Source organism: Streptomyces sp. NPDC058525, assembly GCF_042719495.1.
Lineage (GTDB): Bacteria > Actinomycetota > Actinomycetes > Streptomycetales > Streptomycetaceae > Streptomyces.
Map to the genome: position 1 here is coordinate 167,990 of NZ_JBHXNP010000001.1, position 55,782 is coordinate 223,771.

54 protein-coding genes, 1 tRNA gene and 1 riboswitch (2 of these 56 only partly in view) are annotated in these 55,782 nt (G+C 70.2%); of the genes, 34 read left to right on the plus strand and 21 right to left on the minus strand.

The window, feature by feature from the left end:
• The 6 genes from ACFWP3_RS00805 to ACFWP3_RS00830 form a co-directional block, all read right to left on the minus strand.
• A protein-coding gene (locus ACFWP3_RS00805; protein ID WP_384215249.1) for an NADPH-dependent FMN reductase crosses the window boundary here: on the minus strand, window positions 1–268 show its 5' portion. It extends 236 nt beyond the left edge of the window; the window shows 268 of its 504 coding nt (coding positions 1–268); the start codon lies at window positions 266–268; the stop codon falls past the left edge of the window.
• 158 nt (window positions 269–426) lie between these two features.
• The gene (locus tag ACFWP3_RS00810; protein WP_384215250.1) at window positions 427–987 is read right to left on the minus strand and encodes a hypothetical protein; all 561 of its coding nucleotides are present in this window, start codon (window positions 985–987) and stop codon (window positions 427–429) included.
• Window positions 984–1,706, minus strand: a complete 723-nt coding sequence (locus tag ACFWP3_RS00815; protein WP_384215251.1) for a (2Fe-2S)-binding protein — start codon at window positions 1,704–1,706, stop codon at window positions 984–986. Before ACFWP3_RS00815 ends, ACFWP3_RS00810 begins: the two co-directional genes overlap by 4 nt.
• Window positions 1,700–2,770: an ABC transporter ATP-binding protein gene (locus ACFWP3_RS00820; protein WP_384215252.1), complete on the minus strand. Its 1,071-nt coding sequence runs from the start codon at window positions 2,768–2,770 to the stop codon at window positions 1,700–1,702. Before ACFWP3_RS00820 ends, ACFWP3_RS00815 begins: the two co-directional genes overlap by 7 nt.
• Entirely contained in the window at window positions 2,767–3,870 is a 1,104-nt protein-coding gene (locus tag ACFWP3_RS00825; protein WP_384215253.1) for a FecCD family ABC transporter permease, read from the minus strand. Before ACFWP3_RS00825 ends, ACFWP3_RS00820 begins: the two co-directional genes overlap by 4 nt.
• A complete protein-coding gene (locus tag ACFWP3_RS00830; protein ID WP_384215254.1) occupies window positions 3,867–5,102 on the minus strand; it encodes an ABC transporter substrate-binding protein in 1,236 nt (411 codons plus the stop codon). Before ACFWP3_RS00830 ends, ACFWP3_RS00825 begins: the two co-directional genes overlap by 4 nt.
• Window positions 5,103–5,332: 230 nt before the next feature.
• Window positions 5,333–5,526, minus strand: a riboswitch (cobalamin riboswitch).
• A 173-nt stretch (window positions 5,527–5,699) separates the two neighbouring features.
• Here ACFWP3_RS00830 and ACFWP3_RS00835 point away from each other — a divergent pair.
• Window positions 5,700–6,050 carry a cupin domain-containing protein gene (locus ACFWP3_RS00835; RefSeq protein WP_384215255.1) on the plus strand — a complete coding sequence of 117 codons (351 nt, stop codon included), beginning with the start codon at window positions 5,700–5,702 and terminating at the stop codon, window positions 6,048–6,050.
• Between the two features lie 395 nt (window positions 6,051–6,445).
• Here ACFWP3_RS00835 and ACFWP3_RS00840 read toward each other — a convergent pair whose 3' ends face one another.
• From ACFWP3_RS00840 to ACFWP3_RS00850, 3 genes are all read right to left on the minus strand, one after another.
• Window positions 6,446–7,180, minus strand: a complete 735-nt coding sequence (locus tag ACFWP3_RS00840; RefSeq protein ID WP_384215256.1) for a hypothetical protein — start codon at window positions 7,178–7,180, stop codon at window positions 6,446–6,448.
• Window positions 7,181–7,508: 328 nt separating this feature from the next.
• Window positions 7,509–8,468: a hypothetical protein gene (locus tag ACFWP3_RS00845; protein WP_384215257.1), complete on the minus strand. Its 960-nt coding sequence runs from the start codon at window positions 8,466–8,468 to the stop codon at window positions 7,509–7,511.
• 441 nt (window positions 8,469–8,909) lie between these two features.
• Window positions 8,910–9,935, minus strand: a complete 1,026-nt coding sequence (locus tag ACFWP3_RS00850; protein WP_384215258.1) for a tetratricopeptide repeat protein — start codon at window positions 9,933–9,935, stop codon at window positions 8,910–8,912.
• A 603-nt stretch (window positions 9,936–10,538) separates the two neighbouring features.
• Between ACFWP3_RS00850 and ACFWP3_RS00855 the strand changes: the two genes are divergently transcribed.
• The 7 genes from ACFWP3_RS00855 to ACFWP3_RS00885 all read left to right on the plus strand — a co-directional run bounded on the left by ACFWP3_RS00855 (window position 10,539) and on the right by ACFWP3_RS00885 (window position 16,935).
• A complete protein-coding gene (locus ACFWP3_RS00855) occupies window positions 10,539–10,685 on the plus strand; it encodes a hypothetical protein (protein ID WP_384215259.1) in 147 nt (48 codons plus the stop codon).
• Window positions 10,686–10,768: 83 nt separating this feature from the next.
• Window positions 10,769–12,676, plus strand: coding sequence for a nucleotidyltransferase domain-containing protein (locus ACFWP3_RS00860; protein ID WP_384215260.1), 1,908 nt, complete (start codon window positions 10,769–10,771; stop codon window positions 12,674–12,676).
• Window positions 12,673–13,764 carry a hypothetical protein gene (locus ACFWP3_RS00865; protein WP_384215261.1) on the plus strand — a complete coding sequence of 364 codons (1,092 nt, stop codon included), beginning with the start codon at window positions 12,673–12,675 and terminating at the stop codon, window positions 13,762–13,764. Before ACFWP3_RS00860 ends, ACFWP3_RS00865 begins: the two co-directional genes overlap by 4 nt.
• On the plus strand, window positions 13,745–14,536 hold the full coding sequence (locus ACFWP3_RS00870) for an SDR family NAD(P)-dependent oxidoreductase (protein ID WP_384215262.1): 792 nt from the start codon (window positions 13,745–13,747) through the stop codon (window positions 14,534–14,536). The genes ACFWP3_RS00865 and ACFWP3_RS00870 overlap by 20 nt, the downstream gene beginning before the upstream one ends.
• A gap of 30 nt (window positions 14,537–14,566) precedes the next feature.
• Complete coding sequence (locus tag ACFWP3_RS00875; protein ID WP_384215263.1) at window positions 14,567–14,995, plus strand: NUDIX domain-containing protein; 429 nt, start codon at window positions 14,567–14,569, stop codon at window positions 14,993–14,995.
• A 166-nt stretch (window positions 14,996–15,161) separates the two neighbouring features.
• A complete protein-coding gene (locus tag ACFWP3_RS00880; RefSeq protein WP_384215264.1) occupies window positions 15,162–15,794 on the plus strand; it encodes a hypothetical protein in 633 nt (210 codons plus the stop codon).
• On the plus strand, window positions 15,784–16,935 hold the full coding sequence (locus ACFWP3_RS00885) for a helix-turn-helix domain-containing protein (RefSeq protein WP_384215336.1): 1,152 nt from the start codon (window positions 15,784–15,786) through the stop codon (window positions 16,933–16,935). The genes ACFWP3_RS00880 and ACFWP3_RS00885 overlap by 11 nt, the downstream gene beginning before the upstream one ends.
• A 273-nt stretch (window positions 16,936–17,208) precedes the next feature.
• Here the strand turns inward: ACFWP3_RS00885 and ACFWP3_RS00890 are convergent, their stop codons facing one another.
• From ACFWP3_RS00890 to ACFWP3_RS00905, 4 genes are all read right to left on the minus strand, one after another.
• Entirely contained in the window at window positions 17,209–18,876 is a 1,668-nt protein-coding gene (locus ACFWP3_RS00890; RefSeq protein ID WP_384215265.1) for a relaxase/mobilization nuclease domain-containing protein, read from the minus strand.
• Complete coding sequence (gene mobC, locus ACFWP3_RS00895) at window positions 18,877–19,401, minus strand: plasmid mobilization relaxosome protein MobC (protein WP_384215266.1); 525 nt, start codon at window positions 19,399–19,401, stop codon at window positions 18,877–18,879.
• 244 nt (window positions 19,402–19,645) lie between these two features.
• Window positions 19,646–20,383, minus strand: coding sequence for a DUF2637 domain-containing protein (locus tag ACFWP3_RS00900; RefSeq protein ID WP_384215267.1), 738 nt, complete (start codon window positions 20,381–20,383; stop codon window positions 19,646–19,648).
• Between the two features lie 271 nt (window positions 20,384–20,654).
• Entirely contained in the window at window positions 20,655–21,791 is a 1,137-nt protein-coding gene (locus ACFWP3_RS00905) for a DUF3631 domain-containing protein (RefSeq protein ID WP_384215268.1), read from the minus strand.
• A gap of 369 nt (window positions 21,792–22,160) precedes the next feature.
• On the opposite strand from ACFWP3_RS00905, the gene ACFWP3_RS00910 reads away from it, so the two are divergent.
• The 3 genes from ACFWP3_RS00910 to ACFWP3_RS00920 all read left to right on the plus strand — a co-directional run bounded on the left by ACFWP3_RS00910 (window position 22,161) and on the right by ACFWP3_RS00920 (window position 24,095).
• Window positions 22,161–22,445: a helix-turn-helix domain-containing protein gene (locus tag ACFWP3_RS00910; RefSeq protein ID WP_384215269.1), complete on the plus strand. Its 285-nt coding sequence runs from the start codon at window positions 22,161–22,163 to the stop codon at window positions 22,443–22,445.
• Window positions 22,446–22,620: 175 nt separating this feature from the next.
• Complete coding sequence (locus tag ACFWP3_RS00915) at window positions 22,621–22,884, plus strand: excisionase family DNA-binding protein (RefSeq protein WP_384215270.1); 264 nt, start codon at window positions 22,621–22,623, stop codon at window positions 22,882–22,884.
• The gene (locus ACFWP3_RS00920; RefSeq protein ID WP_384215271.1) at window positions 22,884–24,095 is read left to right on the plus strand and encodes a tyrosine-type recombinase/integrase; all 1,212 of its coding nucleotides are present in this window, start codon (window positions 22,884–22,886) and stop codon (window positions 24,093–24,095) included. The genes ACFWP3_RS00915 and ACFWP3_RS00920 overlap by 1 nt, the downstream gene beginning before the upstream one ends.
• A gap of 161 nt (window positions 24,096–24,256) precedes the next feature.
• On the opposite strand, the gene ACFWP3_RS00925 is transcribed toward ACFWP3_RS00920, so the two are convergent.
• A tRNA-Gly gene (locus tag ACFWP3_RS00925) sits at window positions 24,257–24,327 on the minus strand.
• A gap of 179 nt (window positions 24,328–24,506) precedes the next feature.
• Between ACFWP3_RS00925 and ACFWP3_RS00930 the strand changes: the two genes are divergently transcribed.
• The 3 genes from ACFWP3_RS00930 (at window position 24,507) to ACFWP3_RS00940 (ending at window position 25,898) form a co-directional block, all read left to right on the plus strand.
• Window positions 24,507–24,719, plus strand: a complete 213-nt coding sequence (locus tag ACFWP3_RS00930; protein ID WP_384215272.1) for a hypothetical protein — start codon at window positions 24,507–24,509, stop codon at window positions 24,717–24,719.
• Window positions 24,720–24,810: 91 nt separating this feature from the next.
• Entirely contained in the window at window positions 24,811–25,398 is a 588-nt protein-coding gene (dcd, locus tag ACFWP3_RS00935) for a dCTP deaminase (RefSeq protein WP_030709189.1), read from the plus strand.
• Complete coding sequence (locus tag ACFWP3_RS00940) at window positions 25,395–25,898, plus strand: phosphoribosyltransferase (protein ID WP_384215273.1); 504 nt, start codon at window positions 25,395–25,397, stop codon at window positions 25,896–25,898. Before dcd ends, ACFWP3_RS00940 begins: the two co-directional genes overlap by 4 nt.
• A 71-nt stretch (window positions 25,899–25,969) precedes the next feature.
• On the opposite strand, the gene ACFWP3_RS00945 is transcribed toward ACFWP3_RS00940, so the two are convergent.
• On the minus strand, window positions 25,970–26,917 hold the full coding sequence (locus tag ACFWP3_RS00945; protein ID WP_384215274.1) for a Yip1 family protein: 948 nt from the start codon (window positions 26,915–26,917) through the stop codon (window positions 25,970–25,972).
• A gap of 254 nt (window positions 26,918–27,171) precedes the next feature.
• On the opposite strand from ACFWP3_RS00945, the gene ACFWP3_RS00950 reads away from it, so the two are divergent.
• A complete protein-coding gene (locus ACFWP3_RS00950) occupies window positions 27,172–28,170 on the plus strand; it encodes a hypothetical protein (protein ID WP_384215275.1) in 999 nt (332 codons plus the stop codon).
• A gap of 92 nt (window positions 28,171–28,262) precedes the next feature.
• Here the strand turns inward: ACFWP3_RS00950 and ACFWP3_RS00955 are convergent, their stop codons facing one another.
• Together ACFWP3_RS00955 and ACFWP3_RS00960 are read right to left on the minus strand one after the other, a co-directional pair.
• Window positions 28,263–30,617, minus strand: coding sequence for a heterodisulfide reductase-related iron-sulfur binding cluster (locus tag ACFWP3_RS00955; RefSeq protein ID WP_384215276.1), 2,355 nt, complete (start codon window positions 30,615–30,617; stop codon window positions 28,263–28,265).
• A gap of 110 nt (window positions 30,618–30,727) precedes the next feature.
• Window positions 30,728–31,264, minus strand: coding sequence for a sugar transferase (locus tag ACFWP3_RS00960; RefSeq protein WP_384215277.1), 537 nt, complete (start codon window positions 31,262–31,264; stop codon window positions 30,728–30,730).
• A gap of 230 nt (window positions 31,265–31,494) precedes the next feature.
• On the opposite strand from ACFWP3_RS00960, the gene dnaK reads away from it, so the two are divergent.
• The 4 genes from dnaK to ACFWP3_RS00980 are packed head-to-tail and all read left to right on the plus strand — an operon-like array spanning window position 31,495 to window position 35,680.
• Window positions 31,495–33,345: a molecular chaperone DnaK gene (gene dnaK, locus ACFWP3_RS00965; protein ID WP_384215278.1), complete on the plus strand. Its 1,851-nt coding sequence runs from the start codon at window positions 31,495–31,497 to the stop codon at window positions 33,343–33,345.
• On the plus strand, window positions 33,345–33,992 hold the full coding sequence (gene grpE, locus ACFWP3_RS00970; RefSeq protein ID WP_384215279.1) for a nucleotide exchange factor GrpE: 648 nt from the start codon (window positions 33,345–33,347) through the stop codon (window positions 33,990–33,992). Before dnaK ends, grpE begins: the two co-directional genes overlap by 1 nt.
• 39 nt (window positions 33,993–34,031) lie before the next feature.
• Window positions 34,032–35,213, plus strand: a complete 1,182-nt coding sequence (dnaJ, locus tag ACFWP3_RS00975; RefSeq protein WP_384215280.1) for a molecular chaperone DnaJ — start codon at window positions 34,032–34,034, stop codon at window positions 35,211–35,213.
• Window positions 35,214–35,215: 2 nt separating this feature from the next.
• Window positions 35,216–35,680: a heat shock protein transcriptional repressor HspR gene (locus tag ACFWP3_RS00980; RefSeq protein WP_362295040.1), complete on the plus strand. Its 465-nt coding sequence runs from the start codon at window positions 35,216–35,218 to the stop codon at window positions 35,678–35,680.
• A 97-nt stretch (window positions 35,681–35,777) separates the two neighbouring features.
• Here ACFWP3_RS00980 and ACFWP3_RS00985 read toward each other — a convergent pair whose 3' ends face one another.
• Window positions 35,778–36,800 (minus strand): helix-turn-helix transcriptional regulator, encoded by a 1,023-nt coding sequence (locus ACFWP3_RS00985; RefSeq protein ID WP_384215281.1) that lies wholly within the window; start codon window positions 36,798–36,800, stop codon window positions 35,778–35,780.
• 84 nt (window positions 36,801–36,884) lie between these two features.
• Between ACFWP3_RS00985 and ACFWP3_RS00990 the strand changes: the two genes are divergently transcribed.
• Window positions 36,885–37,121: a hypothetical protein gene (locus tag ACFWP3_RS00990; RefSeq protein ID WP_361750491.1), complete on the plus strand. Its 237-nt coding sequence runs from the start codon at window positions 36,885–36,887 to the stop codon at window positions 37,119–37,121.
• Window positions 37,121–37,435 (plus strand): hypothetical protein, encoded by a 315-nt coding sequence (locus ACFWP3_RS00995; protein ID WP_030026718.1) that lies wholly within the window; start codon window positions 37,121–37,123, stop codon window positions 37,433–37,435. Before ACFWP3_RS00990 ends, ACFWP3_RS00995 begins: the two co-directional genes overlap by 1 nt.
• A gap of 184 nt (window positions 37,436–37,619) precedes the next feature.
• On the opposite strand, the gene ACFWP3_RS01000 is transcribed toward ACFWP3_RS00995, so the two are convergent.
• Complete coding sequence (locus ACFWP3_RS01000) at window positions 37,620–38,024, minus strand: pyridoxamine 5'-phosphate oxidase family protein (RefSeq protein WP_384215282.1); 405 nt, start codon at window positions 38,022–38,024, stop codon at window positions 37,620–37,622.
• 147 nt (window positions 38,025–38,171) lie between these two features.
• Here ACFWP3_RS01000 and clpB point away from each other — a divergent pair, with 147 nt between their 5' ends.
• Entirely contained in the window at window positions 38,172–40,757 is a 2,586-nt protein-coding gene (gene clpB / locus ACFWP3_RS01005; protein WP_384215283.1) for an ATP-dependent chaperone ClpB, read from the plus strand.
• A gap of 113 nt (window positions 40,758–40,870) precedes the next feature.
• Window positions 40,871–41,410 (plus strand): YbjN domain-containing protein, encoded by a 540-nt coding sequence (locus tag ACFWP3_RS01010; RefSeq protein ID WP_384215284.1) that lies wholly within the window; start codon window positions 40,871–40,873, stop codon window positions 41,408–41,410.
• A gap of 9 nt (window positions 41,411–41,419) precedes the next feature.
• On the opposite strand, the gene ACFWP3_RS01015 is transcribed toward ACFWP3_RS01010, so the two are convergent.
• Window positions 41,420–42,610 carry a glycosyltransferase family 39 protein gene (locus ACFWP3_RS01015; RefSeq protein ID WP_384215285.1) on the minus strand — a complete coding sequence of 397 codons (1,191 nt, stop codon included), beginning with the start codon at window positions 42,608–42,610 and terminating at the stop codon, window positions 41,420–41,422.
• A gap of 138 nt (window positions 42,611–42,748) precedes the next feature.
• On the minus strand, window positions 42,749–43,939 hold the full coding sequence (locus ACFWP3_RS01020; RefSeq protein WP_384215286.1) for a pyridoxal phosphate-dependent aminotransferase: 1,191 nt from the start codon (window positions 43,937–43,939) through the stop codon (window positions 42,749–42,751).
• 722 nt (window positions 43,940–44,661) lie between these two features.
• Here ACFWP3_RS01020 and ACFWP3_RS01025 point away from each other — a divergent pair.
• The 11 genes from ACFWP3_RS01025 to ACFWP3_RS01075 form a co-directional block, all read left to right on the plus strand.
• Window positions 44,662–45,210: a DUF2617 family protein gene (locus tag ACFWP3_RS01025; RefSeq protein WP_384215287.1), complete on the plus strand. Its 549-nt coding sequence runs from the start codon at window positions 44,662–44,664 to the stop codon at window positions 45,208–45,210.
• Window positions 45,211–45,440: 230 nt separating this feature from the next.
• Entirely contained in the window at window positions 45,441–47,084 is a 1,644-nt protein-coding gene (locus ACFWP3_RS01030; RefSeq protein ID WP_384215288.1) for a polyamine aminopropyltransferase, read from the plus strand.
• A 33-nt stretch (window positions 47,085–47,117) separates the two neighbouring features.
• The gene (locus ACFWP3_RS01035) at window positions 47,118–48,014 is read left to right on the plus strand and encodes an SRPBCC domain-containing protein (RefSeq protein ID WP_384215289.1); all 897 of its coding nucleotides are present in this window, start codon (window positions 47,118–47,120) and stop codon (window positions 48,012–48,014) included.
• Window positions 48,015–48,064: 50 nt separating this feature from the next.
• Entirely contained in the window at window positions 48,065–48,853 is a 789-nt protein-coding gene (locus ACFWP3_RS01040; RefSeq protein ID WP_384215290.1) for an aldose 1-epimerase, read from the plus strand.
• 21 nt (window positions 48,854–48,874) lie between these two features.
• Window positions 48,875–49,438, plus strand: coding sequence for an orotate phosphoribosyltransferase (gene pyrE, locus ACFWP3_RS01045; protein WP_384215291.1), 564 nt, complete (start codon window positions 48,875–48,877; stop codon window positions 49,436–49,438).
• A gap of 254 nt (window positions 49,439–49,692) precedes the next feature.
• The gene (gene fbaA / locus ACFWP3_RS01050; protein ID WP_069920910.1) at window positions 49,693–50,715 is read left to right on the plus strand and encodes a class II fructose-bisphosphate aldolase; all 1,023 of its coding nucleotides are present in this window, start codon (window positions 49,693–49,695) and stop codon (window positions 50,713–50,715) included.
• A 133-nt stretch (window positions 50,716–50,848) separates the two neighbouring features.
• Window positions 50,849–51,262, plus strand: coding sequence for a DUF3151 domain-containing protein (locus tag ACFWP3_RS01055; RefSeq protein ID WP_384215292.1), 414 nt, complete (start codon window positions 50,849–50,851; stop codon window positions 51,260–51,262).
• A 147-nt stretch (window positions 51,263–51,409) separates the two neighbouring features.
• Window positions 51,410–52,255, plus strand: a complete 846-nt coding sequence (locus tag ACFWP3_RS01060) for a tryptophan 2,3-dioxygenase family protein (RefSeq protein WP_384215293.1) — start codon at window positions 51,410–51,412, stop codon at window positions 52,253–52,255.
• Window positions 52,248–53,453, plus strand: a complete 1,206-nt coding sequence (gene kynU / locus ACFWP3_RS01065; RefSeq protein WP_384215294.1) for a kynureninase — start codon at window positions 52,248–52,250, stop codon at window positions 53,451–53,453. The genes ACFWP3_RS01060 and kynU overlap by 8 nt, the downstream gene beginning before the upstream one ends.
• Before the next feature lie 171 nt (window positions 53,454–53,624).
• Window positions 53,625–54,503: an alpha/beta hydrolase family protein gene (locus tag ACFWP3_RS01070; protein ID WP_384215295.1), complete on the plus strand. Its 879-nt coding sequence runs from the start codon at window positions 53,625–53,627 to the stop codon at window positions 54,501–54,503.
• Window positions 54,504–54,734: 231 nt separating this feature from the next.
• Window positions 54,735–55,782, plus strand: partial view of a PKD domain-containing protein gene (locus ACFWP3_RS01075; RefSeq protein WP_384215296.1) — the 5' portion only. Its footprint extends 548 nt past the window's final position; 1,048 of the gene's 1,596 nt are visible here — the first part of the coding sequence; its start codon is at window positions 54,735–54,737; the stop codon falls past the right edge of the window.

Genomic DNA, 55,782 nt, shown 5'->3' on the forward strand with positions numbered 1-55,782 from the left:
CGGGCTTGTCGCAGATCTCGGTGCCGCCAACCGTCCAGTCCAGGAGGTTCTTGAACGAGCCGGGCAGAGTGCCCGCGTACTCCGGAGTGCAGATCAACACCGCTGCCGCCTCGCCGATCGCCGCCCGCAGCCCGGCACACAGACACCTCACCACCCTACCGACGCAGCTCACACAACGAAGAAGGCCCAGGTCGCTGACCTGGGCCTTCTTACACGAGCGGATGACGGGAATCGAACCCGCGCCATAGGCTTGGGAATCCCCCGGCACTCGGGCCTGCGCGTGGCTCCTGACCTGCGAAAACGTTCGCTGGTGGTCCCGTTGCAAGTGCCTCGGCAGACCCCTTGCTTACCGTTGTTCACCGCCCCTACTGGCGCGTTATGGCACGGCTCCCTGGCCTGCCCGTGGATGCGATGGCTGCCGCTACTTCATCCGCTGTGCCGGAAGCCCTTGCCGGTGCGGTCGAGGGGGTCGGGTGAGAGGCCGAGGAAGCGGTCGCGGAGGGCGTCCCAGGCGCCGAGGCGGGTGAAGTCGGGGTCGTCGAGGATGTCCTGGCGGTCGGTGAGGAAGGGGTTCGGCAGGAGGATGGTCATCATCTGCTCGTCGCGGCCGTTGAAGAGGCGGGCTCCCCAGCTGACGGGGGCGCCGTCGGAGTCGAGGCTGCGGTAGAGCTCGGCGCGGGAGCAGCGGCGGATGCGGCCGAGTTCGGGGCCGGAGGCGGTGTGCTCGCCGATGCACAGGTGGAAGTGCCAGGCGCCGAAGTCGACGGTGGCGTAGCCGTCGTTCATGGTGATGGCGGTGGGCGCGCAGGGGGCGCCGACCTCCCAGGCGGCGCCTTCGATGATGGGCCCGAAGTGGATGTGCTGCCAGTGGTCGGTGAAGACGGTGGTGACGAGGTCGAGGAGGGTGGCTTCGTCGACCGGGAGGGGCCAGGCGTGCTGGGTGCCGCCGCCGGGGGTCTCGATGACGGTCGGCTCGGTGGTGGTCATGAGGTCTTCTCCTTGGGGTTGAGGACGCAGTCGCCGCAGGTGCCCGCGCCCGGCACGCGGTAGTACAGGCAGCAGTTGCGGCGACGGAAGGCGAGCGGCCCGCCGGGGGTGGTGGTGCGGCAGGTTCCGACGCCCGCCAGTGGTGGGCGGTCCAGCAGTCCGCGGACGAGGGGAACCACGGGGTGCGGGGTGAGCGGCTCCCTGGCGAGCAGGACGCGGTGGGCTCCGATCAGCGCGGATGCGGCGTTGCCGCCAAGGGTGTGCGGGGAGACGCCGGACACGCGCCGTACGGCCTCGGCCCAGGGGGCCAGGTTCTGGACGGCGACGGTGTGGTGCAGGGCCGGGAGCGGCTCCTGGTCCACCTCCCGCGGGTCGGGCAGCCACAGGTCGAGGGGGCCGGAGGCGGGCATGCGCCACCACAGGCGGTCGGGGCCCAGGTCGGGCACGCGGCCGGTGAGTGCGGCGCAGGCCAGGGCGATCGACCAGAGCCGGGAGGCGGTGCCCAGGTGCAGGGTGGACGCGGCCACCCGGGGCTGGTCGGTGCCCAGCCGCCCGGCGACGACCCGTAGGCACTCCGCCAGCGCGTCCGAGTCGCCATACAGCTCCGCCAGCCGCCGGAAACCGCCGCCCACAGGGCGGGCCCCGGTGGCCACGGCGAAGTACGGCCCGATGCCGGAGACCCGCGCCAGGACACCGGGGGTGATGACTGCGGTCACCATGTCCGTACCGTCCGTGTCAGCTCGTGGAAGCTGCGGATGCGGACGACCTGCCCGTCCGGTCCGGTGAGGGTGAGCCGGTCCTCTCCGTCGCAGCTCACCCGCGTGGGCACGTCCGGGTCGCCCGGGTCCGCGACGGCCAGTCCTTCCCGGGCCAAGGCCCGTTCGAGGAGCGGGAGCACATCGGGTGCCGCATCCACCGCTACGGAAGCCCGCGCGGTGCGGCGCAGCCCGAAGCTGCCGGAGACCGGATCGAAGGCCAGGTGGTCGGCGTCGAAGGCGGCGGCGACGGCGCCGCTGCGGATCAGGTCCTCGGGCGCTCCCGCGTGGACGCGGGAGCCGCGGTCGACGAGCCAGGCGGCGTCGGCCACGCGCAGGGCCAGCTCCAGGTCGTGGGTGCTGACCACGACGGTGAGGCCCTTGTCCCGGGCGAGGTCGCGCAGCAGCACGGTGAGGGCCACGCGTGAGGGCACGTCGAGGAAGGCGGTCGGCTCGTCGAGTAGGACGACCTCGGGCTCCTGGGCGAGGGCGCGTGCGGTCAGGACGCGTTGGCGTTCGCCGTCGGAGAGTTCGGCGGCCGGCCGGTCCGCCAGATGTTCCGCGCCCACCGCCTTCAGCGACCAGTCGACGGCGGCGTGGTCCGCGGCCGTGAGGCGGCCGGTGAACCCGGTGTGGGGGTGGCGGCCGAGCCCGGCCAGTTCCCGTACGGACAGCAGCCCGGGGTCGACGCGGTCGGTCAGTACGACGGCCAGCCGTCGGGCGAGAGCGGCCGGCGGCTGGTGTGCAAGGTCGGCCCCGCCGATGCGTATCCGGCCGTCGAGCGGCGGCAGGAGCCCGCACAGGGTCCGTAGCAGCGTGGACTTGCCCGCGCCGTTGGGCCCGAGCAGTACGGTCAGTTCACCGGCCCGCGCCTGAAGGTCGAGCGCCGACAGCACGGCCCGGCCGGCTCCCCGTCGGCGCGGTGACCGGGTGCGGTAGCCGACGGCGAGCCCCTGGGTGGCCAGGCCGCCGGGGTGGTCCCTTCCGCCGGCCGTGTGCTTGACGGGTTCGGTCATGGTGTCGGTCACGAGGCCACTCCTTGTACGCCGCGGCGGCTGCGGATCAGGAACGCGATGACGACGGGGGCGCCGAACAGCGAGGTGATGGCGTTGAGAGGCAGTACGGAGTCCGTGCCGGGCGGCTGGCTCAGCAGCGCGCACGCCAGCGCGAGGAACGCTCCCGCGAGCATCGACGCCGGGACGAGCGCCCGGTGGTCCGAGGTCCCCAGCGCCACCCGGGTCAGGTGCGGGACGGCCAGGCCCAGGAAGGCGACGGGTCCGCAGAACGCGGTCGCGGCGCCGGCGAGCAGCGAGGTGCCGAGCAGCGCCAGGTCTCGGCTTCGGCGGACGTTCAGCCCCATGGTGCGGGCGTAGTCCTCGCCGAGCAGCAAGGCGTTGAGACGCTTGGCGGTCAGCAGTGCGGTCAGCAGGCCCGCGCCGATGACGGGCAACATGACCTGGAGGTCGGGCCAGGTCGTGGCGCTGAAGCTGCCCAGGCCCCACATGACGAACTGCTGGGCGCGCTCGGGCCGGGCGTAGACGAGCATCACGCCGACCACCGCGGTGGCCGCCGAGCCGATCATGACTCCGATGACGAGCAGGGTGACGGCCGACTGCACCCACCGCGAGAGGAGCAGGACGAGGGCCAGTACGGCGGCGGCGCCGAGCGAGGCGGCGAGTACGACACCCAGGCGGCCCAGGCCGGCCAGGTTTCCGGTGAAGCTACCGGCGACGCCGCCCGTGCCGACGACCACGGCGGCGACGCCCATGCTGGCGCCCGAACTCACCCCGAGGGAGAACGGGTCGGCCAGCGCGTTGCGGAACAGGGTCTGCATCTGTACGCCGGCCACCGCGAGGGCGGCGCCGACGGCGGTGGCGGTCAGCGCGCGCGGCAGTCGGACCTGCTCGACGATCACCGTCCATCGCGGGTCCTCGGCGGTGCCGCCGAACAGGACCCGGACCACGTCCGCGACCGGCACACGGTGGGAGCCGGTCGCGATGGTGAGAACGAACAGCGCGGCGGTGCCGGCGGCGAGGGCGAGGACGACAGCGAGGCGCCGCCGTCCCGGCCGCAGCGCCCGCGGGGCGTCCGGCGAGGCGGTCGGCGCGGTTGCCATGTGGGTCGTCACGCCTTGGGCACCTGCGTGTAGAAGGTGAAGGTGTGGTCCTTCGCCTGGTCCGGGTGGATGAGCGCGAAGAGGTCGGCGAGGACCAGGTCGGGGCGCAGCACGCCGCGCTCGAAGTAGTCGTTGCCGCCGCCGGGGCCCAGCGCCTTCGTGTTCGTCCAGACCACACCGCCGGAAAGGGCCTTCAGCTGTCCGTACCGACTGTCGGCCTTGACCGCGTCGGCGGTGGACGTCCACTTCTGGTCGGCGATCCAGACCGGGGACGCGCCGCCCTTGGCGTACACGGCCTCGAAGTTCAGCTGGAGGTTGCCGGTACCCGCCTCACCGGCCCAGGGGTACGTGCCGCCCGCATCCTTGATCAGCTGGGCGGCGTAGCTGCCACCGGCGGGCATGTACCAGGTGCCCTGGTACATCGTGCCGGGCAGCACCTCGACGGGCTTGCCCGCCGCGACCGCCTGCGCACCCTTCTCGGCGACCTTCCGGTAGTCGCCCTCGATGGTGTCGAATACCTCGCCGGCGCGCTTCTCCGCTCCGGTGAGCGCGGCCATCGCCTTGACCCACTCGGCGCGGCCGAGCGGACTCGGCTCCAGCCACTCGGCGTTGGCGACCACGGCGATCCCGGCCTGACGCAGCTTCGGGTACTGCGGGTCGTCGGTGCCCTGGGTCATCAGCACGTCCGGCTTGGCGCCGATCACCGTCTCGGCGTTGAGGGTGCGGTCCTTGGCGTACTCGGTGACCTTGCCCGCCTTCACCCGCTCGACCACCTGGGCGGAGGAGATGTTCGCGGCGCTCGCCACACCCGTCAGGACGTCCAGGGTGCCGGTCTCGGTCAGCAGCGGAAGGTGGGTGGTGGAGGCGGAGTACAGACTCTTGACCGGAACCGTGACCTGCTGCGCGGACGCCAGCTCACCGGACAGCTCCGGCTTCGGCGCACCGCACTTGACCAGCACGTACGACTCCGGCTTCCCCTTGGGGAAGGGCTCGTTGACGGTGAGGACCTGGTAGCTCTTCTCGTACCGGAGCGTGAAGTTCTTGGCGTGCTCCACCGTCGACTTGACCGGGAAGTAGTCCTTGGCCGGGTCGAAGTCCTTGATGCAGCCCTCCCCGGCGGCCTGGGCCTTGGCGTCGGCGGGCGGGTCGGCGTCACTGCCACACGCCGTGAGCGTGAGGGCGACCGTGAGGAAGGCTGCCGCAGCAGCCTGACGACGGCCGGGCATGACGGATCGTACGGACACAGTGACTCCTGGTGGCATACGTGGACAGTGCGCACCGGCACTCCGGGGCGCGCGTGATGCGGCGTACGGGAAGGGACCTGCTGAGGAAGGGGGTCGTCAGAACCTGAGGGAAGGGGCCCGTGCGTCAAGCCGGGCAGGCCGGCCCCGCAGGGCCGCGGGCACCGCAGAGCTGCCGCCGTGGGTACGCAGGCACACGAGTGCCACCGCCTCTCCTGGGGAAATCCGCCCCGTACATCGAGGTGCGACGGCGTGAGTCTCCTGACTCGGGATCAACGCTTCTCCGGCCTTCCCACCCCGGGATGGGGCGGTGGCCATGGCGGAGTCGCTCCCCCTACACAGTGGCGGTACCGTGCCGGAATCTCACCGGCTTCCTCGTTCCGCCGTCGCTTGTCAGGCGGAAGCATCGCAGAATCGGCCACGGCCACGCCAGACCCACAACTGTGCGACCAGCCACAGGAGGTCTCGCCTTGAGGCACCCCGCGGTAACGGGATGCGGCGTCCATCTTGTGGTCAGAAAGGCCTGGGGCTCTGGGAACGTTGACGCGGGTCGGCGCAGGACCGCCACCGCGTAACGCCTTCGTCGACAGGGAGAGACGGATGACCACCAAGGACATCGGGCCGGAACCTCAAAGCTTCGACCTGGAGAAGGCGACCCTCGAGAACACGAACTACCGCGCGGTCGCCTGGACCGGGAAGTACCTTCAGTTGACCCTCATGTCGATCCCGGTGGGTGAGGACATCGGCTTGGAGGCGCACCCGGAGACCGACCAATTCCTACGACTCAACGCAGGCCGGGGCCGCGTCCAGATGGGCCGGACGGAGGATCGACTCGACTTCGAGCGGGAGGTCGAGGACGGCTGGGCCATCTTTGTACCGGCCGGCACTTGGCACAACGTCACCAGCTGGTCGGTCCAGACCGCCCAGCAGCCGCCGGACGAGCACGCCTGACCGGCGAGGGCGTCTCGCGATACTACTTCCCGGCCCCGACGCGAGCCGAGCAGCCCTGCGGAGCCGCGCATGGCACGCTGGCCCCGATAGGTCTAGACAACAAACAAGCCCCAGGTCGTTGACCTGGGGCTTTGCTGTGGAGCGGATGACGGGAATCGAACCCGCGCTATAAGCTTGGGAATCACCCGGTACTTGGGTGCTGTGAGAGCCCTGACCTGCGAGAACTTCCATCATTCGACTTGCTGTGGGCGTCTCGGTGTACCCCTCGCTGACCGCTGGTTACCGGTCCTACTGGCACGTTGTGGCACGGCCGCGGCCGCTGATCTGCCCGTAGCGCAACGTGCCGCGCTCTCGTGTAGCTCCAGCGCCGTCTCCGCCGCTCGGCAGTTGTGCACCTAGCTGTCGGGCCGGACACTCACCCTCGATGCATGCATCATGCCGCGCACCCGCTTCGGACCGAGCATCCGACCGTACGCAATCCAGTTGGAGAAGCTGACAAGATCCTCCATGGCCTTGTTGGGGGCGGCGTGGCCTCCCCGCCACCGTTGGATGAGGATCCGAGGGCGAGTCTGCACGACGGTCACCTTCTCGTCACCGTAGGGCCAGCGCGCTACGGCTCCGAAGCGAGCGAGATGAAAGCACGTGGTACTTGCGTCCGTGTTGCCGATTTCCAATGGAGCCCAGTCCGGAGCTAGGGTGTCCGGCAGAGAATCACGGGACTCAGGGTCACAGAAGTACCCCGGTAGAGGAACTTCCCATCTCACCGAGCCGTCATCATCTGCTCCTCGCTGGCTGGTATCAACTTCTGCCGATACCCCCGCCTGAAGCCCTTTAAGGGCAGTTTGATTGGCCTTGCGCTCGGCATCGCGTCTCGGTCCGACTCCGACCTCAACCTCGGCTACGGTCAGAAGGCCCTCCATCCAGAGGCCGGCGAGACAGCGCAGCGCGAACAGCTGCCCCATGTCCCAACCGGTATAGGGCTGCCCGAGCACCGCGATGCGATCCGCCCACTCCTCGTCGCGCGTCCACCGGTACATGCCAGCTAAGGCCCGAGCGCCCCAATCAGTCTCTGCCCATGCCTCGGCCATGTGATCCGCGGCCCTGCGATGCATGCTGCGTCCTAACTCCATGCCCAGACGATAGAAAACGCCACTGCCAAAGGCGGTCGCGTGTGGCGGGCAACGGCGTCTGAGGAGCGGTTCGCTGCGAGTTCCCACCTCAACCCCTCTACGGCCGGACGAGGCCAAGTACGCCCCCGCGTTGAAGGTCTGACGAAGGACCCGGCCGCTGAGCGGGCGGGTCCCGAAGACGGGTGTCCTACCGCTGTTCCCCGCCCTACCTGGCATGCCTCCGGCACGGCTAGCTCGTCCGCTCAGGCGCAGTTCGGGATGCCTGTTGGCCTAGGCAAGCTTTGGCGACAGTACTGGGGGGCGCTGCGCATGAGCGTGGGGTTGATGCTCAGGCTCCCGCGGTATCCGCGGATCCAGTCGAGGTTGCTTGTAGTTGCTGGATTGGCATGATCACTCCGCTAGCAGTGCCTGCGCGCAACGAATCCTTGGTGGGTGGTGGTACGAGTGGCGGGCGCCGGGGTCCTAGAGGAGGTGTGGGATCGACCGTCTCTTGTGGCTCTGCTCCCTCTGGCTGATAGCGGACATCGTAGGGAATGCTGCCAAAGGCGAGAAGCAGGGTGTTCGTCTGGCTGAAGTGATCCACGTACCAGCCGAAGTCCATACTGTCTGGGGCGAGGGTCAGCCATTGGAGCTGCCCGTATTGCTTGCGATATTCAGGTGTTGGTGAATTAGATCCCGGAGCGGTGAAGATTCCACTGTATCCCGGTTCGGTGCATACGGTCAGGGTTCTTTGCAGAACGTGCTGGGTCAACCCCCATACTGCTACACCGGCAGTGCGCAGCAGGTAGGCGCTCATCACCAGCCCGGCGGCCGCATTTCGGTCGATTGCGAACAGCTCCTCCGGTACCTGTGAGTCCAAATGGGCGCCACCCCACTTGTTGGCGTACTCCCGAATGAACTTGTCCCAGCTGTATGAAGCGGGACCGGATTTCGTGGAACAGCGAAGGACGGGTTCCTGTATCCATTTGGAGAGTGTCAATTGTCTGGCGCCATGCATCACGGCCCCGGGCTCTTCGACGGGTAGGGAGCCGATCGACATGTAGGCACCCGAGGGTACCGGGGCGCGCGAGGCCTGAAGTGTTGGGTACTCGATGCTGAACCCTCTGCAAGCTGTTAGTAGAACCCCGTTACCTTTACCTGATCCGACGAGTGACCTGAGGGTGACGGCTAGGTCGTCAATAGCTGCCACGTTTCCGTGGTCGATTCGCTCGATGTGGTCTGAGACGCGCGAAGCCATATGCGTGAGCGCGCCTGCCAGATGATGTAGACGATCGTCGGGGAAAGTCACGACAGCTTCCTGCCTTCTGGTAGCGGGTTGTCGCTAGATTGCCACGTCTGGCGGTCGGCACCGATCCGTTCTGCCGCAATGAGGCCTGGTGGGAGGAGAGCAAGCATTAGCCCCCCAGCTCCCATACCGTCCGCCGTCGGCCACACGTATGTGGAGCGGACGCCCGGTGCGGTGTCTGATCGGCTTGTCCTGGGGCGACGGTGGTCGGGATGGAGTTCCCCGCCCCAGCCATCCAGGGTCGGCACTCGCGCAAGACGCCCTCGCCATCCCAGAACCTGAGGCCCCCGTCGGAGGCATGTCGGTGAGTGATGGAATAGACGGGCCGTGGGGGCTCGACTCTTGCCCTTGATGAGGTAGCGAAACCTGTATCAGGTCCCCGCACTGGCCTTGCGGGTAGGCAATAAGCCTTCCCGCGGAGCGGGTGATGGTGTGGGGCTCCTGCTAGCCCGTGATTCTGGCCGCCCGCTCGCGTAGTTCCTGGGCCTCTGGGACTCCGCTGTACCTGCGGAGGCGTACGCGCATGTCCTGGAGGGCGGCCTGGACCTTCACCGAGCGGATGCCGTCCGCACAGTCGAGGAATTCGCGCCAGGTGACCATGGCGCCGTCCACGTCGCCTTGGCGTAGGCGGACGCCGCCGAGGTCGGCGAGGACGATGGCGCGGGTGCGGCGGCGGTCGAGGCCGTGGATGTCCAGGGCGAGGTGGAGGTGTTCTTCGGCCGCGTCGAGGTCGCCGAGGCGGGAGAGGATCATGCCGGACTCGTGGGCCCAGCGGCCGGGGGAGTAGTGCGCGGCCCAGGAGTCTCCGCCCGCGGCCGCCGGCTTGCCGATGGCCGCCTCGGACATGGCGAGGTGCTTGGTGGCCATGCGGCGGTCGTCGTCCTGGGCGGCGGCGTTGGCGAGGGTGGCCTCGTAGTAGGCGACGGCGCGGGGGTTGTCGAGGTTGCGGCCGTACTCCACGCAGGCTTCGCCGAGCTGGACGGCCTCGGCCCTGTAGCCGAGGTCGACGCACTGCACGGCGAGGCCGCGGAGCGCGGTCGCGGACAGCTCCGGGTCGCCGGCTTCGGCGGCCAGGCGGAAGGAGTGGGCGTAGTAGCGCTGGGCTAGTCCGCGGAGTTCGGGGGTGTCGCCTTCGTCCTGGGCCATCCAGCCGGCGAGGTGGACGAGCTGGGACGTGGCGGCGAACAGGTCGCGGCCGGTGGCTTCGGTGAAGCGGCCTTCCAGCCAGGGGGCGACGTCGTGGGTGAGGTAGCGGACGGCTAGGTGGCGGGCGTGGCCTCCGCCGAGTTCGGAGGCGGAGTCGCCGAGGGCCTTGACCATGTGGCGTACGGCGGCGACCTCGCCCTGGCCGACGCGGACGGCTCCGGGCGTGGCGGTCTTGGTCCGGCGGGTGATGCTGTCCATGTCGGGCAGGCCGAGTGCGGACAGGGCGTATCCGCTGGAGGCGAGGATGAACTCCCGACGTTCCACGTCGCTCCTTCCCAGGTGCAGGACTGATGCAACGGTATCTGTGTGGGGTGTCGCCGGCATGGGCTCCGGAAGGTTGATCGCCTGGGGGTTCAGCCCCAGTACCTGCGAGATGTAGGGCCACCAGTGGTCGGGAGTCCGCTCCCCTTCGATCCATCGCCGGGCGTGCTGGCGCTGCAGGCGCCTCGGATCGCCGCTTTCTGCCAGGCCAAGGGCACGTGCCAACTCTGACGGGCCCCAGCCTCGTTCCTGGCATGCCTGCTTGATCAGATCCGCGACGGCCGGGTTCCTCGGCACCCCGTCACCCTCCCCACCTGGATTGCGCGGGATTACGCAGGACTACATCCTGGGCCCTGTCCCGGGAGGGCGGACCGCCGTTCACTGAACATCACCCCGCAGATCTCCGAATGGCTCGAAGAGGCCCCGTTCAGGACCTGTTGGTGCCTGCCCGGACACGTGAGAGGAACCGACGGTGGCGATGCCCGCTGACAGCGCACGGACCCGTACGAACCCGCCCTCGGGAGGGCCCGGTGCGGCACAGGAACGCACGGTTCGGGGGCCGAGCTGGTGATCCCTTCTCCCTTATCCGACCCGTTGGAGACGGCCTTGAGCTGGGTCTGGGCGCTCGGTACGGCGGCCGGACTCGCCGTGGTCGGGCTTCTGGTCCAGGCCGAGTACTCGTCCGGACAGATGCCGTTGGCGAATCCGTCGCTCAGTGTCGAGGACATCCCGTTGACCGACGGAACCGCATAGGCACTCCGGCCCCGGCCTGTCTCCCCGGCCGGGGCCGGAGCCAACTCGTTCTCTTGCCGCGCATCACCACTGAAGGGAAGCCGATGTCCAGCCAGCACAGCAGCGACACGCACCCCCTCCCCGTGTCGGTCGCGTTCAGCGGTCCCGACAACACGGGGAAGACCAAGCAGATCGGAATCCTGGCCCGGCGCATGGGCCCGGCCGCGAGCTCCGCCGGCCCGCTCGACCACTACGACCCGCGCTGGGCCACCATCAAGGCCGACGGCATGGCCCGCTGGTGGTTCGAGACCGGCCCGGTCGAGGAGGTCACCGACGTCCTCGCCACCTCCTACCTGGAACGCTCCCGACACCCGTTCTCCGCGCCGGTGCGCCTGCTGGACCGGGGCATCCCCATGCTGGAGGCGTCCGTCGCCGCGACGGTCGCCGTACGGGAAAGCCTGGGCACCGCCCAGGCCGCGGACCGGGCCCGCCTCCTGCTGTCCGTGTACGAGACCGACCTGCGGGCCGCCGAGGAGAGCGAGTACGCGCTCGTCCTCATGCACTGCGACGACCCTGAGGAAGGCACCCGCCGGAGCCTGGCCCACGAGGTGACCGTCACCGACACCTACGCTGCGTACCAGCGTCACCTTCACGAGCAGATCAACCGGCTCGTCGTCGACGGCCGCTTCCCGATGTCGATCCGCATCGGCGATCGCCCGACCGTCACCATCCAGGACGAGGTCCGCCGGCTCCTGGCGCCGCTGCACCCGAGCCTGCCCGGCCGGGCCCTGGCAGGTGTGCACGTCATCGCGTTGGGCGGCATGTCGGAGAGCGGCAAGAGCACGGCTGGCGAGTACCTGCGTACGCACCACGGCCACGCCCGCCTCAAGATCGGGCACCTGATCGAGGACGCGGCCAGCCGAGCGGGCATCCCCGACCCATACAGGTTGGGCTCCGTCGTCCAGGCCGAGCTGATCGTGGACGCGCTGGACCGGTTCTGCCAGGCGCACCACTTCCTCGACTCCGTCAGCATCGAGTCGCTGCACGACTTCGACTCGACCGCCGAACTCGCCCGGATGCTCGGGTCCCAGCTCACCATCGCCTACCTGGACGCCTCCGAAGCCACCCGCACGCGACGGGGTACCGCCGGGCCCCAGGACGTCGCCGACCGCGACGTCGTCAAGAGCGCACGAGGCGCGGACAAGATTGCCTCCATCGCCCACGATGTCATCGGCAACGACGGGCCGCGGCTGGAACTTGAACGGCGGCTGGACCGCATCGCGCTCGACCGCCGCTGGCCGGAGCACCAGCCCAGCACCATGCCGGTCAACGCGCTCGGACTCCCGGTCCACCTGGAGTCCTACCTGGCCGAGTTCCTCGACCGCACCACCGGTCCGCAGCCGCTGATCGACCTTCTGGCCGTCACCGGCAGCGGCGCCCGCGGCAAGTACCAGCACGGCTGGAGCGACCTCGACGTGTTCGTCGTCGCTGACGCCTCCTCCATCGGCGGGATCCGCCAGGTCCTAGCGGAGCTGGAGGCCGAACTCGGCGGGGTCAAACTCGGCATGACTGTGCTGACTCGAGCCGAGTGCCGGGCAGGCGCCGTGACCTCTCGGCTCCTCCACGTCCTCGCCCTCATCGGCAGCGGGGCGCTGGTCCCGCTGTGGTCCGCCCCCGGCCTGACCCTGCCGGCCCCGGACGCCGCCACCGACATCGACGTGAGCCTGCGCGACGGCATCCAGGCCGCCATAGAGATCCGCCGCCAGCTTCTCAAGGGAGCGCCCGACCTCCGCAGCCTCTACAAGGTCACCGCGCTCCTCGCGAAGATCCAGCTCCGCTTCAACGGGATCGAGTGCCCCTCCGACAGCGACGCCCTTACCGTCCTCCTCGACGCCAAACGGCAGGACACCAGCGCGGTAACCACCGCCCGCACCGAGCGCCCCGCCGCCGGAGCCCTCGCGACCCTCGTTCTCCAGAACTGGCTGGACACCCTCCCCGGGGAGAAGCGGTGACTGCGGGCACCTTCCACAAGCCGGTGGCGACCCGCGAGCAGGCAGAAGCCGAGACGAAGGGGTGGACGCAGCTCGCCCCGCGCATCGCGGTTCCGGACCTTCACGGGCAGATCGCGTTACCGGACCGGCAGCTCCTCGCCTACGAGGACGTCTTCGCCACCGGCCGGTGCGAGCTACTGATGGGCGACGTGATCGCTCTCGCCGACCGGGACCCGGCTGCGCAGCCTCGCCTGGACCGCCTCGTGGACGGCGTCTGCGCCGACCTGCGGGCGGCGGCCGAGGAGACCGGCAAACGCGTGCCGCTGGCTGAGTGCGTTCCGGACCTCTACCTCGACCGGATCCGCCCCGGTGGCAGGCTGGACCGCTGGTACCTCCCCCGTGACCTGCCGATCACCCTGCCCCACATCGGTACGACCCTCACCCTCCGGGCGCTGGCCGACTTCACCCTCACGGCCAACGGCAGGCGGCTGACGCTGAACGTCGCCGACATCGTCGACAGCCTCCGCCACGTCCTCGCCCCCGACAGCCGCTGGCTGGCAGGCCTGACGCAAGGCGACCCCACGGAACCCAACATCGCCGATCCGCTGTGCTGGCTCGACTTCGAGTTCGCCGGCCGCAACACCGCTGTGGGCGAGGCCGCCAACCTGCTCTGGTATCTGATGGCCTTGGGCGGCTGGCTCATCCCCCACTACCAGCCGGACGTCTACGTCCGAACGCTCCGCCTTGCCCTGCCGCCACTGACCCGCCCGCGGATCGAGCACCTGGAGCTGCACGAGGGCAGTCGGCACATCGACGTCCGGTACTCGTGGAACACCGGACCCGGCCGTCAGACGGCCATCGCACGGGCCTTGCATGGCCTCCGTGGGGAGGACGGCTGCGGCCTGGAGGAGATTCACGGCTTTCTCGCCATGCGCATCCTCGGGGTCATCCCGCCCTCCCGGCTGACCGGGCACGACCTCCTGCTCGTACTGATCAAGCTCGCCGAGAGCCAGGACCCGCTCACGACGATCGACACCTTCTTCACCACCACACCGGCCCGTCACCCCCACTCCGGCGAATGGAGCAGCCATGTCCCTGCCCCTGCTTGAGACCCCTCTCCAGGCCCGCCCTCTCCAGGGCCGCACCGCCCTCGTCACCGGCGGGGCCACCGGCATCGGCGCCGAGATCGGACGCGCGCTCGCCGCCGCCGGCGCGACCGTCGCGGTCAACCACCTCGGCCAGGACCACGACGCCCACGCCCTCCTCGCCGCGTTCGAGCGCGACGGCAGCCCCGGCATCGCGGCGAACGCCGACCTCACCGACCCCGGCGCCGTCCAGACCATGGTCGCCCTCGTCCGCGCCGAGATCGGCCCCATCGACATCCTCGTGAACAACGCCGGCTCCTACCCCCGCGTCCCCTGGCAGGACACCGATGAGGCCGCCTGGAACTACTCCCTCGACGTGAACCTCACCACCCACTACCGCACCTGCCACGCGGTGACCCCCGGCATGATCGAACGCTGCTGGGGACGGATCGTGAACATCGGCAGCGTCAACGCCCGCGCCGGTCGCACGAACCTCGTCGCGTACAGCACCGCGAAGGCGGGACTGCTGGGCCTGACCCGCTCCCTCGCCCGCGAACTGGGCCCGTACGGCATCTGCGTCAACACCGTCATGCCCGGCGCCATCCAGGTCGAGGCCGAGAACAGCCTCCCCGCCCAGCACCGTGCGCGTCCGGAGGACCAGATCAAGCGCCAGTGCGTCCCTCGCCGTGGACGGCCCGAAGACGTCGCGGCCCTGGTGGCCTTCCTCGTGGGCCCGTCCGCGTCGTTCATCACTGGTCAATCCGTCCACGTCGACGGCGGCTGGCTGCTGCACTGAGACCGCCAACAAGCAAGGAGAGAGACCGAAATGAAGGAACGAGTCCGAGCTGTCCTCGTGACCGCTGACGACACGATGCTGGTCATCCGCCGCACCAAGCCCGACATCCCCGCGTACTGGGTCCTGCCCGGCGGCGGCGTTGAAGCCAGCGACGAGTCCCGGGAGGCCGCCCTCCACCGGGAGATCCACGAGGAGATCGCGGGGAAGGCCGACATCATCCGCCTCCTCCACACGATGGAGTCCGACGACGAGCGTCAGCTCTTCTACCTCGCCCGCATCGCGACCTGGTCCTTCGACGACCGCACCGGTCCCGAGTTCAGCGCCGAGGGACGCGGCGAATACGCGCTGGAGGAGATCCCGCTGACCGTGGAGGGGCTCGACGCCATCGACCTCAAGCCCGAGGAGATCGCCCATGTCCTCCGGGGCGCCATCAGCGACGGAGAGCTTGTCGGCTCCTGACCGCCCCTCTGTCCAGCGCAGGATCCACTGACGGCTACGGACTCCGACGCTGCCGTCCTCGATCGGGTGAAACGTGAGGGCGGTGCCCCGGCCCGACCTGGGCCGGGGCAGACTCGCCCGCCCCAGTCATTGATCGAGTGCATTTGGCGGTTATAAAATAACCGCCATGGCCACACCTGAGGACGCCCTCTTCATCACTGCCGCCACCGAAGGCCTCGCCGGCCCCCTCTATGAAGCGCTCGATCACGGCTACACCGCTTCCCACGGTCACTACGACGAATCTGGCATGACCGGGGAGGGCTACACCAAGGGCCGCACCGATCTGGCCCGGGATCACACGCGCCGCTTCATCGAGCACCGCCACGGGGAGCACCTCGACCTCGGCGGCTGGGAGCCCGCCAGAAACTCCAGTGGGCGCCTGCATCTCCGCAAGGGGATGATGACCCTGAGGCTTCTGCATGCCACGCCGTACGACATGATCCCTGCGCCGGGCCGGAACAAGGCGCGGATCAGGTACTACTACAATCGAACGGTCGATCTATTTGGTGTCGAGGCCAGCAACCTCCTCGCCGTCTGGCTCTCCCCTCCGGAGGAGGGCGGAGAGATCTCCGTCCGCATCGTTCGCCCGATTGGTGAATGGAAGCCGGGTCGGCCCCCGAAGTTCGACCTTGATTTCGAACTCCCCAGGAACACTGAGTCGTTCCAGGGATGGGAGTTCATCCCGGACGACAAGGGCTTGGAACTGCCCTTCGAGTTCGAAGAAGACCAGCGCGAAGAGGGTGAAGGAAGTGGCGCGTGATCCAGCAGAGCGCATTCGAACTCTGAGGCTCCTCATGGGGCTCACCCAGGGGGAGCTGGCGCAGGCCGCTGGAGTGTCGCAACCGCTGATCTCGCAGATTCAGAAGGGCATCAAGGCCGTCACCGACGATGTGCTCGTACGCATCGCGGAGGCGACCGGCACTCCAATGTCGTTCTTCGACGTGGACCCCGCCGACCTCCCCACTGACACGCTGCTGTTCCGTAAGAAGGCCAGCGCATCAGTCAAGGAAGTTGCACGGGTGGAGGCGACGGTCAGGGAGGCGTACCGAGTCTCGGTACGCCTGATGGCGGACACGAAGGTGCGCCGCACATCTCTACCCCGGGCAGAGGGGGACATCTCCTTCGATGACATCGAGGACCTCGCCGCGCAGACGCGGGCAGCGCTGGGCATCGGGCCGGACGGGGTGATCGGACATGTCATCCGGGCCTGTGAGCGTGCAGGCATCCCAGTCGTCCCGCTGATGCTGGTGGACGCGCAGGGGCAGGGCGAGGACATTGTGGTGGGGCACTCCGGTGTGTCGTGTTGGCGCGGGACGGCAGAGCCTTCCTTGATCAGCTATTTTTCCGCCGGGAGCGGTGACCGGCAGCGATTCACCACATCGCATGAGTTGGGCCATCTTGTGCTCCATCCCTCACGCCGTAACGGGCTGGACGCCAAGCGCGCCGAGAGCGAGGCACATCGTTTCGCAGGTGCGTTCCTCCTGCCGCGAGAACGGGCCGAGGAAGCGTTCACCGGCCCCCTGATGCTGCGCGAGTTCGCCGCCCTGAAGAAGCGATGGGGCATCTCGATTCAGGCCCTGATCAACCGTGCCTACGATCTCGGGTACATCGACCAAGCCCGCCGAGAAAGCCTCTACAAGCAGCTGGGAGCCCGGGGGTGGAGGACCAGCGAGCCGGTGGTGGTCCACGCGGAACAGCCGACCCTCATGAGGGCGATGCTCGGCCGCAAGTACGGTGAGCCTCCATCGTTGCTCCAGGCATCTGAGGAGCTGGGACTTCACCCTGTACTCATGCGGTCGTTGGCCCCAGATGTTGCCATTGACCCCGTTCCTCGCGAGGTGGCCAACGTGATCAGTCTCGGTGATCGGCGCCGCCGGAACTCTCGTCTGCAAGCTCTCTGAGTACTCAGCCGTCCATCACGTCGAACGCTGTCGTCGAGCAGCATGCACATCCTGACCTTGCACTCGAATGCGCTCTCGGGGCCAACGCTGAAGCGCGTTGGCCCCTGTGGCAATTACGGCATCAGGGTCTGCATAACACGTGGACGGCGAGGGTTCCGGCCTCTGGGGTCAGGCTAGCGAGAACTTCTCAGATGGATGGGGTGTCCGGGCGAGCTTCGGTGGGGTGGGCGAAGGTAGGGGCACGGGCTGAGGGCTGTGGTGGGGCTGCTGGTGTCAGCGGGTCCTGCGAGAGTGTTCGGCTTGCGCCGAGGGCCTGGTGGCCCGGGTCGGGCTCGGCATGCCTGCGGTGCGTGTGGCAGGTTGCGGGTTGAGGTGGGCGAGGCGGTGTAGCCGCCAGACGAGGACGTCGCTGATGGCGGTGGCGGTGTCGAGTTCTCGTCGTTGGGTGGCTTCAGTGAGCAGGACGGTCGGGTCGTGGCCGGCTTTCTGGGCGTCGGTGAGGGTGGCGGCCAAGGCGGGCCAGCCAGGCTCGGCGAGGACCTGTTCGGCCAGGTCGGGTAGGGCTTGGCGGACGAGGGCGGTCTGTTGCTGCTGCACCGTGACGGCCAGGCGGAGGCCGCGTTGGTGGATCACGGCCAGGGGCTGGATGGCGGCGGCCTGGTAGGCGGCGCGTAGGTGTTCGGCTGTTTGGCGGGCGGCTTCGGCTTGCTGGTCGTGGTGGCGGGTGTGGTGCCAGTGCTGGGCCGCGACGACGGCCAGGAGGAGGGCGTTGAGGAGGGCCGCGAGGAGGGCTCCGTCCGTGGGCGCGGCTTCACGCACGATCGCCTTGATGGCCCGGCGTGTGGACTGGGCCTGCTGGTGGCGGGCGCGGATGCGGGAGCGGCTGGCCCGCTCGAAGGCCGCGGCCGCCTGGGACAGCTGGGGCCTGTAGCTGGCGGGGGCGATGAGGGGAAGGGCGTCGAGGGTTTCGGCGAGCACGGTGATGTACGCCTGGCCAACGGCGTCGTCCGCCTCGTCGAGAACGTCAGGGATCTGGTCGGCCGCGTCGGTGACCTGCTGCCATGCCGTACGCCGACGGCCGGAGTGCCGGCCCACAGAGACGGATTCGGTGGGTGCGAGACGTTCGCTGATCTTGGGGTAGGACAGGTCTGGGCCGAGGGCGGAGCCTGAGAACCACACCGGCTCGCCCTTGGCGTTCGTGTCGCCGGGGAGGGCGACCTTGTAGCCGCGGATGTCCCCGGAGGGGAAGTACTGGATGTCCACCAGCACGCCCGCGCTGCGGAGGATGGTGAAGAACTCCTCGGTACCCGTGGCAGCAGCCACCGTCGTGCGGACGGTGGTGCGCAGCCTCTCCCTGGGCGTGGCGGTGTGCCCGGCACGCAGGGCCTTCTCCTTCTCGGCGCGGGTGGGGCGCTTGGCGGCGGTGCGGTCGCCGCGCACGACCTGGCGCAGGCCGTACTCCTTCTCGATCGCTGCGCACTCGTTGTCGGCGCGCAGGTAGTCGTTCCAGTTGCGGGGCTCGCGGAGGTCGCCGCGGACCTTGGTGGCGACGATGTGGATGTGGTCCTCCGCGTGGCGGACCGCGACCCAGCGGCAGGCATCGGGGTCGCCGGCGGGCGCGATGCCGGTGGCGTTCAGGATCCGGCGGGCGATCGTCGCCCACTGCTCGTCGGTGAGGATCGGGTCTTCGGGCGCGGTCCGTACTGAGCAGTGCCACACATGCTTGGCGGGTGCGCGGTCCCCGGCTTGCTTGACGCGCAGGTCGAGGACGGTGGCGAGCTGGGCGAGGGTGGCGCTCTCGTCTCGGCCGGGGTCGGGGGCGAAGCCGTCCCAGGAGGCGACCAGGTGGGGGTCGGTGTGCTCGTTGGCGCGACCGGGCCCGTAGAGGTAACGCAGGACACCGTGGGTGTCGGCGCCGGCCTTTCCGATATTCGTGATCAATCACGCCGCCTTCGACGTGGCGGCGTTGTCCGACGTCACATCGATCGACGTGACGGCATCACGGGCCAGGACCAGAACACGTCCCGCTTCCGCGAGGAGGGCTGTGTCCCCAGGGTGTGGATGGCCGCCGGAGTTCAGCTTGCGGGCGACCTGGTTGACGTTCGTGCCGATCCTGGCGATCTCGGTCCGTAGAGCGGCGAGCTCGTCGATCAGATCATCGTGGGAGGTCCGCTGGCCAGGCAGCACGAGGTCGCCATTCAGGTGGGCCACGACGAGAGCGCCGACGAGGTGGGCGGCGGCCAGGTTCAGGCGGCGGGCCTCGGCGAGGATCGCCTGCTTCTCGGAGACGCTGTAGCGGACGTCGACGCGCTCCGTGCGCTGTACCTTCTTGCGGGCGCGACGGCGGGCAACCCGGTACAGCGCGGCCTCGTCGGCGGCTCGTACCACGACGGGCAGGCCGGCGTCGGCGGCAGCCGCCGCCTCCTGCCCCGGTGCGCCCTCGCGCCGGGGCCCTGCCTCCGCCACCCCCGGGGCGGAGGCAGCGTTGGACCGGCCCTTGGACGGTCCAACGCCATACCTTGCTCCCTCTGGGGCGGGGGTGAGTCGTACGGTCTGCTGGTCTTGGGGCGCTGGGTTGTGTGGATCGTGCATCGGGTGACCTTCGGGAGTGGGCGGGTAGCGGGAGGCTGGTGCAGGCGCCAGGTAGCGGAGGAGGAGGCTCGCTCACCCTGGGTGTTCCCTAAGGTGAGCGGAGCGAGGTCCTCCCGCATCAGTGCTGGGCGGGGTCGGCCTGGGCGTCGTCGAGTTCGGTTTGGAGGAGGTTCTTCGCCTGGTCCAGGCGTTCGCGGCCTACGCGCAGCCCCTTGTCACGGATGGCCCTTTCGATGTGGCGGCGTGAGACCTTGCCACCGCGACCCAGCGGGGCGGTGCGCCCGATCTCGATCGCCTGCTCCAACGTGGCGCTGGACTGCCGGTCGGGACGTTCGACGGGCGGCGTGTCGGGCTCAGCCACTTGCTCGGGGTCTGACGAAGCCACGTTGGGGATGGGTTGTGGCTCCCGTGCGGGTGCGGAGCCACGCTCAGGCTGAGGGCGCAAGACCCTGTTAATAGTGCGAGCCGTTTCGTGTGGCGCTGGGTGTGTGGGGCGGCGCTGGACGAGCAGGTAGAGGTGGACGGCGCCGGCCAGCGCGAGCGGGGCGATCGCGGAGATGGTGCCGACCGTGATGTCGTCCAGGGCGAGTCCGCCTCGTCCGCTCTGCTGATTGAGGCGGATGGCGTGGAGGACGTTGGCCCAGATGCTCGTCCCGGTGGCCAGGCTGACCAGGGTGGCCACGTACAGGCGGGCCCGCAGGGGTGCGGTGCGCAGGACGAGGAGGGCGCCGATCCCGATGGCGATGAAGCCGTCGACGACGAGGGGGAAGGCGTACGTGAGAACGGGATGGATGTGGCTGGCAGCGGCCATCTGACGCAGCGCGTCATAGGACAGTGCGAAGGCACCGAGCGCCATGAGCGTGACCCCGGTACGGATCGCTACGGCCAGCTGAGCTGGGGATGGCGTGGGTCCGGGAGAGATGGTGTGCGAGGGCAAGCGTGGTGCTCCCAGGGTGGAGGCGGGCACGGGGCGGGGCGGCCGTGAAGCCTGGAGACTCGTCCCACTCGTCCCGCCGCTGGTCAGGGCAGGTACGGGTGATCGCCTGATGTCGAGTCGACTCGTTGCGGCGTCTTGACTCGTCCCGGCGCTGACCTGCGCGGGGACGAGTGGGACGAGACGTGGAGGGTTAGGCGCCGGTGGCGGGCGGGGCCTCTGCGACGGGTTTCTCTGGCGGGCAGTATCGGGTCCAGGCGTCGGTGAACTGCGCGGGAGTGAAGCCCTTGGCCTGACTGCCGTCGGGGAAGCGGCGGTTGCCCGAGCCGATGCCGTAGTCGTCGAGCAGGATCTGCAGTCCGCGTGGGGTGAGCCCCTTGGGGCTGTGCTCGGACCAGGGCGCCTCTGGGTCGGCGTTGAGGAGGTCCAGCAGGTGGGTGGTCCGCAGGGCGGGCGGGTTACCCACGCTGGCGAAGGCTTTGCGGATGTCGGTCAGGATACGGATCTTCAGTCCGCCTTCCTGATCGCGCCCGGACTCGTAGTCCGTCATGGTCTTGCACGCCGTGCGGGCGATCATCGGCCAGCGTCCGCCCGCGAGGTCGGCGACGCTGATCAACGGCTCCCAGGTGTCGGCGGCGCGGTCGTTGACCGGGAGCTTGGGCTCCAGCGCGATGGCCTCGTCGCGGACGCTGGCGAGCCAGGCCGCGAGCCGTTCCCGCAGCGCCCTGACCGTCAGGTCGTCGCGGCCGTAGCGCCACGAGGTGACCATCTCGGCGCCCGTGCGGCGGCGCATGCGGATGACCACGGACCGGTCCATGATCGTGTCGGGCAGATCCCCGATGCCGGCCAGGGCGGCCATGGCGAAGGTGGAGAACTTCTGCACGTCGTGGTTCGGGCCGGACACCCGCAGGGTAGGCCGGTTGCGCATGTGCCCTGCGTTGAGCAGCCCGCGCATCTCCTCGTTCTTCTCCGCGACCTTCGCCGACCCGAAGATCGTGTCGACCTCGTCCACCATCAGGGTGGGCGGGTTGCCGCCATCGATCGAGCGGAAGATCGCCGCAGCTGACGCGCTGACCGTGATCAGCGGTTCGTGGACGGACTCGTGCAGGACCTCCAGCAGCCGGGACTTCCCACACTTCTTCGCCGGCCCGACCACTGCGAGGCGTGGGGCGTGCTGCCACACCGTCTGCAGGTGCGTGGCCGCCGCCCACAGCGTGGCGGCGGTCAGGGCCTCCTCGCTCGGCATGACCACGTAGCGGCGGATCGTGGCCCGCACTTCGTCCAGGAGTTGTTCCCCGATCGGTGCCTCGTCAGGGCGCTGCGCATCCATCGGCGGATCGTTCGGGCGGCCGGGGACGGCGACGGGCGGCCATATTTCATTTGACGGAGTCTCATCGAGGGCAGGGGGCGTCGGCTTCAAGAGGGCGGCTCCTTTACTGGTGGCCGGGCTGCTTGGCCACCTTGCGGAAATTGGGCAGGAAAACCCGGCGAGGCCGGGGTGTGGACAACACAGCCACACCCCATGCGAAAAAGTCCAGGGTTCACTCTGCTTTCTCTCAAAACTTATGCCCGGCACATGGTGGTGGTTCGGGAGTCCCGGATGAGGGATCGGCCCGCAAAGCCGGTGATGATCGGCCTATCGCTCACAGCAGACGGGAAACTGTTCCCGGACGGCTGCGGGGCAAGCTACAACACACCAATGCCTCCACGCTCACTTGAAATCGGCCCTGCCGGACGGGCCGCGGCCCGCGCCATCGAACGCACCCGCGTCGCCCTCGGCTACTCGCAGCGCCAGCTCGCGGCCCACGTCGTCGCGCTCGGCCGGCCTATGACCTTCACCGCGCTCTCTCGCATCGAACGCACCGTGCGGCGCTGCGATGTCGACGACCTGGTCGCCATAGCCGCCGCCCTCGGAGTGCCGCCGCAGGTACTCCTTGCCGACTGTCCTACAGGGCTCTCGTCGGCTGGCGAGGCCGCAACATAGCCGACGATCCCCGGTCAGCCAAACCGGGGATTCTCCGGACCATTGGTGTTCCCGGCGCACCTTTTCGCTCCGGCCCGTGCCAGAACTCTTTTCATTTCACGATAGGAAGCTCTTGCGTCGATCTCCGATACCCCCTGCTCGAAAAGATCTCGTTGTCATCCATGGGATAGACGAGGTGGGAGGGAATGCCGCATCCGGTGAAACTTCCGTCGCGAAGGGGGCCAATACCGCCGACCGTCTTCTCACGGTCGACGAGGCCGCGGAACGTCTTGGAACCGGTGTGCGCTTCATTCGACGCCTCATCTCCGAGCGCCGCATCGAGTACGTCAAATTGGGCAAGCACGTCCGCATAGCCGATAGCGTCCTGACCGCCTACGTGGCGGTGCGCACGGTCGCGCCCGTCCGCACTCGGCGGGCGGGCTACGGGACGGCTGCCTGATGCCTCCCGCCCGCAAGCGAGTTCCCCGCCGTAGCTTCGGTGCGATCAGGAAGCTGCCCTCGGGGCGCTACCAGGCCCGCTACCCCGGAGCGACCGGCATCCTCCGTGCGGCCCCTCAGACGTACGACACCAAGCGCGACGCGGAGGTGTTCCTCGCCCAGATCCAGGCCGATCAGTCACGCGGCGACTGGATCGACCCGACCGCCGGCGAGGTGCTGTTCGCCGAGTACGCCCGGCGCTGGATCGACGAACGCGGCATCGCCCCCACCACCGACGAGCTGTACCGGCGGCTGCTGCGCATCCACCTGGAGCCCGCCTTCGGCAGCCAGTACGTCAACACCATCAGCCCTGCCAAGGTGCGGACTTGGCGTGCGGAACGGCGTACGGCGACCGGTGCGACCACCACGGCGAAGTCTTACCGGCTGCTGAAGGCGATCATGCAGACCGCGGTGGAGGACGAGCTGATCCGTCGGAACCCCTGCTCCATCCGCGGTGCGGGGCGCGAGGACGCCGACGAGCGGCCCGTGGCCACCATCGACCAGGTCTTCGCGCTCGCCGAGGCCATCGGGATCCGCTGGCGGCTGATGGTGCTGCTGGGCGCCTTCGCCTCCATGCGGCCCGAGGAACTGGCCGAACTGCGTCGCGCCGACATCGACCTCGACACCGGATCCGTGCGCGTCCGACGTGCGGCTCCGGAGCTGAACACCGGACGCCGGGTGATCGGAGACCCCAAGTCCCGAGCGGGCAAGCGGGAGATCATGCTGCCCGGCTTTGTCCTCCTCGACGTACGCCGGCACCTGGACTGGTACGCCCAGCCCGGACCCGAGGGCCTGGTGTTCGTGGGGGAGGAGGGCGCCGCCCTGCGCGGCACCACCTTCGGCCGCAAGTGGCGCAAGGCCCGGGATGCCGTCGGCATGCCCAAGGAGTTCCGCTTCTACGACCTGCGCCACACCGGGAACACCCTCGCTGCCGATACCGGCGCCAAGCTGAAGGACCTCATGGTCCGCGCGGGACAGTCGTCCGAGCGCGCCCAGCTGATCTATCAGCACTCCACCAAGGCGCACCAGCGCACGCTCGCCGACAACATCGACGCCGACGTCCGTCGCCAGCGCACGCAGCCGGACCGGCAGACGGGTGGAGCCACGGCAGTCACCGTCCACAAGCTCGTGCCACGACTTCCGGGTCCCGGTGGGGCCGCTCGGAGGAGGTGACGCCCCGGCGTGCGACGTAGGCGCCCTGTCGTGGGCCGTGGTGGATCAGCGATCAATCTGACGCCCCGTGAGGGGACTTATGGCACGCGAATGGCACGCGGGGTCCGAGAGGTCTAGACAACGACGAAGGCCCAGGTCGTTGACCTGGGCCTTCTTGCAAGAGCGGATGACGGGAATCGAACCCGCGCTATAAGCTTGGGAAGCTCATGTTCTACCATTAAACTACATCCGCGCAGCGTTCCAGTTGCCTGGATCGGTAGCGTTGCCCACCCTACCCCATGATCGACCCCCGGTGAATCTGCCCCGGTGGCGGCGGTGCGTGCCGTGTGTACGGGGGCGTGTGGGGGCGGGAGTTGGGGCGTACCGTGTGGGTGCGGAGCGGCGGCTGGAGTGGGTCTTGTTCATCCCCTAATGTGGCGATTCGTCGCAGTACAGCTCGTTGGGGAAAGGGACTCGATGGAGCACACCGTCGTCCGTTGTGCCGAAGGGCACGTTTTCAGTACCGCCTCCTTCCCGCTGCAGCACCTCGGTGCCGGCCGGATCGGGCCCGGGCGGCTGTTGCGGTGTCCGCGGTGCGCGCGGCTGAGGCAGGCCGTGCCCGTGGGTGGTGCCGTCAGGCGGTAGGAGCCACAGGCTCCGGGCAGCCGGTACGGCCGGGCGCGCGGGTGCCGCTCTCGATTGGGGGTGGCCCGCACGCTCTGCGTATCCTCGGGACGTGCTTCTCTCTGACAAAGACATCCGGGCCGAGATCGACAGCGGACGGGTTCGCATCGACCCGTTCGAGGAGTCGATGGTGCAGCCCTCCAGCATCGACGTACGCCTCGACCGGTTCTTCCGGGTGTTCGAGAATCACCGGTACGCCCACATCGATCCGGCGATCGAGCAGGCGGACCTGACCCGGATGGTGGAGCCGGAGGGGGACGAGGCCTTCATCCTGCACCCCGGGGAGTTCGTGCTCGCCTCGACCTACGAGGTCATCTCGCTGCCCGACGACATCGCCTCCAGACTGGAGGGGAAGTCCAGCCTGGGCCGCCTCGGTCTGGTGACGCATTCGACCGCCGGGTTCATCGACCCCGGGTTCTCGGGTCACGTGACCCTGGAGCTGTCGAACCTCGCCACGCTGCCGATCAAGCTCTGGCCGGGCATGAAGATCGGGCAGCTGTGCATGTTCCGGCTCAGCTCGCCGGCGGAGTTCCCGTACGGCAGCGAGCGCTACGGGTCCAGGTACCAGGGCCAGCGCGGGCCGACCGCCTCGCGCTCCTTCCAGAACTTCCACCGCACCCAGGTGAGGCACGACGCATGAGTGACAACGCAGTGCGCGAGAATCTTGACTACGAGGGGTTCGGGCGGGCTGTGCGCGAGCTCGCGCAGACCATCGCCGACGACGGGTACGAGCCCGACATCATCCTGAGCATCGCCCGCGGCGGGGTGTTCGTCGCCGGCGGGCTGGCGTACGCGCTCGACTGCAAGAACATCCACCTGGTGAACGTGGAGTTCTACACGGGCGTGGGCACGACTTTGGAGATGCCGGTCATGCTCGCGCCGGTGCCCGAGGCGATCGACTTCACCGACAAGAAGGTCCTCATCGCCGATGACGTGGCCGACACCGGCAAGACCCTGAAGCTCGTCCACGACTTCTGCCTCGGCCACGTCGCCGAGGTGCGGTCCGCCGTCATCTACGAGAAGTCCCACTCGCTCGTGAAGTGCGAGTACGTGTGGAAGAAGACCGACGAGTGGATCAACTTCCCCTGGTCGGTCGAGCCGCCCGTCGTGCGGCGTGAGGGACAGGTTCTCGACGCATAGTCACGCACCATGCGTGAGGGCCCGCCGTGCGTTGTTGCGCGGCGGGCCCTTTCGTGTGCGTGACCGGGCGGTCAGATCGTGCCCAGCTTGATGATCGACAGCAGCGCGATCAGCTGGATCGCGGACGCGCCCAGGGCCTTCGGCCACGGCAGGTCGTGGGACTTGCCGATCAGCGCCGTGAACAGGGCGCCCGCCGCTACCCAGGTGGCCCAGCCGAGGACCTGGACCAGCCCGTTGTCGCCGCCCAGGAACACGGCGAAGATCAGGCGCGGGGCGTCCGTCAGCGACATGACCAGCATGGACAGGCCCACGGTGGGCTGCCAGGAGCCGTCGCCGCCCAGCTGGCGGGCCAGGGTGTGGGTGACCGCGCCGAGCAGCAGCCCGCAGATCACGAAGGCCGCCCCCGCCGAGAGGACGATCGGCACGGCCTTGGAGAGGGGCGCGTTGATCACGTCCTGGCGGGCGTCGTCGAGGCCGAAGACCGCGAGGAGCCCGTAGAGGAAGGTCACGGCCAGCGCCGGACCCCAGACGGCGTAGTCGCGCATCTGGAGGAAGGTCTGGCCCGGCCGCGTCACGATGCCGCGCAGGAGCTCCTTCCACGGCAGCCGCGGGCCGGACGGGGCGGCCGCGGCCGCGCCCGCCTGGTACGTCGCGCCCTGGCTGTACGGGTCCTCGCCGACGGCGAAGACCTGGGTGTGCCCCGGGTTGTCGTTGGTGTAGCCCCCGTGACCGCCGTGGCCGCCCTGCCCGCCGCCCTGACCGCCGTGGCCGCCGCCCTGGCCCCCGTGGCCGTACGGGGCCTGCGGGTGCTGCTGCTGGCCGTACGGGTCGAAGTACTCGGGCTCGCCGTGTCCCCCGGCGCCTGGCTGCGGCCACTGCTGCTGCGGCGGCGGGCCCGCGGGAGGGTAGGGCTGCTGGCCGTACGGAGGCGGTTGCTGCTGTCCGTACGGCTGCTGCCGCGGAGGTTGTTGCGGGGTGCGGTTGTTGTCCCGGCCGCGTCCGATCCTGAATCCAGCCACGTGATCGAAAGTACCTGGTCCTGCCGCGCCCCGTGGACGGGCGGCCGGAAGAAGGGGCCTTTGCGGCTGACCTGTGACATCCCCTAGGGGACGACAGGGTGTCCGTTTTACGTGTCTGCGTCGAAGTCTGTGGGCCTTCGTTACGTTGCCGACGGAATACCCACATATCCGGCCCGTAGCTTCGTGTCTGCCGACGCCCCGCAGAGCAATCGCAGAGCACGAGTACGAGCACGAGCACGAGAAGAGCACCCGTCATGCGCAGCACCCGCCGCACCACCCTCCGTACCGCCGCCGTCCTGACCGGCGCGGCCGCCGTCCTGGCCCTTCCCGTCGGGTCCGCCTTCGCCGACTCCCCGGCCGTTACGGAGCCGGAGGTGCTGCCCGGTATCGAGCAGCCGCAGCAGCCGCAGCAGCCGCAGGTCGACCCGTCCGTTCCGCCGGTGAAGCCCGCCCCGCCGGAGAAGCCCACCACCCTGCCGGCCAAGCCGACCGCCGGCGTCCGGGCGTACATCACCACCGTGAAGCTGGCCGACGGCTCCGTGGCCAAGGTCTACAAGCTCGGCGCGAACCACTTCGAGGCGGACATATTCGCCGGCTCCACGAAGCTCGACACCCTGGTCAGCAAGGGCGCCGCCGCCTCGTACGGCCAGAGCAACGGGCTGCACGTCGTGCTCCAGCCGAACGGCACCGTGACCTCCTGGATGGCGGGCGGGGAGAAGCCGAAGCCGGTCGAGAAGCCGAAGCCGCACGTCAAGCCCGAGGTCAAGAAGGAGAGCTCGGTGCGGATCACCATGCCCGACGGCCGCATCGCCAAGCTGGTCGACGGCCCGAAGGGCAAGCGCGTCGACTTCTCGATGCCGAACGGCAACGTCCTCGGAAGCATCGACCTGAAGCACCCGAGCACGCTGAACGACGGCTGGACGTACAAGCTCGTCCAGGACGGCAAGCGCGTGAAGTTCGTCGTCATCGACGGCAAGGGCGGCGGGAACAGCTGGGTGTACGACTTCGACGGCAGGCTGATCGAGCAGTACACCGTGAAGAAGGACGTGAAGAAGAGCGGGGTGAAGGGCGAGGCGAAGCCCGCCGCCGTCGCCGGGAAGGTCGCGCCCAAGGGCGGGGTCAAGGCCGGCGCGGAGGGCGTCGCCGAGCCGACGGGCGGCGACACCCCGAAGCTGGTCGCCGCGGGCGGCGGGATGGCCGCGGCGGGCGCGGCCGGCCTCGGCTTCGCGATGCTGCGCCGCCGGTCCTCCTGACCGACCGGGGCGAGCGGGTGTGACACACGCCGAACGGCCGGTCCCCCGGGAGGGGACCGGCCGTTCGGCGTGTGGTGCGGGGTGGCCGCGTACTACTTGGCTTCCTCGGGCTTCGGCTCAGCCGCCTCAGCCGCCTCAGCCGCCTCAGCCGTCTCGGCCGCAGCGGCCTTCTCGGCCTCGACTTCGACTTCGGCCTCGGCCTCATCGGCCTCCGCCTCGACCTCGACCTCGGCCGGCTCCGGCGTCTTCACCGAGTCCAGCAGCAGCTGCGCCACGTCCACGACCTGCACGGACTCCTTCGCCTTGCCGTCGTTCTTCTTGCCGTTCACCGAGTCGGTGAGCATGACGAGGCAGAACGGGCAGGCGGTCGACACGATGTCCGGGTTGAGGGACAGCGCCTCGTCGACGCGCTCGTTGTTGATGCGCTTGCCGATCCGCTCCTCCATCCACATCCGCGCGCCGCCGGCGCCGCAGCAGAAGCCCCGCTCCTTGTGGCGGTGCATCTCCTGCTGCCGCAGCCCCGGCACGGCCGACATGATCTCGCGCGGCGGCGTGTAGACCTTGTTGTGCCGGCCCAGGTAGCACGGGTCGTGGTACGTGATCAGGCCCTCGACCGGCGTCACCGGCGTCAGCCGGCCCTCGTCGATCAGGTGCTGGAGCAGCTGCGTGTGGTGGATGACCTCGTACTCGCCGCCCAGCTGCGGGTACTCGTTCGCGATGGTGTTGAAGCAGTGCGGGCAGGTCGAGACGATCCGCTTCGCCGACTTCGGCTTACGGGTCGAAGGATCTTCATCGTCTTCGCCGAACGCCATGTTCAGCATGGCCACGTTCTCCTGGCCCAGCTGCTGGAACAGCGGCTCGTTGCCCAGGCGGCGCGGCGAGTCACCGGTGCACTTCTCGTCGCCGCCCATGATCGCGAACTTGACGCCCGCGATGTTCAGCAGCTCCGCGAAGGCCTTCGTGGTCTTCTTGGCCCGGTCCTCCAGGGCGCCGGCGCAGCCGACCCAGTAGAGGTAGTCGAACTCGGAGAGGTCCTCGGCGTCCTTCCCGATGATCGGGACCTCGAAGTCGACCTCCTTGGTCCACTCGACGCGCTGCTTCTTCGCCAGGCCCCAGGGGTTGCCCTTCTTCTCCAGATTCTTGAGCATCGTGCCCGCCTCCGACGGGAACGCGCTCTCGATCATCACCTGGTAGCGGCGCATGTCGACGATGTGGTCGATGTGCTCGATGTCGACCGGGCACTGCTCCACGCACGCACCGCAGGTCGTGCAGGACCACAGCACGTCCGGGTCGATGACGCCGTTCTCCTCGGCCGTCCCGATCAGCGGGCGCTCGGCCTCGGCGAGGGCGGCGGCCGGGACGTCCTTCAGCTGCTCCGCCGTCGCCTTCTCGTTGCCCTCCATGTCCTTGCCGCCGCCGGCGAGCAGGTACGGGGCCTTGGCGTGCGCGTGGTCGCGCAGCGACATGATCAGGAGCTTCGGGGACAGCGGCTTGCCGGTGTTCCAGGCCGGGCACTGCGACTGGCAGCGGCCGCACTCCGTGCACGTGGAGAAGTCGAGGATGCCCTTCCAGGAGAACTGCTCGACCTGCGAGACGCCGAAGACGTCGTCCTCGCCCGGGTCCTCGAAGTCGATCTGCTTGCCGCCGCTGGTCATCGGCTGGAGGGCGCCGAGCGCGGTCGCGCCGTCGGCGTTCCGCTTGAACCAGATGTTCGGGAAGCCGAGGAAGCGGTGCCAGGCGACACCCATGTTGGTGTTGAGCGAGACCACGATCATCCAGATCAGCGAGGTGCCGATCTTGATCATCGCGGTGAAGTAGATGGCGTTCTGCAGGGCGCCGAGCGAGAGCCCCTTGAAGGCCAGCACGAGCGGGTACGACACGAAGTACGCCGGGTCGTACGAGTCCACGTGGTGGATCGCGCCCTCGAGGCCGCGCAGCGCGAGGATGGCGAGGCCGATGGTCAGGATGATGTACTCGACGAAGTATGCCTGCCAGGCCTTCGAGCCGGTGAAGCGCGACTTGCGGCCCGCCCGGGAGGGCAGGTTGAGCAGCCGGATCGCGATGAGGACGAGGATGCCCACGACCGTCATCAGGCCGATGAACTCGATGTACATCTCGAACGGCAGGAAGCCGCCGATGACCGGCAGCGTCCAGTCGGCCTGGAAGAGCTGCCCGTAGGCCTGCGCCAGCGTCGGCGGCAGCGTCAGGAAGCCGACGGCGACGAACCAGTGCGCGAAGCCGACGATGCCCCAGCGGTTCATCCGGCTGTGGCCCAGGAACTCCCGGACCAGGGTGATCGTTCGGGCCTTCGGGTCGTCCGTACGGCTGCCGGCCGGTACGGGCTGGCCGAGCTTCACGAAGCGGTAGATCTGCGCCACGGCTCGGGCGAGCAGCGCGACGCCGACCACGGTCAGGACCAGCGACACGATGATCGCGGCGAGTTGCATGGGAGGGCTCCTCGGGCGGCACTTACTAAGCGGTAACTTATGAAGTCAAGGCTTGAGGTTACCCATTCCCGACGCCGCAATGTAGCTGAGCGTGCGGTGATCTGTGTCGCTCAGGGCTGCCTATGTCGGTAGGCCGCCCGTGGAGTCTGCGCCAGGATCGCGAGGTCCATCCCGAGCCAGTGGTTCTCCACATAATGCAGGTCGAGCAGGGGCATCTCCTCCCACGGTAGGTCCGAGCGGGCGCTCACCTGCCACAGGCCGGTCATTCCGGGGCGTACGAGCAGCCGCTCGGGCCGGTCCGTACGGGGCTCCGGGCGCGGCCCGACCAGCGACATCTCGCCCCGGAGCACGTTGACCAGCTGCGGCAGGGCGTCGAGGGCGCACCGCTCGACGGCCTCGCCGGCGCCGCCCGCGCCGTCGGTGCGCAGCCGCCAGGTCAGGAACGGCCGCCCGGCCAGGCCCGCGGCGGGCTCCCGTACGAGGACCCGGCCGCCCTGGGTCACGTACAGCAGCGCGGCGGCCAGGGCGAGCGGGACGGCCGCGACGGCGAGCAGGAGCGCCGCGCCGACCAGGTCCACCACCCTTTTCGCCGGCGGGGCGGTGGGTACCCGAACCCGGGGCCGGGGGGCGGTGAGTGTGAGCGGCATTCCAGCACCGTGCCGGACGCCTCCCGGCGGGGTGGGGTGGCGCGCGGTCGGCGGGGTCGGGGGAACCCGTTCGGGCGCGGCTGGATTCGCGTCGGAGGGGCTGGAGAGCGGCAAGGTTGCGCGTAAGGATGGGCTAAAGGTTGAGTCGAGCCGACTCAGTTCCGTTGACGTCGGCGCGGGTGTGGGGCATCCTTGAGTCTGTTGCACTCAAGTCAGCTGGAGGAATCGAAATGGCACGTGCGGTCGGCATCGACCTGGGCACCACTAACTCCGTCGTCAGCGTTCTGGAAGGCGGCGAGCCCACCGTCATCACCAACGCCGAGGGCGCCAGGACCACGCCGTCCGTCGTCGCCTTCGCCAAGAACGGCGAGGTCCTCGTCGGCGAGGTGGCCAAGCGCCAGGCGGTCACGAACGTGGACCGGACCATCCGCTCCGTCAAGCGCCACATGGGCACTGACTGGAAGATCAACCTGGATGGCAAGGACTTCAACCCGCAGCAGATGAGCGCCTTCATCCTGCAGAAGCTGAAGCGCGACGCCGAGGCGTACCTGGGCGAGAAGGTCACGGACGCGGTCATCACCGTCCCGGCCTACTTCAACGACTCCGAGCGCCAGGCGACGAAGGAGGCCGGCGAGATCGCGGGCCTGAACGTCCTGCGTATCGTCAACGAGCCGACGGCCGCCGCCCTGGCCTACGGCCTCGACAAGGACGACCAGACCATTCTCGTCTTCGACCTCGGTGGCGGCACCTTCGACGTGTCGCTCCTCGAGATCGGCGACGGCGTCGTCGAGGTCAAGGCCACCAACGGTGACAACCACCTCGGTGGTGACGACTGGGACCAGCGCGTCGTCGACTACCTGGTGAAGCAGTTCGCCAACGGTCACGGCGTGGACCTCTCCAAGGACAAGATGGCGCTCCAGCGCCTGCGCGAGGCCGCCGAGAAGGCGAAGATCGAGCTGTCCTCCTCCACGGAGACCTCGATCAACCTGCCCTACATCACGGCCTCCGCCGAGGGCCCGCTGCACCTGGACGAGAAGCTCACGCGCTCGCAGTTCCAGCAGCTCACCGCGGACCTGCTCGACCGCTGCAAGACCCCGTTCCACAACGTCATCAAGGACGCCGGCATCCAGCTGTCCGAGATCGACCACGTGGTCCTGGTCGGCGGCTCCACCCGCATGCCGGCCGTCGCCGAGCTCGTCAAGGAGCTCACCGGCGGTCAGGACGCCAACAAGGGCGTCAACCCGGACGAGGTCGTCGCCATCGGCGCCACCCTCCAGGCCGGTGTGCTCAAGGGTGAGGTCAAGGACGTCCTGCTCCTCGACGTGACCCCGCTGTCCCTCGGCATCGAGACCAAGGGCGGCATCATGACCAAGCTCATCGAGCGCAACACCACGATCCCGACCAAGCGGTCCGAGATCTTCACGACGGCCGAGGACAACCAGCCGTCCGTGCAGATCCAGGTCTACCAGGGCGAGCGCGAGATCGCGGCGTACAACAAGAAGCTCGGCATGTTCGAGCTGACCGGCCTGCCGCCGGCCCCGCGTGGCGTCCCGCAGATCGAGGTCTCCTTCGACATCGACGCGAACGGCATCATGCACGTCACGGCCAAGGACCTTGGCACGGGCAAGGAGCAGAAGATGACCGTCACCGGCGGCTCCTCGCTCGGCAAGGACGAGGTCGACCGCATGCGCCAGGAGGCGGAGCAGTACGCGGAGGAGGACCTGCGCCGCAAGGAGGCCGCCGAGTCCCGCAACCAGGGCGAGCAGCTCGTCTACCAGACGGAGAAGTTCGTCAAGGACAACGAGGACAAGGTCCCGGCCGAGGTCAAGACCGAGGTCGAGGCCGCCGTCACCGAGCTGAAGGACAAGCTCAAGGGTGACGACACCGCCGAGATCCGCACCGCGACCGAGAAGCTCGCCGCGGTCAGCCAGAAGCTCGGCCAGGCCATCTACGCCGACGCCCAGGCCGCTCAGGGTGCCGCCGGTGCCGCTCCCGGTGACGCCGGTCAGGCCAAGGCCGACGACGACGTCGTCGACGCCGAGATCGTCGACGACGAGAAGCCGAAGGGTGGCGCTGCCTGATGTCGGAGGAGACCCCGGGTTTCGACGAGAAGCCCGAAGTCCCCGCCGACGGCACGCCCGACGAGCCGAAGGCCGCCGACTCCGCGAAGGAGGAGGCGGCCCCGGCCGGGGACGCGGCGCAGGACGTGGCGCTGCTCGCGCAGCTGGACCAGGCCCGTACGGCGCTCGGTGAGCGCACCGCGGACCTCCAGCGGCTCCAGGCGGAGTACCAGAACTACCGCCGCCGGGTGGAGCGGGACCGGATCGCCGTCAAGGAGATCGCGGTCGCGTCCCTCCTGACGGAACTGCTCCCGACCCTGGACGACATCGGCCGGGCGCGGGAGCATGGCGAGCTGGTCGGCGGCTTCAAGTCGGTGGCCGAATCGCTGGAGACCGCCGCGGCGAAGATGGGGCTGCAGCAGTTCGGCAAGGAGGGCGAGCCCTTCGACCCGACGATCCACGAGGCCCTGATGCACTCGTACGCGCCGGACGTCACCGAGACGACCTGCGTGGCGATCCTGCAGCCGGGGTACCGGATCGGCGAGCGTACGATCCGCCCCGCGCGGGTCGCGGTGGCCGAGCCCCAGCCGGGCGCGGCCCCCAAGTCGGAGTCCGCGGAGGGCGAAGCGCCGTCGGACAAGGACGCGGATGCCCCCGACAAGGGCTGAAGCTGAACCAGTAGCGGTACGAGAGGAGGGACACCGGGGATGAGCACGAAGGACTTCGTCGAGAAGGACTACTACAAGGTCCTCGGTGTCCCGAAGGACGCGACCGAGGCCGAGATCAAGAAGGCGTACCGGAAGCTCGCGCGCGAGTTCCACCCGGACGCCAACAAGGGCGACGCCTCGGCCGAGGAGCGCTTCAAGGAGATCTCCGAGGCGAACGACATCCTCGGCGACGCGAAGAAGCGCAAGGAGTACGACGAGGCGCGCGCCCTGTTCGGCAACGGCGGCTTCCGCCCGGGACCGGGCGGGGCCGGCGGCTCGTTCAACTTCGACCTCGGCGACCTCTTCGGCGGTCAGCAGCAGGGTGGCCAGGCCGGCGGCTTCGGCGGCGGCCTGGGCGATGTGTTCGGCGGCCTGTTCAACCGCGGCGCCGGCCCGGGTGCGGGCACCCGCACCCAGCCGCGCCGCGGCCAGGACATCGAGTCGGAGGTCACCCTCTCCTTCACGGAGGCGGTGGACGGGGCCACGGTCCCGCTCCGGATGTCCTCGCAGGCCCCCTGCAAGGCCTGTTCCGGAACCGGCGACAAGAACGGCACCCCCCGGGTGTGCCCGACCTGCGTCGGCACCGGCCAGGTCTCGCGGGGCAGCGGCGGCGGCTTCTCGCTGACCGACCCCTGTGCGGACTGCAAGGGCCGCGGCCTGATCGCGGAGACCCCCTGCGACGTCTGCAAGGGCAGCGGGCGCGCCCGCAGTTCGCGCACCATGCAGGTCCGGATCCCGGCGGGCGTCTCCAACGGCCAGCGGATCCGGCTGCGCGGCAAGGGCGCTCCGGGCGAGCGCGGCGGTCCCGGCGGTGACCTGTACGTCGTCGTGCACGTGGACTCCCACCCGGTGTTCGGCCGCAAGGACGACAACCTGACGGTGACCGTCCCGGTGACCTTCGCCGAGGCGGCCCTGGGCGCCGACATCAAGGTCCCGACCCTGAACGGCCCCTCGGTGACGCTGAAGCTGCCGCCGGGCACCCCCAACGGCCGCACCATGCGGGCCCGCGGCAAGGGAGCGGTCCGCAAGGACGGCACCCGCGGCGACCTGCTGGTGACGGTGGAGGTCGCGGTCCCGACCGAGCTGTCGGACAAGGCCCGCGAGGCGCTGGAGATGTACCGCGATGCGACGGAGTCGCAGGACCCGCGTACCGCGCTGTTCGAGTCCGCGAAGGGAGCATGACCATGGACGGCCGCCGACGACAGTCCTCCCGCCTGGGCGGGGGCTACCAGCTCACCGATGAGACCCCGGTCTACGTGATCTCGGTGGCCGCCCAGCTCTCGGGCCTGCATCCGCAGACCCTCCGTCAGTACGACCGCCTGGGCCTGGTCTCCCCGGACCGGACGGCCGGCCGCGGCCGGCGCTACTCGGCCCGCGACATCGAACTGCTCCGCACGGTGCAGGCGCTGTCGCAGGACGAGGGCATCAACCTGGCGGGCATCAAGCGGATCATCGAGCTGGAGAACCAGGTCGCCGCGCTCCAGCAGCGCGTGGCCGAGCTCTCCGCGGCGGTGGACGGCGCGGCCGCCACGCTCCGGGCCCGCGAGGCCCAGGTGCACGCCTCGTACCGGCGCGACCTGGTTCCGTACCAGCCCCCGCAGCCGGGCAACGCCCTGGTCGTGTGGCGCCCCAAGCGCCCGATGGACTGACGGCGGACCGGCGGTTTTCAGCCAGCGCAGGCATGGGGAAGGCCCCCGCCCGGGAACGGGTGGGGGCCTTCCGTTTGTGTGGGCCGGCAGTGGGTAGTCAGAGCTGCCGGTGTTCCGGGGTGTCGAGGATCCCGGACTGGGCGATGAGGAAGCCGAGTTGGGCGCGGCTGCCGCTGCCCAGGTAGGCGGCCAGCTTGGCGATGTGCGCCCGGCAGGTGCGTACGTTCATCCCCAGGCGGCGTGCGATGGCCTCGTCCACGTGCCCCTCGACGAGCAGCTGGGCGATGGTGCGCTGCACGCCCGAGATGCCGTCCGGGGCGTGCGTGTACGTCACTTCCTCGCTCAACGGCACGGCGCGGCGCCACAGTTGCTCGAAGACCTTGATGAGATAGTCGACCAGTCCCGGGTGCCGCAGCTCCAGTGCCACCGTCCGGTCGTCGCTCGCGGGGATGAAGGCCACCGTGCGGTCGAAGATCATGAGACGCTCTATGAGCTCCTCAAGTGTGCGGATCTCCACCTTCCCCGTGGAGATCCGGTCCACGTAGGCGAGCGTGCCCTGGCTGTGGCGTACCGTGTGCTGGTAGAGCGTGCGGATGCTCACCCCCCGGTTGAGCAGCGGCGCAGCGCGCTCCAGTGCCTCGGTGAGGATGAAGCTGGGCCGGGCTCCGCCCGGTTGTACGGTCAAGGCCTCGGTGTGGCACTCGGCGGTGGCCAGGTCGAGGGCCGCGTTGATCTGCTCGAAGCCCTCCAGCACGGTGATGGCGTGGGTGGTCGCGGGGCTCTGGGCGCTGATGGTCAGGAACGGCTCGAATGCGTCGGCGAGATCTACGGCGCTGCGTCTGCGGTCGCGGATCTCGCGCTCGAGCGGATGGAGCCGCTGGGTGAGGGCGACGGACGGGGGAACCGCGCGCAGCTGGTTCGCGTCATCGGGGTCGGGCCTCAGCAGAGCGAATTCGAGCAGGCAGGGGGCGTTCTCCACCTCGCCGCGGGAGACGCGGCCGGTGCTCAGCGCGGCTGCGTAGAGGCGCGCTCCCTCGGGGCACATGGCTGTGACCGGGTGGGGATGTGTCGGGTTTGTGTCGCTCTTGGGCAAATCTCCACCCCCCAGGGTCCTGAACATGTAAGAACATGATGCATCGTCCCTGTGGCACTGACGTGCCTGAATAAGCCATCGTCAGTCACGCGGGGGAGAGGATTCCATCAAGTGAGGACGAAGCCGACCATGTATAAGAGAATGCTTCGCTCGGTGCTTGCCGTTGTTTTCTCCGTCGTTGCGGTCCATGGGGCAGTCGTCGCCTTCAACGGCGACGCGGGAAGCGTTCAGGCCGACACCGGTACCAGTACCAGCACGCCCGTCGAATCGGTAGGCAAGACCGATCTGGGCTGGAACACGGCTCCCGCTGATCTCGGCTGGAACACCACGCCGGCGAAGGTCTCCTGATGACCCCCGACGACCGCGGCTTCCGCCGCGAAATGGCCTCTGCCTACCGCTCCGGCTGGCAGTTCATCGACCTCGCCACGGCCATCCCCCACCCTGGCGACTCGTTGATGGTCACCCTGTTCGGACAGCCGATCGTCATCGTGCGCGAGGAGGACGAGGACGTACGTGCGTACCGCTGCCTGCGTCGCCCCCGCGGCGCGCCGCAGCCCGTCCGCTGCGAGGTGCGCTACGGAATGGTCTTCGTCAACCTCGACCAGCGCGATCACCAGCTCTTCGAACCTGATATCACCACCGCCACCCCCCGCAGTGCCTGAAGCGATTCCCCCGTCGTTGCAGATCGCTCAGGTGCTACCCCCACACAACGGCGCCATCGTGGACCTGACCACGATGGCGCCGTTGTGATGTCCGCGTCCACTCGTCGGCCGGACAAGATTTGGTTGCGGATCGCGCCCCTGGCCGGCCGCCGTCGGGCCCGGCGGGCGCCGGCCCCGGCCGCCGTCAGGCGCGGCCCATCGCCCGGTCCAGGGTGATCTCCATGACCACCCGGTCGGGATTGGGCGAGGGCGTCCGCCCGTAGCGCTCCGCGTAGCGCGCCACCGCGTCGGCGACCGACGCCTCGTCCGTGCGGATCACCGCGCGCCCCTCGAGGGTGGCCCAGCGGCGTCCTTCCATCTGGCAGACCGCGACCCGGGCCGTGCCCGGCTCCGCCGCCAGGATGTTGCGGACCTTCCTGCTGTGCCTGTTGCTGATCACCCGGGCCAGCCCTGCCTCCGGGTCGTACGTCACGCCCACCGGCACCACGTGGGGCGTCCCGTCGGGCCGCGGGGTGGTCAGCGTGCAGACGTGCCGCTCCTGCCAGAAGGCGAGGTACTCGGGCGTCGGGTTGAGTACGTCATGGGACATGGCCCGAAGGGTACGGGGCGGGCCGGGGCGGGCCCGTCCGGGGGACAGCCGCCTGCCTTGAGCCGCCTGCCTTGAGTGGAATAGACTCAACTTTGCGTAGGTTGTTTATGTCATGGTTCTGTCCCCCGAGAGAGGAGCAAGTCACCCGTGGATGCCGAGCTGACCAACAAGAGCCGGGACGCGCTGAACGCGGCCACCAGCCGGGCCGTCAAGGACGGCCACGCCGATCTGACGCCCGCGCACCTGCTGCTGGCGCTCCTCGCCGGCGAGGACAACGAGAACGTCACCGACCTCCTCGCGGCCTCCGACGCCGACCAGGTCGCCGTACGGGACGGCGCGGAGCGGCTGCTCGCCGCCCTGCCCAGCGTCACCGGGTCCACGGTCGCGCCCCCGCAGCCCACCCGCGAGCTGCTCGCCGTACTCGCCGAGGCCGACGCCCAGGCGGGCAAGCTCGGCGACGACTACCTCTCCACCGAACACCTCCTCATCGCGCTCGCCGCCAAGGGCGGCGCGGCGGGTGAGGTCCTTTCCGCCCAGGGCGCCAGTGCGAAGAAGCTGCTGGACGCCTTCCAGAACGCACGAGGAGGGCGGCGGGTGACCACCCCCGACCCCGAGGGTCAGTACAAGGCGCTGGAGAAGTTCGGCACCGATTTCACGGCCGCCGCCCGCGAGGGCAAGCTCGACCCGGTGATCGGCCGGGACCACGAGATCCGCCGCGTCGTACAGGTGCTGTCGCGGCGCACGAAGAACAATCCGGTGCTGATCGGCGAGCCCGGCGTCGGCAAGACGGCCGTGGTGGAGGGGCTGGCGCAGCGCATCGTGAAGGGCGACGTGCCGGAGTCGCTGAAGAACAAGCGGCTGGTCTCCCTGGACCTGGGCGCGATGGTCGCCGGCGCGAAGTACCGCGGTGAGTTCGAGGAGCGGCTGAAGACGGTCCTGGCGGAGATCAAGTCCAGCGACGGCCAGATCATCACCTTCATCGACGAGCTCCACACGGTCGTCGGCGCGGGCGCCGGCGGGGACTCGGCGATGGACGCGGGCAACATGCTCAAGCCCATGCTGGCCCGCGGCGAGCTGCGGATGGTCGGCGCGACGACGCTGGACGAGTACCGCGAGCGCATCGAGAAGGACCCGGCGCTGGAGAGGCGCTTCCAGCAGGTGCTGGTCGCCGAGCCGTCCGTCGAGGACACGATCGCGATCCTGCGCGGGCTCAAGGGCCGCTACGAGGCGCACCACAAGGTGCAGATCAACGACAGCGCGCTGGTCGCCGCGGCCACCCTCTCCGACCGGTACATCACCTCCCGCTTCCTGCCGGACAAGGCCATCGACCTGGTCGACGAGGCGGCCTCCCGGCTGCGCATGGAGATCGACTCCTCGCCGCTGGAGATCGACGAGCTCCAGCGGGCGGTGGACCGGCTGCGCATGGAGGAGCTGGCGCTCAAGAACGAGTCCGACCCGGCCTCGCTCGAGCGCCTCGACAAGATCCGCAAGGACCTCGCCGACCGCGAGGAGGAGCTGCGCGGGCTGACGGCGCGCTGGGAGAAGGAGAAGCAGTCCCTCAACCGCGTCGGTGAGCTCAAGGAGCGCCTGGACGACCTGCGCGGACAGGCCGAGCGCGCCCAGCGCGACGGGGACTTCGACACCGCCTCCAAGCTGCTCTACGGGGAGATCCCGACGGTGGAGCGGGAACTGGCGGAGGCCACCGAGGCCGAGGCCGAGGCGTCGAAGGACACCATGGTCAAGGACGAGGTCGGCCCCGACGACATCGCGGACGTGGTGGGCGCCTGGACCGGCATCCCGGCCGGCCGGCTCCTGGAGGGCGAGACGCAGAAGCTGCTGCGCATGGAGGACGAGCTGGGCCGGCGCCTGATCGGCCAGGGCGAGGCCGTACGGGCCGTCTCGGACGCCGTGCGCCGCACCCGGGCCGGGATCGCCGACCCGGACCGGCCGACGGGCTCGTTCCTCTTCCTGGGCCCCACGGGCGTGGGCAAGACCGAGCTGGCCAAGGCGCTGGCCGACTTCCTCTTCGACGACGAGCGGGCGATGATCCGCATCGACATGTCGGAGTACGGCGAGAAGCACTCCGTGGCCCGCCTGGTCGGTGCCCCGCCCGGGTACGTGGGCTACGAGGAGGGCGGCCAGCTCACCGAGGCCGTCCGCCGCCGCCCGTACTCCGTGGTGCTGCTGGACGAGGTGGAGAAGGCCCACCCGGAGGTCTTCGACATCCTGCTCCAGGTCCTGGACGACGGCCGTCTCACCGACGGCCAGGGCCGCACGGTGGACTTCCGCAACACCATCCTGGTGCTGACCTCGAACCTGGGCAGCCAGTTCCTCATGGACCCGGCGACCCCGGCGGAGCAGAAGAAGCAGCAGGTCCTGGACGTGGTCCGGGCGAGCTTCAAGCCCGAGTTCCTCAACCGCCTCGACGACCTGGTGGTCTTCTCGGCGCTGACCGGCGACGAGCTGGCCCACATCGCCGAGCTTCAGATCGGCCGCCTCGCCAAGCGGCTGGCCGACCGCCGCCTGACCCTGGAGGTCACCCCGGACGCCCTGGCCTGGCTGGCCGACAAGGGCAACGACCCGGCGTACGGTGCGCGGCCGCTGCGCCGGCTGATCCAGACGGCGATCGGCGACCGCCTCGCGAAGGAGATCCTCTCCGGCGAGGTCAGGGACGGCGACACCGTGCGGGTCGACGTCGCCGGCGAAGACCTGCTGGTCGGAAAGGCCCTCTGACCTCCGCCGCCGCACCCCCGTGTCCGCCCGGAGCGGATCGAACGCCGTCGGGCTGGACACGGGGTGGGCGGCATGGGGGAGGATGCAGGTATCCGCACGAAGGGAAGTACACGGTGAGCATCGACCCGGCCTCGATTCCGAACTTCGGAGGGCAGCAGCCCGATCCGCAGGCCACAGGACCGGCGGGCCCCGTCGTCCCCGACCAGGATCTGGTCAAGCAGCTGCTGGAGCAGATGGAGCTCAAGTACGTCGTCGACGACGAGGGTGACCTCGCGGCGCCGTGGGAGGATTTCCGCACGTACTTCATGTTCCGCGGCGAAGACGAGCAGCAGGTCTTCTCCGTGCGGACCTTCTACGACCGTCCGCACAAGATCGACGAGAAGCCCCAGCTTCTCGAGTCGATCGACGACTGGAACCGCCGCACCCTGTGGCCGAAGGTCTACAGCCACACCCACGACGACGGCTCGGTCCGCCTGATCGGTGAGGCGCAGATGCTGATCGGCACCGGCGTGAGCCTGGAGCACTTCGTGTCCTCCACGGTCAGCTGGGTCCGCGCCTCCATCGAGTTCGACAAGTGGCTCGTCGAGCAGCTCGGCCTGGAGAAGGAGATCGACTCCACCGGCGGCGACGACGAGGGCGACAACAACAACTAGGACCCGCTCCTAGAGCGGTACGCGGGCCACGAGCAGCAGGTAGAGCCCGTAGCCGTAGCTGAGCCCGGCCAGCCCCGCGGTCACCATGACCGCGGTGCGCGGCCGGGCTCTCGCCATGACGGCCGCCACCGGCAGCAGCAGCGGGAAGGCCGGGAGCAGGAACCGCGGCTTCGACTCGAAGAACCCGGCCCCGCCGTACGCGATCAGCAGCAGTATCGCCGTGTAGGCGAGCAGCGGCAGCGGGGTGCGGTCCAGCACCAGCAGCATCGCCAGCAGCCCGGCGGCGGCCAGCAGGACCACCGTCACGGTGGTGGCCAGCGGCACGTGCCCGCCGGTCAGCACCCGCTCGGCGGAGCGCAGCGCCCCGGCCCCGAAGTCGAAGCGCGAGCCCCAGTGCCGCTGCACCGCGAAGTACCCGCCGAGGGGATCGCGCACCCGCACCCCGACGGCCACGACGTACGCCGCCCAGCCCGCGGGGGCCAGCAGCCCGGCCACCCACACCTCGGGCGCCCGGGACCGGCGGCTGAGGATCGCGCACAGGGCCGTCACCGAGACGGCCGCGGCGACCGCGAGCCCGGTCGGCCGGGTCAGCCCCGCGAGCACGGCCAGGCCGGCCGCCCACAGCCAGCGCTCGCGCAGCAGGGCGTAGAGGGCCCAGGCGGCGAGCGCGGCCAGCAGGGCCTCGGTGTAGGCCAGGCTCAGCACGACGGCGTGCGGCAGCGCCGCCCACAGCCCGACGAGCAGCAGTCCGGCGCGGGGCCCGATCACCCGCTCGCCGATCCGGTACACGCCGACGGCGGCGACCGCGGCGCAGATCCACGCGACGAGGATCCCGGCCGGGACCAGCCCGCCGGGCAGTACCGAGCCGACCAGCCTGATCAGGGTCGGGTAGAGCGGGAAGAAGGCGTAGTCGCTCTGGATGGAGCCGGTGCCGGTGGTGGGGCTCGGCCACATCTGGGTGCGCCCGTAGCCGTTGGCGGCGATCCCGAGGTACCAGACGGAGTCCCAGGACCTGCCCAGGACCCGGAGCGGGTCCTTCCCGGCCCACCAGGAGCCGAGGGTGAGGACCAGTACCCCGGCGCCGCGTACGGCGGCGAACACCCCGAGCGCGATGACCGCCGGCGGCGCCGCGGCCCGCACCGCCTTGACGGCGCGCATCTCCAGTGGCGACGCGGACACCGAGACTCTGCCCGTTGCCATGTATCCCGACTTTCCTGCTCTTCGTGAGGACGCTCATCCGATGATGAGAGCTTCGGGCACGTTCCAGGCCGTCAGCTTCACACCGGCCTCGCTCACCCCGCAAGCACACCTGAAAAACGACGACGCCCCGGTCCGGGGCTAGAGACGGCCCAGGCGGGACACCGCTTCGCGGAGGATTTCGGTCCGCTTGCAGAAGGCCCAGCGGACCTGGGTGGCCCCGGCGGACTTGTCGTCGTAGAAGACCTGGTTCGGGATGGCGACCACGCCGCAGCGCTCGGGCAGGGCGCGGCAGAAGGCCAGTCCGTCCTTCTCGCCGAGCGGGGTGATGTCCGTGGTGATGAAGTACGTGCCCTGCGGACGGTAGACCTCGAAGCCGGCCGACGCGAGGCCGTCGGCGAGGAGCTCGCGCTTGGCGGCCAGGTCCGCGCGGAAGTCCTCGTAGTACGCGTCGGGCAGGGCGAGGGCCTCGGCGATCGCGTACTGGAAGGGGCCGGAGGAGACGTAGGTGAGGAACTGCTTCGCCGAGCGGACCGCCGTGACCAGCTCCGGGGGCGCCGTCACCCAGCCGACCTTCCAGCCCGTGAAGGAGAACGTCTTCCCGGCGGAGGAGATGGTGACCGTGCGCTCGTGCATGCCGGGGAACCCGGCCAGGGGGGTGTGGACGCCCTCGAACACCAGGTGCTCGTAGACCTCGTCCGTGACGACCAGGAGGTCGCGCTCCACGGCCAGGGCGGCGACGGCGGCGAGCTCCTCGCGGGTCAGGACCGTGCCCGTCGGGTTGTGCGGGGTGTTCAGCAGGAGCAGTCGGGTGCGCGGGGTGACGGCGGCGCGCAGCTCGTCCAGGTCGAGGGCGAAGGCCCCGGCGTGCGGGCGCAGGGTGATGGGGACGCGCACGGCGCCGGCCATCGCGATGCAGGCCGCGTACGAGTCGTAGTACGGCTCCAGGGCGATGACCTCGTCGCCCGGTTCGAGCAGGGCCAGCAGAGCGGCGGCGATGGCCTCGGTGGCGCCGGCCGTGACCAGGACCTCGGTGTCGGGGTCGTAGGCGAGGCCGTAGAAGCGCTGCTGGTGCGCGGCGATCGCGGTGCGCAGCTCGGGGACGCCGGGGCCGGGCGGGTACTGGTTGCCGAGGCCCGTGAGGACCGCGCGGGAGGCCGCCTCGGCGATCTCCGCCGGGCCGTCGGTGTCGGGGAAGCCCTGGCCCAGGTTGATCGACCCGGTGCGGGCGGCCAGCGCCGACATCTCCGCGAAGATCGTGGTGCCGAAGGCCGCCAGACGGCGGTTGAGGAAGGGGCGGTCGCTGCTCACGGGTGCGCTCATGAGCGCCATCCTGCGGGGAACCTCTGGACTTGCTCAAGTGTGCTTTGGGCCGCGTGGCCTGGGGGCATCCCCCCTTCACACGGGACGCGGGGATCCCGTCCCCCGGGAAGACCGGGGCGTGAGAGAGGGGGCGGACATGGTGTTCGTCTTCATTGTGATCGGTCTGATGGTCGTCGCCTTCGTCGTGACGGTGGCGGTCCGTTCGTTCCACAAGGGGTACTCCGGATCCGGCTCGGGTGCGAGCTCGGGTTCGAGCAGCAGCAACAGCAGCTGGTGGGCGGGGGGCAGCAGCGGATCTTCGTCCTCCTGCGGTTCGTCCTCCTCCTGCGGATCGTCGTCGTCCTCCTGCGGCGGTGGCGGGGGGTGCGGCGGTTCCAGCTGACACGGGGCAGCCGGCACCGCGCGCACGAGGGCGCCCGGCGGTACGTTTTCCGCGGGGCGCCCTCTGCTTTCGCGCACGCACCACGACGCGCGGGACGCCTGTGGTTGAACACGTGAACTGTGGAGCCCCCGGGGGGATGTAAACCCCGTCAAGTTGGGTAAAAACGCTGTGAGTGCCGTGCCTTTCATGATTCCCTCGGTTGAGTAGACCAGTCCTCGGACCTCCCTGGACTTCTCCCCCAGCTACCGCTGGGGGGACCCCCAGTGGACCCGTGCCGGTGTCCCCCCACCCGTTGACTACCGCTGGCGGGCCCCGGCCCATCTCCCTCGCGCGTTTGCGGAGCCGACTCATGCTCACGACCCTCAAGACCACCTACACCGACACGCGTGCCGCCGATCTCGCCTGGGCCCTGGGTCGGGACCGGCTGCCCGCCCTGGCCGTACTGAACCTCGACCTGTCGGGTGCGAAGGTGGAGCTGCGCCTGCTCGGGGCCTCTCATCAGGTGCTCCTGGAGGAGGGCGAGGTGCTCTGTTCGGAGACGGTCGCCTGTATGCCCGGCAGCAGCACGCCGCTGCCGCTCGGCGTGGCCAAGCGGGTGGGCGACTGGGAGTACGAGTTCGCCGCCCGGGTCGAGACCCTGTCCCGCGGCTCCTTCGCGGGCCGGGCGCAGGAGCTGCTCGCACTGGTCGCAGACCACCCGAACGGGCTAGCGGGCACCTTCCCGGGCAGTCCGCACGCCTTCACCGCCATGCTGGCCCAGCACTACGAGGGCCAGGTGCGCTGGCGGACCTGGCACGCGTACCCGCAGGAGGGTCAACTCGTGGCCACCAGGACCCGGATCGGCGTACGCGCGGGCGCGTCGGCCGTGGCCACCCTGGAGTCGCACGCGGTGCTCTGAGCCGCCTCCGCCCCGCCTCCCCCGGCCTCCCCCCCGCCTCCCCCCGCCCGCCGTGGCCCGGCGGGCCGCCGCGCCCGGGCCTCCGGGAGCGCGCCGGGGCGGCCCCGGACCCCGGTGGTCCGCGGGGCGCGACCGTTCCCGCGGGATTACGCCAACTGGCCGGATCAGTACGCCACTTGCACCCATGTGGGTGACCGGATGCGCGTGGGCGGTGACGTACGGTTCGCTTCATGATCGACCGTTCCGTCCCGCGCCGGGTGCTCCCGGCTCCGGAGCCGCGGGGCGCGGGGACCGTCCCGGCCGCCCTGCCCGTACGGCCCCGGACCGGCCGACTCCTCGTGCTGGCCACCGTGTTCGTCTGCGCCGCCTGCGGGCTCGTATACGAACTGGAGCTGCTCGCCCTCGGCTCCTACCTCATCGGCGATTCCGTCACCCAGGCGTCGGTCGTGCTGTCCGTCATGGTCTTCGCCATGGGCGTCGGCTCCCTGCTCGCCAAGCGGCTGCGGCACCGGCCCGCCTTCGGCTTCGCCGCCATCGAGGCAGGGCTCGCGCTGCTCGGCGGGCTCTCGGCCATGGCGCTGTACGCGAGCTTCGCCTGGCTGGGTGAATCCCGGCCCGCGCTCGTCGCCTTCTCCTTCGCCATCGGCGTCCTCATCGGCGCGGAGATCCCGCTCCTGATGGCCCTCATCCAGCGCATCCGCAGACAGGACGCGGGCGGGGCCGTCGCCGACCTGTTCGCCGCCGACTACGTCGGCGCCCTGGTCGGCGGCCTCGCCTTCCCCTTCCTGCTGCTGCCGGTGCTCGGCCAGCTCACCGGCGCCATGCTCACCGGCACGGTCAACGCGGTCGTCGGCGGCGGGCTCGTGCTCTGGCTGTTCCGCCGCGACCTGAGCCGGCGCGCCCGCTGGACGCTGGTCGCCGCCAACGTGACGGTCCTGTCCGTGCTCGCCTGCGCGACCGTCCTCGCCGACGACTTCGAGCGGGTCGCCCGCGGCGCCGTCTACGGCGAGGAAGTGCGGGTCGCCGTCCAGACCGGGGTGCAGGAGCTGGTGCTCACCGGGCCGTCGACCGGCTCCCCGCGCTCCCTCGACCTGTACCTCGACGGCCGGCTGCGGGTCAGCGGCTACGACGAGTACCGCTACCACGAGGCCCTCGTCCACCCCGCCATGACCGGCCCGCACACCCGGGTCCTGGTCCTCGGCGGCGGCGACGGGCTCGCCGCCCGCGAGGTGCTCCGCTACCGCGACGTCGCCTCCGTCACCGTCGTCGAACTCGACCCCGGCGTGGTCCGGCTCGCCCGCACCGACCCGATGCTCTCCGCGCTCAACGCCGGCGTGTACGAGGACCCGCGGCTCGGCGTCGTCACCCAGGACGCCTTCCGCTGGCTGCGCGGACCGGCCGCCCGGGGCCGCTTCGACGTGATCGTCTCCGACCTCCCCGACCCGGGCATCACCCCCAGCACGAAGCTGTACTCGCAGGAGTTCTACGGACTGGCCGCGCGGGCCCTGCGGCCCGGGGGCCGGCTCGCCGTGCACGCCGGGCCGATGGACACGCGCCCGCGCAGCTACTGGACCGTCGAGTCCACCCTGCGCGCGGCCGGTCTGCGCACCTCCCCCTACAGCGCGGGCGGCCGCCTCTCCGGCTTCGCCGCAGGCCCCGACCGCACCCCCCTCGGCGGCAGCGGCGCGCCCCCGCAGGACTGGGGCTTCGTACTGGCCGCCCGCGAGCAGGCGCCCCCGCTGAAGGTGGACCGCGACACGCCGGCGCTGCGCTCGCTGTCGACGCGCTCGCTCCAGGACGCCGCGCGCGACGCCGAGCGCACCCGGATGACGGGACTTCCGCCGTCGACCCTGCCGCACCCGCGGTATTCGTGACCCGGTGCGGTCCTCGTCGGTAGGCTCGACCGCATGGAGCATCAGGCGTTCGTTCCGGTACCGGCAGACAGTCTCCGCGCCGTGCTGCGCGATCCCGTCCGGACGGCCCGGTGCGTGCCGGGGCTCCACCAGGACGCCGACACCGCGTCCGGACCGCTCTCCGGCCGGCTGAAGATCCGGGTCGGCGGGCACACCGTGACCTACCGGGGCGCCTTCTCCGTCACCGAACGGGACCGCGACCACTTCGCCGTCGACGGCGAGGGCACCGAGGTCCGGGGCAGCGGGACGGTGAAGCTCGCGCTCGCGCTGCGGCTCACTCCGGAGGGGGACCACCGGACCCGGCTCGACTTCACCGCCGGGGCCGCCGCGGACGGACGCGCCGCCGCCTTCACCCCCGAGGCCACGGCCACCGCCGTGCGGCGACTGCTGGACCAGACCGCGGAACGCCTCGCGGAGGCGGCGCGCGGCGAGTCGGCGGGATCCGACGAGCCCGCCGAGTCCGCCGAGTCCGCCGAGTCCGCCGAGTCCGCCGAGTCCGAGGTGAGCGATCCCGTGGCGGACGCGGAGGAGGACGAGGGCGCCGGGTCCGACGGGTCCGAGGACGAAGACATCACCGAGGTCACCGCCTCGGTCTTCGAGACCGACGTACCGCCGCCCTCCCTGGACCCCTTCCTGGCCGGCGGGTTCGACGACCTCGACGACCTCGGCGATCTCCCGCGGCCCCCGGCCGAGGCCGCGCACGCCCGCCGCACCATGATCGGCCGCAGCGCCGAGGAGGTGGACCACGCGCCCCCGCGCGGCCGGTACGCCCCGGTCCCCGCGCCTGCCACCACCACCGCCGGCGACAGCCTGCGCTGGCTCGTCCCCGCCGCCGCCCTAGCCCTGGCCTCGGCCGTCGTCATCGGCCGCGCCCTGCGCCGCCGTCGTTAGGGGGTGTCTTGCCGATCAGGCCGCCCCTGACCCCCACTACGCTCGTCCGCATGAGTACGCAACTGAGCGCCGGCGGCGCCGAGCTGACCATCGACCAGGAGAACGGCTGCCGGATCAGCAGCCTGCGCGTCGACGGGACCGAGCTGCTGCGCCAGGGCCCGCACTTCGGGGCCTTCCCGATGGTCCCCTGGTGCGGCCGCACCGCGAACGGGCAGTTCCGGGACGGCGGGGTCGTCCACCAACTGCCGCTCAACCACCCCCCGCACGCCATCCACGGCTTCGGCCGCGACACCGCCTGGCGCCGGGGCCGGCTCACGGACACCGAGGCGGCGTTCGTCTTCGACCTCGCCGACCCGTGGCCGTGGCCCGGCCGGGTCACCCAGAGCTTCGAGCTGACCCCCGACGGGCTGACGCTCTCCATGGGCGTCGAGACGTACGGCGACTCCTTCCCGGCCCAGGCGGGCTGGCACCCCTGGTTCCGCCGCAACCTCGGCACCGGCGGCGAGGACGTACGGCTCGACTTCGCGCCCGAGTGGCAGGAGGAGCGCGGCGACGACCACCTCCCCACCGGCCACCGCATCGACCCGAAGCCCGGCCCGTGGGACGACTGCTTCGGCATGCCGCACGGGGTGGACGTCACCCTCACGTGGCCCGGCGCGCTGGAGCTCAAGGTCACCAGCCGCGAGGAGTGGGTGGTCGTGTACGACGAGGAGGCCGAGGCCGTCTGCGTCGAACCGCAGTCGGGCCCGCCGAACGGGCTGAACACCCTCCCGCGCCTGGTCACCCCCGTCGACCCGCTGGAGGTCTCCACCACGTGGACGTGGCGGCGGCTCCCGTAGAGCCGAATTAAGCTCAGGGGCATGAGCGACGTCAACGAAGTCATGGCGGCAGCCACACGCGATGAGCTTCTGCAGCAGATCAAGGACAAGGCCGTCGTGCACGGCAAGGTGATCCTCTCCTCCGGCCGGGAGGCCGACTACTACATCGACCTCCGCCGGATCACCCTCGACGGCGAGGCGGCCCCGCTGGTCGGGCAGGTCATGCTCGACCTCACCGCCGACCTCGACTTCGACTGTGTCGGCGGCCTCACCCTGGGCGCCGACCCGGTCGCGACCTCGATGCTGCACGCCTCCGCCGCGCGCGGCGCCCGCCTGGACGCCTTCGTCGTCCGCAAGGCTCAGAAGGCCCACGGCATGCAGCGCCGCATCGAGGGCACCGACGTCAAGGGCAAGCGCTGCCTGGTCGTCGAGGACACCTCCACCACCGGCGGGTCCCCGCTGACCGCCGTCGAGGCGGTCCGCGAGGCCGGCGGCGAGGTCGTCGCCGTCGCCACGATCGTCGACCGCGGCGCGGCCGGCGCCATCGCCGAGGCGGGGCTCCCCTACCTCACCGGCTACCGCCTCGAGGACCTGGGCCTGTCCTAGCCACCGGCGCCCGGACACCGCACCCGGACAACTGGGGCCGAAGGTCCCCGTACGTCCCGGATCATGTCCTGACCTGCTGCTTTTCGGGTGGCCGGGATGTTTCACGTGAAACATCCCGGCGGCTTCCGGCCGTACTGGCCGACAGCGGGGGTGGAGTGTCGGGCTGAGTCTGGAAAGATGGGTGCGACGATGACGTCGCCCCCAGGTCAGGGCCCGCAATAAGCACACTCCCCGCACATCCAAGGAGCGGACAGATGCCCATCGCAACCCCCGAGGTCTACAACGAGATGCTCGACCGGGCGAAGGCAGGCAAGTTCGCCTACCCGGCCATCAACGTGACCTCGTCCCAGACCCTGCACGCTGCGCTGCGCGGCTTCGCGGAGGCCGAGAGCGACGGCATCATCCAGATCTCCACCGGTGGTGCGGAGTTCCTGGGTGGCCAGTACAACAAGGACATGGTCACCGGCGCCGTCGCCCTGGCCGAGTTCGCGCACATCGTGGCCGCCAAGTACGACATCACGGTCGCGCTGCACACGGACCACTGCCCCAAGGACAAGCTGGACGGCTACGTACGTCCGCTGCTCGACATCTCCGCCGAGCGCGTCGCCAAGGGTCTGAACCCGCTCTTCCAGTCGCACATGTGGGACGGCTCCGCCGAGACCCTGGCCGACAACCTGGCCATCGGCCAGGAGCTGCTCGCCAAGGCCGCCGCCGCGAAGATCATCCTCGAGGTCGAGATCACCCCGACCGGCGGCGAGGAGGACGGTGTCAGCCACGAGATCAACGACGAGCTGTACACCACCGTCGAGGACGCGATCCGCACCGCCGAGGCCCTGGGCCTGGGCGAGAAGGGCCGCTACCTGCTGGCCGCCTCCTTCGGCAACGTGCACGGCGTCTACAAGCCGGGCAACGTCGTCCTGCGCCCCGAGCTCCTCAAGGACCTCCAGGCCGGCGTCGGCGAGAAGTACGGCAAGGCCTCCCCGTTCGACTTCGTCTTCCACGGCGGCTCGGGCTCCACGGCCGAGGAGATCGCCACCGCGCTGGAGAACGGCGTCGTGAAGATGAACCTCGACACCGACACCCAGTACGCGTTCACCCGCCCCGTCGTGGACCACATGTTCAGCAACTACGCGGGTGTGCTGAAGGTCGACGGCGAGGTCGGCACCAAGTCCAAGTACGACCCCCGCACCTGGGGCAAGGCCGCCGAGGCCGGCATGGCCGCGCGCGTCACCGAGGCCTGCGCCAACCTGCGCTCCACGGGCACCAAGCTGAAGTAGGCGCTCACGCGCTGAAGTAGGCGCTCGCGCGCGTACGTTCACGCCGTTCCCACCGAAGGGCCCGGCCCGCCGTCCGACGACGGCGGGCCGGGCCCTTCGGCCGTCGTGCCCCGCGATACCCCAGACTGGGGGCATGTCCATTCACCAGAACCTGCTCGGGGGCCCCGCCCCCACCCACCTCCCCGACGAGCCCGGCCGCGAGGCCCTGGCGTCCGGCACTCCCGCGGTCGAGGTGGCGGCCGCGCACCCCACCTCCTCCCTCGCCTGGGCGACCCTCGCCGACGAGGCCTTCGCCGCCGGCCGCACGGTCGAGTCGTACGCGTACGCCCGTACGGGCTACCACCGCGGCCTCGACGCCCTGCGCCGGGCCGGCTGGAAGGGCCACGGCCCCGTGCCGTGGGAGCACGAGCCGAACCGCGGCTTCCTCCGCGCTCTGAACGCCCTGGCCCGGGCCGCCGAGGCGATCGGCGAGAAGGAGGAATACGAGCGCTGCTCGACCTTCCTGCGCGACTCCTCGCAGACGGCCGCGGACGCGCTGGGGGCCTAGGCCCACGGGAAGGGGATGTGACGTACGTCACTCCCCGCTGGAGCCCCGCCCCGACCGGGTCCTATGATGCGGGCAGGGGACCGGGGCTCCACTTGCCTCACGGAAGGAGCGGACCGCTACCCGGAAGCACGTGTCGAGGAGACAGCGATGTCGAACACCCTTGATGCCTCCGGAGCCGGTTCGGACACCCCGAACCTCGACTTCGACGGCACGACCCCGTACGAGGACTACGTCCAGGCGGACGTCCTCACCCACCTCCAGAACCTCCGCTCGGACGACCCCGGCGAGATGGTCTTCCTGGTCACCACCCAGGTCATGGAGCTGTGGTTCACGGTCATCGTCCACGAGTGGGAAACCGCGGCGAAGGCCCTGCGCGAGGACCGCGTCCCGGTCGCGATGGACGCGCTGAAACGATCCCTCCGCGAACTGGAGGCCCTCAACGCCTCCTGGCGCCCGCTCGCCCAGCTCACTCCGGGCCAGTTCAACGCGTACCGCGCCGCGCTCGGCGAGGGCTCCGGTTTCCAGTCGGCGATGTACCGCCGCATGGAGTTCCTGCTCGGCGAGAAGTCCGCCTCCATGCTGGTCCCGCACCGCGGCGCCCCGCGCGTCCACGCGGAGCTGGAGAAGGCCCTGCACGAGCCCAGCCTCTACGACGAGGTCCTGCGCCTGCTGGCCCGCCGCGGCCTGCCGGTCCCGGACGCGGTCCTGAACCGCGACCTCTCGCAGCGCTACGAGCCCTCGGCGGAGGTCGAGGCCGTCTGGACGGGCCTGTACGCCGCCCCGGACGAGCACCTGGACCTGCACCGGCTGGGCGAGGTCCTCACGGACGTCGCCGAACTGGTCTGGCGCTGGCGCAACGACCACCTCGTGGCCACCCGCCGCGCGATGGGCGCCAAGACGGGCACGGGCGGCTCGGCGGGCGTCACCTGGCTGGAGAAGCGCGCCACGAAGAACGTCTTCCCCGAGCTGTGGACGGCCCGCAGCCATGTCTGAGCCGACGCGGACCCCTGATCTCCAGGCCCGCGCCGAGGCCCTGGACACCGCCGACGAGCTGGCCAAGCTCCGCGAGCGCTTCACCCTGCCCGAGGGCGTCGTCTACCTCGACGGCAACAGCCTCGGCGCGCTGCCGGCCGGCGTCGCCGACGCCACCGCCGACGTCGTCGCCAGGCAGTGGGGCGAGCTGCTCATCCGCTCCTGGGACGAGAGCGGCTGGTGGACCGCCCCCGAGCGGATCGGCGACAAGCTCGCCCCCCTCGTCGGCGCGGCCGCCGGCCAGGTGGTCGTCGGCGACTCCACCAGCGTCAACCTCTTCAAGGCCCTGGTCGGCGCCGCCCGCCTGGCGGAGCCGGGCCGCACCCGGCTGCTCGTCGACGCCGCCACCTTCCCCACCGACGGCTACATCGCCGCCTCGGCGGCCAGGATGACCGGCCTCGACGTGGTCCCCGTGGACCCGTCCGCCGCCGCGGGGGCGATCGGCGAGGACACGGCCGTGGTGCTCCTCAACCACGTCGACTACCGCTCGGGCCGGCTGCACGACCTCCCGGCCCTGACGGCCGCGGCCCGCGCCGCCGGCGCGGTCACAGTCTGGGACCTGTGCCACTCCGCGGGAGCCCTCCCCGTCGGCCTCGACGAACACGCCGTCGACCTCGCGGTCGGCTGCACGTACAAGTACCTCAACGGCGGCCCCGGCGCCCCCGCGTACCTGTACATCGCCGAGCGCCACCAGGCCGCCTTCGACTCCCCCCTCCCCGGGTGGAACGGCCACGCCGATCCGTTCGCCATGACGCCGGAGTTCACCCCGGCCGACGGCGCGCGGCGGGGCCGCGTGGGCACGCCGGACATCCTGTCCATGCTGGCCCTGGAGGCGGCGCTCGACGTCTGGGACGGGGTGTCCGTCGAAGCCGTGCGCGCCAAGTCCCTCGCCCTGACCGACTTCTTCCTCGAATGCGTGGCGGCGTACGTCCCGCAGGGCAAGGTCGAGTCGGTCACCCCGGCCGAGCACGCGCACCGCGGCAGCCAGGTCTCGCTGCGCACCGAGAACGCCCGCGAGGTCATGCGGGAGCTCATCGCGCGCGGCGTCATCGGGGACTTCCGGGCCCCCGACGTCCTGCGCTTCGGCTTCACCCCGCTGTACGTCGGATTCGCCGACGCGGAACGTGCGGCGCGCACACTGGGTCACATTTTCGGGTGACCCCGTAGCGAAACGTCACATCACCGGGCGGGCGGGGCTACGGCTCCGCCCGCTCCGGCACATCCCGGGCCCCGCACGGAACGGCGCGTTCCAGACTGATACGGTCCCGCTCTGCCGGACCACCGGAACATCTGTCCCCGCTGTCCCACGCGTTACCGAGAGGTTGAGCCGATGACGGACCCCGCCGCAGTGGAACGGGATGCCGCCGAGGCTGCCTCGGCCTTCTCCCATCCGGCGGTCGCGCCGGACGCGACCGCCGCGTACGGGGAACACCCCGACCAGGTCGTCGACTTCTACGCCCCGCGCGGCGCGGCCGAGGGCCCGGCTCCGCTGGTCGCCGTGCTGCACGGCGGGGCCTGGCGGGCTCCGTACGACCGCCGGCACGTCACGCCGTTCGCCGACTTCCTGGCCCGGCGGGGTTTCGCAGTCGCCAACGTCGAGTACCGGCGCGGCAGTTCCCTGCCGCACCAGGGGTCCGAGGGGCCGGTCGCCGGCCGCTGGCCGGAGACCTTCGACGACGTGGCCGCCGCGCTGGACGCCCTCCCGGACCTCGCCGCGGCCGCCCTGCCGCAGGCCGACATCCGCCGGGTGGTCCTGACCGGCCACTCGGCCGGCGGCCACCTCGCGCTGTGGGGCGCGGCCCGGCACGTGCTCCCGTACGACTCCCCGTGGCGGCTGCCCGCCCCGCCGCCGCTGCGCGGTGTGGTGGCTCTGGCCCCGATCGCGGACTTCGCGGTGGCGGAGGAGCTCGGCGTGTGCGGCGGCGCGAGTGCGCAGCTGCTGGGCGGACCGGAGCAGTTCGCCGCCCGCCTCCCCTTCGCCGACCCGGCGGCCCTGCTCCCGACGGGCATCGCGACGGCGGTGGTGCAGGGGCGCGAGGACATCGTGGTGCCGGCCGCGGTGGCGGAGTCGTACGTGGCCGCGGCGGCGAAGGCGGGGGAGATGGTGGGGCTGACCCTGCTGGACGGGGTCGGCCACTTTCCGCTCATCGACCCGGCGGCGGACGCGTGCGCGGTGGTGGCGGAGGAGATCTCGCAGCTGGCCTGGTAGAGCCTGCCGGACTTCACGGGCGGGCGGGCCGCCCAGAACGGGACAGGCGGGGGCAGACCGGTGCCGGCTTCCCGCCACCCGCCCGAATACCCGGCTGGACCAGCACCATAAGATATGTAGGCTGCACCCGATACATCCTGAGCACGTTCAAAAATGGGGGGATCGGTGCGCAGTCGCCGTCTCGTAGTATCCGCCGCACTCATCGCAGCCGGTGCGGGTCTCATACCCGGAATGGCCCACGCGGCCGACCCGGGCAAGCCGGCCGCCAACCGTGTGGCCGCCTCCGCCGTGGACCTGGACAAGGCCGCGGCGTCGAGCTTCAAGAAGTTCACCAGCCCGGCCGACAAGTCGGTCCGCAAGAGCCTGCCGGCGGCCCAGGGCAAGGCCGCCACCGCCCAGGCGCAGGGGGCCGCCGTGGGCAACCCCGACCTGGCGATGATCCTGAACGCCAGTGGTGAGACCGCGCACGGCCTCACGCTGGACACCGAGATCATCAGCGCGCCCGCCTCGCTCAGCATCACCATCGAGTGGGGCGACGGCAAGAAGGACACCACCACGGCCGGTGGCTCCACCTACCTGAACCACACCCACACGTACGCGGAGCTCGGCGAGTACACCGTCAAGGTCACCGTGACGGACGCCGCGAACCAGACCGAGGTCGTCAACACGCTGCCGATCCAGACCGCGGGCTCGGACTTCACCCCGTACGGCCCGACCCGTCTGCTGGACACCCGCAGCGGCATCGGCGCCACCAAGGGCAAGGTCCCGGCGCGCGGCACGGCCCACCTGAAGGTCGGCGGCAACGGCGGCATCCCGAACGGCGTCACGGCGGTCGCCCTGAACGTCACCGCCACCAACACCACCCAGGCCGGTCACGTCACCGTCTTCGGCTCGGGCCACGAGCAGCCGATCACCTCGAACGTCAACTTCGAGGCCGGTCAGACCGTGCCGAACCTGGTCATCGTGCCGGTCGGCAAGGACGGCTACGTCGAGCTGTTCAACGGCGGCTGGGAGTCCATCGACCTCCTCGCGGACGTCACGGGCTACTTCACCCGGTCCGCGGCCAGCGGCTACACCTCGATGACCCCGTCCCGCTTCGTCGACTCCCGCGAGGGCCTCGGCACCACCAAGGGCCAGGTCGCGGGCCAGGCGGTCTTCAGCACGCAGATCAGCGGCCTGCGCGGGGTGCCCCAGGGCATCACGGCGGTGGCCCTGAACGTGACCGTCACCAACCCGAAGGAGACCGGTCACCTGACGGTCTTCCCGAGCGGCCAGTCGG

Excerpts from the sequence above, each read along its gene's own strand:
- ACFWP3_RS01025 (WP_384215287.1), top strand. The coding sequence starts at position 44,662 with ATGCTCACGACCCTCAAGACCACCTACACCGACACGCGTGCCGCCGAT.
- ACFWP3_RS00875 (WP_384215263.1), top strand. The coding sequence starts at position 14,567 with ATGAAGGAACGAGTCCGAGCTGTCCTCGTGACCGCTGACGACACGATG.
- ACFWP3_RS00985 (WP_384215281.1), bottom strand. The coding sequence starts at position 36,800 with ATGTTCAGGACCCTGGGGGGTGGAGATTTGCCCAAGAGCGACACAAAC.
- ACFWP3_RS00810 (WP_384215250.1), bottom strand. The coding sequence starts at position 987 with ATGACCACCACCGAGCCGACCGTCATCGAGACCCCCGGCGGCGGCACC.
- ACFWP3_RS01000 (WP_384215282.1), bottom strand. The coding sequence starts at position 38,024 with ATGTCCCATGACGTACTCAACCCGACGCCCGAGTACCTCGCCTTCTGG.
- ACFWP3_RS00940 (WP_384215273.1), top strand. The coding sequence starts at position 25,395 with ATGAGTGACAACGCAGTGCGCGAGAATCTTGACTACGAGGGGTTCGGG.
- ACFWP3_RS00860 (WP_384215260.1), top strand. The coding sequence starts at position 10,769 with ATGTCCAGCCAGCACAGCAGCGACACGCACCCCCTCCCCGTGTCGGTC.
- ACFWP3_RS00960 (WP_384215277.1), bottom strand. The coding sequence starts at position 31,264 with ATGCCGCTCACACTCACCGCCCCCCGGCCCCGGGTTCGGGTACCCACC.
- ACFWP3_RS00835 (WP_384215255.1), top strand. The coding sequence starts at position 5,700 with ATGACCACCAAGGACATCGGGCCGGAACCTCAAAGCTTCGACCTGGAG.
- ACFWP3_RS01060 (WP_384215293.1), top strand. The coding sequence starts at position 51,410 with ATGTCGAACACCCTTGATGCCTCCGGAGCCGGTTCGGACACCCCGAAC.
- dnaJ (WP_384215280.1), top strand. The coding sequence starts at position 34,032 with ATGAGCACGAAGGACTTCGTCGAGAAGGACTACTACAAGGTCCTCGGT.
- dnaK (WP_384215278.1), top strand. The coding sequence starts at position 31,495 with ATGGCACGTGCGGTCGGCATCGACCTGGGCACCACTAACTCCGTCGTC.
- ACFWP3_RS00840 (WP_384215256.1), bottom strand. The coding sequence starts at position 7,180 with ATGGAGTTAGGACGCAGCATGCATCGCAGGGCCGCGGATCACATGGCC.
- ACFWP3_RS01035 (WP_384215289.1), top strand. The coding sequence starts at position 47,118 with ATGGAGCATCAGGCGTTCGTTCCGGTACCGGCAGACAGTCTCCGCGCC.
- ACFWP3_RS00920 (WP_384215271.1), top strand. The coding sequence starts at position 22,884 with ATGCCTCCCGCCCGCAAGCGAGTTCCCCGCCGTAGCTTCGGTGCGATC.
- ACFWP3_RS01055 (WP_384215292.1), top strand. The coding sequence starts at position 50,849 with ATGTCCATTCACCAGAACCTGCTCGGGGGCCCCGCCCCCACCCACCTC.
- kynU (WP_384215294.1), top strand. The coding sequence starts at position 52,248 with ATGTCTGAGCCGACGCGGACCCCTGATCTCCAGGCCCGCGCCGAGGCC.
- ACFWP3_RS00815 (WP_384215251.1), bottom strand. The coding sequence starts at position 1,706 with ATGGTGACCGCAGTCATCACCCCCGGTGTCCTGGCGCGGGTCTCCGGC.
- ACFWP3_RS00955 (WP_384215276.1), bottom strand. The coding sequence starts at position 30,617 with ATGCAACTCGCCGCGATCATCGTGTCGCTGGTCCTGACCGTGGTCGGC.
- ACFWP3_RS00930 (WP_384215272.1), top strand. The coding sequence starts at position 24,507 with ATGTGGCGATTCGTCGCAGTACAGCTCGTTGGGGAAAGGGACTCGATG.
- ACFWP3_RS00910 (WP_384215269.1), top strand. The coding sequence starts at position 22,161 with ATGCCTCCACGCTCACTTGAAATCGGCCCTGCCGGACGGGCCGCGGCC.
- ACFWP3_RS01020 (WP_384215286.1), bottom strand. The coding sequence starts at position 43,939 with ATGGCGCTCATGAGCGCACCCGTGAGCAGCGACCGCCCCTTCCTCAAC.
- ACFWP3_RS01040 (WP_384215290.1), top strand. The coding sequence starts at position 48,065 with ATGAGTACGCAACTGAGCGCCGGCGGCGCCGAGCTGACCATCGACCAG.
- ACFWP3_RS00905 (WP_384215268.1), bottom strand. The coding sequence starts at position 21,791 with ATGGATGCGCAGCGCCCTGACGAGGCACCGATCGGGGAACAACTCCTG.
- grpE (WP_384215279.1), top strand. The coding sequence starts at position 33,345 with ATGTCGGAGGAGACCCCGGGTTTCGACGAGAAGCCCGAAGTCCCCGCC.
- ACFWP3_RS00900 (WP_384215267.1), bottom strand. The coding sequence starts at position 20,383 with ATGGCGCTCGGTGCCTTCGCACTGTCCTATGACGCGCTGCGTCAGATG.
- ACFWP3_RS00995 (WP_030026718.1), top strand. The coding sequence starts at position 37,121 with ATGACCCCCGACGACCGCGGCTTCCGCCGCGAAATGGCCTCTGCCTAC.
- ACFWP3_RS01070 (WP_384215295.1), top strand. The coding sequence starts at position 53,625 with ATGACGGACCCCGCCGCAGTGGAACGGGATGCCGCCGAGGCTGCCTCG.
- ACFWP3_RS00870 (WP_384215262.1), top strand. The coding sequence starts at position 13,745 with ATGTCCCTGCCCCTGCTTGAGACCCCTCTCCAGGCCCGCCCTCTCCAG.
- ACFWP3_RS00880 (WP_384215264.1), top strand. The coding sequence starts at position 15,162 with ATGGCCACACCTGAGGACGCCCTCTTCATCACTGCCGCCACCGAAGGC.
- ACFWP3_RS00950 (WP_384215275.1), top strand. The coding sequence starts at position 27,172 with ATGCGCAGCACCCGCCGCACCACCCTCCGTACCGCCGCCGTCCTGACC.
- ACFWP3_RS01015 (WP_384215285.1), bottom strand. The coding sequence starts at position 42,610 with ATGGCAACGGGCAGAGTCTCGGTGTCCGCGTCGCCACTGGAGATGCGC.
- fbaA (WP_069920910.1), top strand. The coding sequence starts at position 49,693 with ATGCCCATCGCAACCCCCGAGGTCTACAACGAGATGCTCGACCGGGCG.
- ACFWP3_RS01030 (WP_384215288.1), top strand. The coding sequence starts at position 45,441 with ATGATCGACCGTTCCGTCCCGCGCCGGGTGCTCCCGGCTCCGGAGCCG.
- ACFWP3_RS00980 (WP_362295040.1), top strand. The coding sequence starts at position 35,216 with ATGGACGGCCGCCGACGACAGTCCTCCCGCCTGGGCGGGGGCTACCAG.
- pyrE (WP_384215291.1), top strand. The coding sequence starts at position 48,875 with ATGAGCGACGTCAACGAAGTCATGGCGGCAGCCACACGCGATGAGCTT.